This is a genomic window from Kaistia algarum (assembly GCF_026343945.1).
Taxonomy (GTDB): Bacteria; Pseudomonadota; Alphaproteobacteria; order Rhizobiales; family Kaistiaceae; genus Kaistia; species Kaistia algarum.
On the sequence record NZ_JAPKNJ010000003.1, the window covers coordinates 339,938 to 397,608 of the forward strand.

Here is a 57,671-nt window from a genome sequence, read left to right on the forward strand (position 1 = left end):
CCTTGGCCGCGGCAGGATCGCGGTGACGCCGGTACGGATCGGGCCTTCGCCGACAACGAGCGGGCCGCCGCCCTCGATCAGGGTCGTGTAGCCAACGGCCACGCCCGGCACGTCGGTGATGGCGTTGTTTGGCCCCGGACGTCCTTCGAAGGGGATCGCGTAGTGCCGGGCACGCGGCTTGCCGGCTGGCGTGGTGTGGTGGCTGGAGAGGGGCATGGTCGAACTCACGCGGAAAGGACGGCGCCAAAGGCTATGGAATGCAATGGAACGATACGCCCGCCAGGCGGCGTCCCTATCGGGCGAGTGTTACGGACGACCGCCTAGCACAGGCGCCGCATAAAACGGCAGATGCTCCGTGCGCGGCTGCCACGCCCCGGTCTCGATGAGGCCACCGATGTGATCGGCAATCTCGCTAAGGGTCGCGAACCAGACGTCGCCCTTCGCTTGCATATGCCGTACCAGATCGCGAATCGCCAAAGCCTGGGCCGGACGCCCGCTGACGGCGGGATGCCAGACCGACACCCAGAGGCCGCCGAACTCCCACAACGCGTCGAACTCGGCTTTGTAGACCTCCAGCGCCTGACGCGGCGATGAGATCTTCATCAGATAGTCGAAGGCGCGGCTTGAAACATACTGGTTGTAGTCGTCGACCGAAGCCGGCACGGACAGTTCCAGCAGGCGTCCCTTGCCATTGTCGAGCACGATCGGGACATCGTCGGCGAACAGCGAGGAATCATAGGCAAGGCCAGCTTCGATCAGCAGGTCGAAGGTCTTCGGCGACAGGCCGTAATAGGGAGCGCGATAACCACGCGGGCGGCAGCCCGTAGTGCGTTCGATGATCTCGATGCCGCGTTGCAGCGTTTCGCGCTCTGCCTCGACCGATTGTTGGTTCGGCCATTCGTGGAAATGGCCGTGGTGACCGATCTCGTTGCCATGCCGAAGGATCGCTTCAATCGCCGCCGGATAGGTCTCCATCACCCAGCCCGGAACGAAGCAGGTGAGGGGGACGTTGTGGGCGGCGAACAGTTCGGCGAGCCGGGGCGTGGCGACGAAGGGATCGTAACGCATATGCGCCAGCGCATGCGGCATATCGATCGCGCCAGCTCTGTGCGTCGCATGCACGACGCTGTCGGCGTCGACATCGAAACTGAATGCGACCGCACAACGCGCCCCGTTGGGCCAGGGAGGCGGATTCCGGATCATCGGGGTCTTATCCTCAGGAAAGCCAACGCCGCTCGGGCGAATTCGAGCCTCTACCCTAACACGGTCGCCGCGACGGCAAGTCGGCGTAGGGCGGCCGCGTGCGTTGAAGAAAACTCTAGCTGGTCCGCACGCCGCCATCCATAAAGAGGTCATGCAGGTGGCGGGTGTCGATCTCGCCAGCGGGCACGTCCAGCGCCTCGCGGCCGCGCACGAGGACGCAGACCCGATCGGCGATCTCGAGCGCCTTGTTGACGTTCTGTTCGACCAGCAGGACTGGGATCGACAGCGTTTTGTGGATGTCCTGGATTGCCCTGAAGACGATGTCGACGGTGGCCGGGGCCAGATCGCTGCTCGGCTCGTCGAGCAACAGCACCTTCGGCTTCAGGAGCAGAGTCAAGCCGATCGAGAGCATACGTCGTTCTCCTCCGCTGAGATTGCCGGCGCGTTCGCGTCGCCGCTCCTTGATCCGGGGGAAGAGGGCGAAGACCTCCTCGACGTCATGCGCGAACTGCTTCGGCCGCAGGTAACCGCCCATGCGCAGGTTGTCGGTGACGCTCATGTCCTGGAAAACATTGCGAGTCTGCGGAACATAGCCGAGGCCGGCGGCGGCGCGGAGGTGCGGGGGAGCCGCCGTGATCGGCTTGTCACCCAGCGCCAGAGCTCCGCTTGTAACGCGGGTGAGGCCCATCGCCGTCTTCAGGACGGTGGACTTGCCGCAGCCATTGGCGCCGAGAATGGTGAGGATCTCGCCTGCGCGCAACGTCAGCGAAAGGTCGTTGAGAACTGTGATCGTTCCGTAGCCGGCAGTCACGTTCCTCAGGGAGAGAATTTCCATGCGCCAGTTCCTAGGAATTTGCCGGTTGGCCGAGATAGGAACGGATCACGGTTTCGTTGCCGCGAATCTCGGCTGGGGTGCCTTCGGCGATCACCTGGCCGCCATCCAGCACGAAGACGTGGTCGCAGACATTGGCGATCATTTCCATATTATGCTCGATCAGGATGATGATCCGTCCTTCGTCGCGCAGCGCCTTGAGCAGCGCCACCTGTTGTTCGATCAGCACCGGATTGACGCCCGCCGCCGGTTCGTCGAGCAGGAGCGCTGCCGGATCCGACATCAGTAGCATGCCCATGGTCAGCAGCTTCTGCTGCCCGCCCGAGAGGCTGCCGGCATAGTCGTTGGCCTTGTGGCCAAGGCCGAGTCTTTCGAGCATGGCGGTTGCGCGTTTGCTTGCCTGCTTTTCCTGCGCCTTGACCTTGCCGGGCCTGAGGAGCAGGTCGGCGATGCGCTCGCCACAATGGTCGCGCTCCCCAGCCAGCATGTTCTGGAATACCGTCAGGCGATGGGCGAGTCGGGGCACCTGGAAGGTTCGGCCAATGCCGGCTTGGGCGACCTTGTCGGGCCGGCCGATCGGCAGCGGCAGATTGCCAAGGGTCAACTGGCCGCTATCGGGCACATAGACGCCGCCGATGACATTGAGCAGCGTTGACTTGCCGGATCCGTTGGGGCCGATCAGGCCGGTCACCGTGCCAGGTCTCGCCTCGATGGTGACGCCACGCAGCGCCATGAAACCACCGAAGGAGAGGGTGATGTCAGTCGCGCTCAGCATCGTGCACCTGCTTCGCTTCGGGGATGAGGCCCTGCGGCCGATAGAGGAACATCAGCACCAGCACGAGGCCGAAAGAGGCAAGCCGGAGATTGGCGATCAGGTCGGGCGGAAGGTCGATCCACTGGGCGATGAAGCGGGACGACACGCCGAGCAGCTGGATGATCGCCGCGCCGAAGATGACGCCCATGTTGCGACCGGGGCCTCCGAGGATCACCGCGGTCCAGATGATGAAGGTCTCGGTAACGGTGAAGCTGGAGGGAGCCACGTAGCCGGTGATGTGAGCGTAGGTGACACCCGCCGCCGCGGCCATCATCCAGGCAATCACGGAGACGGAGGCCTGGTAGCGGATGGGACTGCGGCCAAGTGTCGAGGCCAGGATCTCGTCCTCGCGCACCACCCTGAGCATGCGGCCATAGGGGGACGAACTGATGCGCTGGGCCAGCAGGAACGTGACGATCAGCACGGCCACGGCAATGGTCATCGCCAGGATTGGATCGATGATGCGCGGCACGTTGAGGCCGTCGGCGCCGCCGGTTAACGCCGGGGTATTGAGAACCGTGAGACGGAATATCTCGGCCGCCCCGAGCGTGATCAGCGCCCAATAGTCCTGCGCCAGCCTTTGCGCCGGCATGATGACCAGCAGGGCGATGAGGGGGGCCGCGATCAGCCCGGCGAGGGCGCCGATCCACCAGGGATAGCCGAGCGAGGCCGCGATGCCGGCGGCGTAGGCGCCAAGCGCGAAAGGAAGGATCTGGCCGAAATTGACCAGACCGGTCATGCCGAACTGGATGTTCAGGCTTAGGGCAAGTATCGACCAGACCGCGATGATGGTGATCGAATAGACGGCGAAATCAAGCATGGCGGTTACCTCTTGGCCGCTGCCGCAGAACTGCGCGAGCGCAGCAGCAGCACAAGGACGAGCGCGAGGACCGCGACATAGTCTCGGAATTTCGTGGGGATGTGCCAGGGGTCGCCGAAGAGCAGAGTGCCGAAGTCGAACCAGATCAGGAAGTTCTGGGCCAGTGATAGGATCAAGGCGCCGGTCACCGCCCCGAAGACGTTGCTGAGGCCACCGATGGTCACTGCGGCGAAGATCGGCAGCATGATGACGAGATCCATGCTGGGCTGCAGGCGCGTCTGAATCGCAATCAGGGATCCGCCGATGGCAGCCAGACTGCCGGAGAGGAACCACATCAGCCGGATCAGCCGGTCGCCGGGAATGCCGCGCGTGACGGCAAGCTCCTGGTTGCTGGCAAGGGCGCGAAGGCCGGAGCCTATGCGGGTGCGATACAGGAACAGATGCAGGGCGACCATCAGCACCAGGGTCGCGCAGGCTATGATGACGTCCAGCGTCGTGAACACGGCATCGCCGACCACGATGGTGCTGCTGGGGACGTCGAAGACGCGTGCCGAGCCGCCATAGATCGCCGCGACGATCGAGCGGATGAACAGAGCTACGCCCCAGGAAACGATCATCTTGCCTTCTGCCGAGGTGTTGCGCAGCCGACTGAAGACGAGGATGTCGATGAGGATGGCCATGAGGCCGGTCATGACCGCGCTAGCGAGCATCGCCAGCGGTAAGGGCAGGGCGAGGCCAGGAATGGTGGCGAAGCTATAGGTCAGGTAGCCGCCAACGACCGCGAACTGGATATGGGCGAAGTTGGCGAAGCGAAGGATCGAGTAGCACAGCGATACACCGACCGCGATGATGGCGATCTCGCTGGCGTAGACGATCGAGTTGACAAGAACCTGGATCACGGGTGACAGCGCCGTTCCTAAAATAGGACAAGGATCGAGCCGCCGTCACGAGGCCCTGGGGACTTGTGGCGGCGGCTGCAGCGAAGGCCAGGATCAGTTGCGGGTCGCCGTCGTCTCGAACTTGCCATCCTTGTAGGTCAGGACGTCGATCGGCGGATCGATGCGCTGGCCGCGATCGTCCCAGACGATCTTGCCGCTCGCGCCGTTATAGGTCTTCACGACTTCCGGCATGGTCTTGGCGATCGCGGCAGCGTCGGTGCCACCCTTCTTCATCGCTTCGGCCAGAACCATCATGGCATCATAGCCGTAATAGACATGGGCCAGGATGTCCTTGTCGCCGAATTTGGCGGCATACTTGTCCTGCACGGCCTTGCCGACGCCCTGCGAATAGCCGCCATTGTCGACGCCCAGGAGGCGGCCGTTCATCCATTCCTTGTTGTCGATTTCGAGGATTGAGGGATAGGCGGCGAACCAGGTCGCATTGATGCCGAGTTCGCGTACGTTGCGCAGGACGGTGCGAGAGTCATCGCCATAGCCCGCAGTGATGATCGCATCCGGCTTGGCCTTGACGAGGGCTTGCACGTCGGCGCGATAGTCGGGTTGTCCTTCGGTATAGGCAATATTCTCGACGATCTTGCCGCCCTTGGCTTCGAAGGCTGCAGAGGCTGCTTCCGCGACGCCGAGGCCGAAGGCGTTGTTGGGGACGACGACGGCAGCGGTTTTTGCGCCGCTCTCGGCGATGAGGTTGCCGAGTTCCTTTGCCAGAATGTCGTCGAGCGGCAGGATGCTGAACAGCGTGCCGGGATAATTGCCGAGCTTGGGTGAGGACGACGAGGTGTTGATCAGGATCTTGCCCTTGTCCCTGGCAAGTTCCGCCACCGGGATCATCAGGCTGCTGCCGCCGAACATGATGGCGGCGTCGACCTTGTCGACGCTGAAGAGCTTGGTGGCCGCGTTCATAGCTTCCTGGGCGCGGTATTCGGAATCCTCGACGATCAGCTTGATCGGCCGGCCGTTGATGCCGCCGGCGGCGTTGATGTCATCGGCGGCCAGTTCGACGCCACGGCTCATCTGCAAGCTTGTCTTGACGTCCTGGCCCGTCAGGTTGGCGATCACGCCGACCTGGATCGGATCCGCCGCATGAGCGGGACCTTGCAGGCCGAGCACGGCGAGCACGCTGCAAAAGGCCAATGGCAACCCTGTCATCTTCATCGTTCGTCTCTCTGGATCTGGAGGTGATTTTGATTATTCGTTTTGTGAGCCGTCGTTGCAGTGCCCAGCGTGATCCAAACTATTCGGGGGGCAGAAGAGAAACAATCAACCGGCGCGGAGGTTGACCGAAGGAGTTTCGCCGCGACGCTCGCCTTCCGAAGATGATGCGACGCAGCATCCGCGTCGTGCCGGATGGATACCGATCCATGCGCCGTTCCGGGGCATGTGGCGGCCATTTCTCCCTACGCCTCTTGGCGCATACCGGAGAAACACCTGCCGCCGGAAGTCCGGACCGACGATTCTCCGGACTGGCATGGCTAAGCTGGGCCATCGCTTCTCCAACGGGATTTCGAGCATGGCGCCACGCAAGATCATTATCGACACGGATCCGGGGCAGGACGACGCGTTCGCGATCCTTCTGGCGTTGGGCTCCCCGTCCGAGCTGGAGGTGGTCGGCCTAACGGCTATCGCTGGAAACGTCCCGCTGTCGCGCACCGCGCGGAATGCCCAGATGGTCCTCGAGCTTGCTGGGCGGGGGGATATCCCTGTCTATCCAGGTTGCGAGCGTCCCATCGTGCGCCCGTTGTTCACAGCCGAATATGTGCATGGCGACAGCGGCCTCGATGGCTGCGACCTGCCTGAGCCCTCACATCCGCTGGCCGGCCAGCATGCTGTCGACTTCATCATCGACACCGTCATGGCGGCCGAGCCGGGCGAGATCACGCTGTGTCCGCTGGGGCCGATGACCAACATTGCCATGGCGATGGTGAAGTGCCCGGCCATCGTGCCACGCATCCGCGAAGTCGTGCTGATGGGGGGAGGCTTCTTCGAAGGCGGCAATACGACGCCGGCGGCCGAGTTCAACATATTCGTCGATCCGCACGCAGCGCATGTCGTGTTCACGTCCGGCGTGAAGCTGACGATGGTGCCGATCGATTGCACCTACAAGGCGGTGATGACACCGGCTTGGCTCAAACGGCTGCGAGCCGTCGGCACCCACACGGCGATCCAGGCGGCCGGCATGGCCGAATTCTACCAGGAATACGGCAACCAGAAATTCGGCACCGACGAATATCCGCTGCACGATCCCTGTGTGATTGGCTACCTGCTGCGCCCCGATCTGTTCAAGGGCCGTGAATGCCATGTGGAGATCGAGATCACGTCGCCGACAACCATGGGCATGACCGTCGTCGATTGGTGGAATGTCACCAAGAAGCCGACGAATTGCCTCGTTCTGCGCGATCTCGACAATCCGCCGTTCTACGAACTGCTGCTGGAACGATTGTCGCGCCTGCCGTAGCGGGGACGGTTTCCGGCGGAGAGGAAATCTCCGCCGGTGTTCCTGCGCCTCGTCGGATCGGGGCGGCATCCCGCGAGCGATCTCGTGCGGTGGAACGCCTGCTAGACGAGGTCCAGCCGAGAATCCCGGCGCGCGGCGAAGCGCTCCGGCCCGGCCAGCTCGAAAGGCCGACTGCATCGGTATCGGAGAGGCGATGGCCGGCGGCGGCGTGGTCGAGCCCGTCGCGGGTCATGATGCGACCTGCTGGAGCACGGGTTGGGGCATCGCAAAGCGGTCGGCCGAACCTATGAGCGCAGCGAGGAAGGCATGAGTATGGGTCGGAGCCGGGCGCTTCATAAAAGCGGCGAGATCGTCTGGCCGGTCGATGTCGCGGGCAAGGTTTGGCAAGGACGGAAGCATCGGGACGATGTTACATGCGCGCGCCGCACCGTGATGGCGCGCAAAACTGCCTTCGCCAAAACCGAACGGAATGGCGTTCACGGGCGAACAGGCGAGGGCGTTGGTGCCACCATCGGCTTCGGCGGCAACAAGGGTAACCGCCGGGCCTGACCCATGTGCGTCAAGCAGGGCAACGATATCTGCCGGCGTGACCGAGGGCACGTCGGCTGGCAGGACCAGGATGCCACGGGCGCCGGTGTCGATCAGATATCGGGCGGCACGCTCGACGGCGGCATTGTATCCCTGATCGGACTCGTCGGCGATGACGCCGACGCCGATCTCGCTAGCCAGCGCGGCGATCGTCAGATCGGCGGTGACGACGAGCACGCCTGCGAGAGCGTCAACCGCGATGACGGCCCGCAGAACATCCTCCGCCATGGCGCGAGCGAGGCCGGCGCGCTCCGTCGCGTCGAGCACCGGCGCCAGCCGCAGCTTGGCCTGTTGCAGGCGCTTCACCGGAACGACGCACCAGATCGCGTTCGCGGTCATGCGGTGCCCCGCAGCCGCAGCGAGGCTGCGAAGTCCAGCACGGCACGGGCGAGACGGTCGCGGTCCTCCAGCGTATCCATGACTGCCCCGGTCACCGCGACGGGTACTTCGAGCGCGTCGGCCTCGGCCGCGTCCGCATTGTCGATGATCAGGCCATCGAGCAAGCCGCGATAATGCTCCGCCACCGCGTGCACGGTCACGGGCAGGCCGAGCTCGGTCATGATCTTGGCGGTCGGCCCCTTGATGGCGCGGCCGCCGACGATCGGCGATATGGCGATAACGGGTGCAGGGGCCGCTTCCAGCGCCGCGCGAAAACCGGGCACGGACAGGATCGGATCGACGCTGAGATAGGGGTTGGACGGGCAGATGACGATTGCCGCGAGGGTCTCGTCGGCCAGCGCAGCGAGTACCTCCGGCTGGACGCGCGCCTTGCTGGCGCCCTCGAAGGAGATTTCGTTCACGGCGGGGCGGCATTGCTCCCCGACGAAATAGCGCTGGAAGGCCATTGGCCCGTCTCTCGTTCCGACGATGGTGCGGACGGAGTCGTCGCTCATCGGCAGCAGCCTCGCCTCAATGCCGAGGCGTGTGGCCAAGTCGCTGGTCACCTGCGAAAGCGTTTCGCCGGCCTTCAGTCGGAGCGTGCGCTGGACATGAGTGGCCAGATCCTGGTCGCCCAGCAGGAACCAGTTTTCGCCGCCGAGCCGCTGAAGCGCGGCCATGAAGCCCCAGCTCTCATTGGCAAGTCCCCAGCCGCGATGCGTATCGTTGAGGCCGGCCAGCGTGTAGGTGACGGTGTCGATGTCGGGTGAGACATGCAGGCCGAGATGCTCGAAATCGTCGCCTGTGTTGATGGCGACCGTCAGCCGGCCGGGGGCCAGCGTGCGGTAGAGGCCGAGCGCCAGTTTGGCGCCGCCGATGCCGCCGCAGATTGCCAGTACCCTGGCGTCCGATGTCCCTTCCGGAACCATGCTTGTGCCGCCTTACTTGACGTGAGGATCTATCGAAACATGTCTTCGGCCTTGGCGCGAACGAGCGTTGAGGCAGGAACAGGGGGCCTTGACCAGGACAGCCCACGCATCAGCACAGCGGGCTGGCCCTCGGACGCCTGTCCCATCAGCAGCGACGCTGCCGCCGCCACTTCGTCGGCGAGGCCGACCTGCGTGATCCGGAGCTTGCGGCCGAACAGGTCAGGCTCACCGACGCAATCGAGCAAAGCGGGGAGGCCGGCGGCACCTATCGCCACGCCGACCGTGCCGTAGCGCCAGGCGCGGCCGAAGCTGTCGTTCATCACAACGGCCATCTCGACGCCGAAATGCGCCATCAGTCGCTGCCGAAGGGCTTCGCACCAGCCGTCCGGATCCTCCGGCAGCAGCAGCACATTCGTGTCGCCGTCGGTCTGTTCCACGTTGGACTGGTCGACGCCGGCATTCGCCATGACGAAACCGAGCTTGTGCGCGACAACGATCGCGCCGCGCCGATGCGCCACGACCTCGGTCGATTGCGACAGGATCACCTCGACGAGGCGTGGGTCTTTGTCGACGGCGATGGCCAGTTCCTCGGCGCGGGCCGATGGCACGACCTGCCTCAGATCGACGAAACGCCCCTCGGCCTTCGAAACCACCTTCTGCGCGACGATCAGGATCTCGCGCGCCTGCGGAACGATGCCGGCGCGCTCGATCGCTGCGATCAGGAGGGCGCCCAGGTCGTCGCCGGGTGCAACCAGAGGGACGTCCGGCAAGGAGGTGAGGGTGAGGGTCATCGGCGTGTCACGGCTTGACGACCAGATCGCGGGGGAAGCTGGTCAGGATCTCGGGTGCTCCGGATGGGCGAACGCAGAATGTTTCGCTCAATTCGTAGCCCCAGTCATCCATCCACATGCCCAGGATCATGTGGAAGCACATATTGGCCTCCAGCACGGTCTCGTCGCCCTCGCGCAGGCTCGCGGTGCGCTCGCCCCAATCGGGCGGATAGTTGAGCCCGATCGAATAGCCGATCCGCGATGCCTTGTGATAGCCGGCGCGGTTGATGACTTTGCGCCAGGCCGCTTCGACATTGTGGCATGTCGTGCCTGCCCGGGCGGCATCCAGCGCCACGTCCAACCCCTCGGCGACGACCTTGGCGACATCCAGCAGGGCTTGCGGCGGCTTGCCCAGGTAGAGCGTGCGCGCCAGCGCCGCGTGATAGCGGTGATGGCAGCCGCCGAGTTCGAGATAGGCGACTGTGTCCTGCTCGTAGCGGTCGCCGGACCATGTCATATGCGGCGCGGCGCTCTTGCGACCGCTTGGCACCTGGGCGAGGGCGGCAGGGTAGTCGCCCCAGAAATCGGCCGTGCCGTGGAACTGGGCCGCCGTGATCTCTGCCACCGCATCGCATTCGCGCACGCCGGGGGCGACAGCCTCCATGCCGACCGCCATCGCCTTCGAGACGATGGAGGCGGCCCCGCGCATCAGCGCGACCTCGGCCGGCGATTTGACCAGGCGGACCCAGTTCACCAAGCCCTCTGAATCAACGAAGGATGCCTCGGGCAGCGCCTTCATCAATTCCAGATAGGCGCGGGCGGTGAAATAGAACGCGTCGAGATCGACGCCAATGCGGGCGCGGTTGCAACTGCGCTCGCGCAGCACCGCGGCGACGAACTGCGCCGGATGCAGGAGGGCCGAATCCACATGGGTTTCGGGATAGGGAACGATATTCTCCGGCCGGACAAACGTTGTCATGTGCGCGCCCGGCGCATCCATCGCACGGCCGATCCAGAGCGGTTCTTCGTCGTCGAGCGACAGCACCGCGTATTGATGGACATAGAACGACCAGCCGTCATAACCGGTCAGATAGTTCAAATTGGCCGGATCCGCGCAGACCAGTACGTCGATCCCGGCCGCTATCATGCGAGCCTTCACACGGGCAATGCGGGCAACGAACTCGGATCGGCCGAAAACGGGCATGGTGGCCTAGAAGAACTCGGGGAGGGCGGCGCGGAAGCTCCGGATCGCGTCGATATGGGCCTGCGGGTCCGAAAGGCCGCCAATGGCCGCCTTGTTCCAGCGCTGCTCTTCCTCGACCCAGCGCTCCGGCATGGTGTTGAGCGTGACATGGGTTGCGCCGATGGCGCGCCAGGCTTCCAATTCCTCTCGCAGTTCGGCTGGCGTACGATCGATGATCGTCATCGTCGCCTCTATGCCGATCTTGCCGGGATCGCGGCCATGGCTGACGGCGACTTCGCGCATCGCCTCGATGCTGCGGCGGCCGAGATCGTCTGCCTGGAAATTCGGTAGCCAGCCGTCGCCCAGCCGGCCGACACGCTTGATCGCGGCCTCCGAAATGCCGCCGATCCAGATCGGGATCGGGCGCTGTATGGGCAGCGGGTTGATACCGCCATCTTCGATGCGGTGAAACTTGCCCTCATAGGTGATCAAGTCGTCGCACCAGAGCTTGCGCAGAACGTCGATTTGCTCGTCGATCCGCTTGCCGCGATTGCCGAATTCCTCGCCGCAGGCCTCGAATTCCTCCGGCTTGACGCCGACGCCGACGCCGAGGCGCAGGCGGCCGCCGCTCAACAGATCGACCTCCGCCGCCTGCTTGGCGACCAGCGCCGTGCCGCGCATCGGCAGCACGAGCACGCCGGTGACGAATTCGATGCGCTTGGTAACGGCGGCGAGATAGCCGAACAGCACGAAGAGCTCGTGAAACATGTCTGCGGCGTCATGGACATATTTCCAGTCGGGGCGGCTGGCCTTGTTGAGACCGATGATTTGGTCGAAAGCCGTCAGGTGGGTGTAGCCGAGTTCTTCCGCCGTGATGGCGAAGTCGCGAATATGGGCGGGGTTCAGGCCAATCTCGAACTGGGGAAACAGGGCGCCGATCTTCATGTCCAACTCACTCCCGATGGCCTTGGACTCGCCGGTTCGCGATACGCGTCGCCAAGGCGATTCTCTCTATCATCGGGCGAGATTAGCGCAGAGCCGGTCGAATTGCGGCTTCACTAGGAGTACCTCGCCCAAAACTATCCGGCCAGAACGCGGGCCGCGCCGAAACTCTTCCGTTCGCGTCGGCGATAGGGCCGTAACCTGTTTGCTGCGGGTGCACGATACTGGGCACCAGGTGATCAGGAAGAAGTGACATGCTGCGATTCGGCTACAAGGCTTCGGCGGAACAGTTTGCGCCGCGCCAGCTCTTGGATTTCGCGATTCTGGCGGAGGAAGTCGGCTTCGACTCCTGCTTTGTCAGCGATCACTTTCAGCCTTGGCGCCATACGGACGGCCATGCGCCGTTTTCCTTCGCCTGGATGGCGGCCCTCGGCGAACGAACGCAGCGGATGACCATCGGCACCAGCGTCGTGACGCCGACCTTCCGCTATCACCCCTCTGTTGTTGCCCAGGCTGTCGCGACGCTGGGTGCGCTTTATCCCAACCGGATGATCCTGGGTGTCGGCACCGGTGAATCGCTGAACGAGGTGCCTTCGATCGGCATCGAATGGCCGGGTTTCAAGGAGCGCGAGGGGCGGCTTCGCGAAGCTGTCGCTCTCATGCGCCGCCTGTGGACGGAGGAGCGGGTCTCACACCACGGCACCTATTACCAGACCGAGAACGCCACGATCTATGACCGGCCCGAGCAGCCCGTGCCGATCTATCTCGGTGCGTCTGGCCCCAAGGCGGCCTTCATGGCGGGCGAGCTTGGCGACGGCTTCATTTGCACCAGTGGCAAGAAGCCGGAGCTCTATCGTGAGACCCTGCTGCCCAACCTCGAAAAGGGGCGGGCGGCGGCCGGCAAGACGATGGCCGGGCTCGAACTGATGATCGAGGTGAAAGTGTCGTTCGACGAGGACGCCCAGCGGGCGCTGGAGGACACGCGCCATTGGGCAGCACTGGCGCTGTCGCCGGAAGAGAAGATGGGCATCGAGGACCCGGTCGAGATGGAGCGGCTTGCCGACGCTTTGCCATTGGAGCGGGCGGCCAGCCGCTGGATTGTCTGCAACGAGGTAGAGCCGCTGATCGAGGGTCTGCGTCCGTATGTCGAGCTCGGCTTCCGCCATCTCGTTTTCCACGCGCCTGGCCCGGACCAGGCGCGTTTCCTCAAGCTGTTCGCCGAGCGCGCGATGCCGCGCCTGCGCGCCGAATTCGAGTAGCGCGCGCGATCGGGCCGCCACGCAACATCGAGAGCCGCTCCGCGCTCCATGGAAACGCTGAACGGCTCTGACGATCTGTTGGATCGCGTTTTTTCACCCGAACCGCTGTCGGATTCGCTCGGGAATTTCCTAGAGCGTGGCGGCGACCTCGTCGACGGCCTTGACCGTCGCGGCGACGACGATGTCCGCCTCCTCGCGCGTCAGGCAGAGCGGCGGTGCGAAGCCGAGGATATCGCCCTGTGGCATGGCCCGGCCGATGACACCCTGACCGAGCAACGCGGCCGAGATGCGGGGACCAACCTTTTCGGCAGTCTCGAAGAACACGCGGTCATCGCGATCCCTCACGAACTCGACCGCGGCCAGCAGTCCCTCGCCGCGCACATCGCCGACGATCGCGTGACCACCGACCGCGTCGGCGAGGCTGGCACGGAAATAGGCGCCGACATCGCGCGCATTGTTGACGAGATCCAATTCGTCGACGACCTCGAGATTGGCGACGCCGGCCGCCGTGCAGAGCGGATGCGACGAATAGGTCCAGCCATGACCAATCGGCCCGAAGGTATCCGAGCCCTGTTCCAGGATGCGCCAGAGCTTCTCCGAGACGATGACGCCGGAAAGCGGCGCATAGGCGGAGGTCAGGCCTTTGGCGATGGTGATCAGGTCCGGCTTCATGCCGTAATGATCGGAGCCGAACATCGAGCCGAGACGACCGAAGGCGGTCACCACCTCATCGGCGATCAAGATGATGTCGTATTTGTCGAGGATGGCCTGGATCGTCGGCCAGTAGCCGGCCGGTGGCGGAACAATGCCGCCCGTGCCCAGCACCGGTTCGCCGATGAAGGCGGCGATGGTCTCGGGGCCTTCGGCCAGGATCATCTCTTCCAGCTTATCGGCGCAGAACTGCACAAACTGCTCCTCGCTCAGGCTGCGATCCTCGCGGCGGTAGAAATACGGCGCCTCGGTATGCAGCACCGGCGCGCGTGGCAGGTCGAACAGATTGTGGAAAGCGGCTAGGCCCGTCAGGCTGCCGGTCATGATGCCGGAGCCGTGGTAGCCGCGCCACCGCGAGATGATCTTCTTTTTCTCCGGCCGGCCGAGAACATTGTTGATGTACCAGACCAGCTTGATGTTGGTCTCGTTGGCATCCGAGCCGGACAAGCCGAAGAAGACGCGGCTCATGTGCTTCGGGGCGCGGTCGATCACCATCTTGGCGAGCCGGATCGACGGCTCCGAAGCGTGACCGACATAGGCGTGATAATAGGGAAGCTGCGCCGCCTGGCGGGCGATCGCGTCGCTGATCTTGGTGCGGCCATAGCCGACATTGACGCAATAGAGCCCGGCAAAGGCGTCGAGGCTGCGCCTGCCGTCGATGTCGGTGATGTAAACGCCCTCGCCGCCGGCCATGATCCGGTTCGGGGTATCGCCGCGCGCATGCTGCGCCATGTGGGTCGAGGGATGGAAGAAGTGATCCCGGTCCCAGGCGGAGAGTTCATTGTGCGATGAGGGGTGGTCGAGCATGGCGAGTTCCTTGGATTAGGCGAGATCGAGACAGGTGTATTTGAGGTCGGTGAAGGCTTCGAGGCCGTGGCGGGAGCCTTCTCGGCCGAGGCCCGATTGCTTGACGCCGCCGAACGGTATCGCCGCGCCGGTGATCTTGACGCGGTTGATCGCGACCATGCCGAAGTCGAGCGCGCGCGACAGGCGCAGCGCGCGGCCTGAATCCTTGGTCACGACATAGGCGACGAGGCCGTATTCTGTGTCGTTAGCACGGGCGATGACTTCGGCCTCGCTATCGAACGGCGTCACCGCCGCGACAGGCCCGAAGGTCTCCTCGCGCATAATGGTGGCGTCGTCAGGCACGTCGGCCAGCAGTGTCGGCGGATAGAAGAGCGAACCGTCGCCGTCTGCACCGACAAGACGCCTGGCGCCACGGGCCATGGCATCGCGTACCTGCGCCGCGACCTTGGCAACGGCGCGATGATGCATCAGCGGCCCGATGTCGATGCCTGGTTCGAGGCCGGCGCCCATCTTGAGGCTCGCCACGCGTTTCGTGAAGGCTTCGCAGAAAGCTGGATAAAGGGCGCGTTGCACGAAGATCCGGTTGGCCGCGAGGCAATCCTGTCCGGATGTGGCGAACTTGGCGTCGAGGGCGATGCCGGCCGCCCGTTCGACGTCGGCGTCGTCGAAGATGATCAGCGGCGCGTGGCCACCGAGCTCCATGACGACGCGCTTGACGGTCGGTGCGCATTGCGCCGCGATCAGCCGGCCGATCTCCGTCGAGCCGGTGAAGCTGACGACGCGAACCAGGGGATCTCTACAAAACACACCGGCGATCGTTGCGGCATCGCCTGTGACAATGTTCAACACGCCCGCCGGGATGCCGGCGCGCTGGGCGAGAACCGCCAGCGCCAGCGCCGATAGCGGCGCATGGGCCGAGGGGTGGGCGACGACCGTGCAGCCGGCAGCGAGCGCGGCAGCGGCCTTGCGCGTCAGCATGGCGGCAGGGAAATTCCAGGGTGTCATTAGGGCGGCGACGCCGAGCGGCTCGCGATGCACCAGCATTTCAGTGCCGGGCAGATGGCTCGTCACGCTCTCCGCGTTCAAGCGTTTGCCTTCCTCCGCATACCACTCGACGAAGGAAGCGGCATAGTCGATCTCGCCCCGCGCCTCGGCCAGCGGTTTGCCCTGTTCATGCGTCATGATCAGTGCGAGATCTTCGCGCGCAGCGATGATCAGGTCGAACCATCGACGAAGAATGGTCGCGCGCTGGTGCGGCAACAGGGCCTTCCAGGCGGGAAGCGCTCGGGAAGCGGCCATTATCGCGTCCTGCGCGGCCGCAGCGGGCAGGCTCGCTACAAGCGCGATCAAGGAAGACGTGGCCGGATCTCGAACTTCGAAGGTTGCGCCCGACGGCGCCGTGATCCAGCGGCCATCGACAAAGGCACGTTCTCGCAGAAGATCCGGATCTGCGACGTGACCCCGGATGGAGCTGTACGCGGTCCTTGAAGCGTGGCCCACATTGGCTTTCATCAAACGGCCCCATTCCGTTGCTCCGCGCTTTCAGCCAAAGCCCCTGGGCCAAGCAGCGCTGCGATGGAGTTTACTGCCGGAGGAGCCGGGTCATTCTCGGCTTTAGTGCCCGTTGTTGGATGGTCCTTCCAAGGAAGCGCGCAATTTCCGTGCTTTCTTCGGATCGGAGTCTGGGAAGGCGGACCGACCGATGACAGATCTGCAGTTGGCGAAGAGGCACAGACTTTCTTTGGACGCAATGCCTGGGGTCAGGACTCAATGATCAGAGCCAAAAGATGACTGCAGCTGCGATACAGATGGTTGAGAAGAAGGTGTGTGCGCATCGGTCGTAGCAGGTTGCGAGACGGTGCCAATCCTGGAGCTTGGCAAAGAGGCTCTCGGCGTGGCGTTGGCGGTAGAGTGAAGACAGGCGCCCGATCGATCACCCCACAACAGATGACTTCAACACATTGCAGCCGGCTGTGTGGAATTGGGGCCTCGGCTCAAATCGAACTAAATATCTGATTTAATTATATATCGTGAAGACAATCGGGGTCCAGACCCGCGCCGATCGAGACCCCGGCAGACACAGAATCTCTGAAGTATTCTCGATGCGTTGAAGCCATCTTGCGTGGTGTCCCGCTTGGGCGCTTGTTCACATTCAGACAAACCGGGTCATCTCTCTTCTGGACCTGACCGCCGCAGCCACCGCAGAACGGATTGACATGGACGTCTGGGGCCGAGGCGACCCTGACAACGCCGCCCTCGATCTGTTCGACAAGCATGGGATCAAGTGCGGATAGCGGCGCGATATCCGCCTCTATCGCGAATCGCGCGTCTCCGCATGGACCAATTTGATGTCCATGCCGGCAGCCCAAGTGGCAATATCGTTGCGCTGCAGAGAGGCCGCCATCAGTTCGGGGAAGAGGTCAGGAGTGCAGGCGAAGACCGGAATGCCAAGTTGGGCGACCGCCCCGGCCATGGCTGGATCATAGGCAGGACGACCCAGATCGCTCAGCGCCAGCAGCACGATGACATTGACGCCGACGCGCACCATGGCTGCCAGTCGTTGCAGCATCTCCGTCCCGTTGCCACCTTCGTAGAGATCGGTGACCAATACGAAATGCGTTTTCGTCGGACGTTCGATACGTTCGGCGCAATAGGCGACGGCTTGGTTGATGTCCGTTCCGCCACCGAGTTGGACGCCGAATAAGACCTCCACCGGGTCAGCCAGGTCGTCGGTCAGGTCAATGATCACCGTATCGAAGCAAACGAGTTTGGTCTTCACCACCGGCAGCGACGCCAAGACTGCAGCGAAAATCGATGCGTAGACCACTGAACTGGCCATCGAGCCGGACTGGTCGACGCACAGCACGACCTCATCAAGGTCGGCAAGGCGCCTTTGCTGGCGCATGAAGCCCACCAACTTCTCGGGAACGATTGTCTTGTGCTCGGGCTGGTAGTGTCGAAGATTGGCCTGGATGGTGCGCCGCCAGTCGATGTCGCGCTCGCGTGGATGATAGGTGCGCCGGGACCGGTCGAGCGCCCCGCGGATTGCCTCGGCCGTCTTGCGTTCCAACCGCTCCATCAGTTTCGCGACGATGTCGGCGATCACGCTGCGCGCCAGCTCGCGGGTCCGGGACGGCATCACATTGCGCAGCGAGATAAGGTCTGCGACCAGATTCACGTCGGCTTCGACGGCCTTCAGAAATTCCGGCTCCATCAGCATCTGCTTGAGGTCGAGTCGCTCGAAGGCATCCTTCTGGACGATCTGCACGACTTGCTGCGGAAAGAAGGAACGGATGTCCCCCAACCATTGGGCGACCTTCGGCGCCGAACTACCGAGACCGCCGCGCTGCTTTCGCGAGTCGGGACCTCCGTTTTCTCCGTCGCCGTAGAGTGCGCTCAGCGCGGCAGACAGCCGCCGGTCTTCATCCGAAAGCGCGGAGCTATCCGCGTCGTCGGCGCCGATCGCCAACCGCCAGCGGCGTTCGCGCTCGCTTTCGCTTGTGAGGGGCATATTGGTCGCCGGTTCGTTTGCCTCATCCATTGGAAGGTGCTCCGACCAGCCAGGGAATCAGGGCGGTGAGATGCTGCCGCCAACCTTCGCCGCCGTCCGGAGCCGGCACCAGTATGGCCGGCAATCGTCCTGCGCCACCTAGCACTGCCTGGACCAGCCGTCGGCGCTCCATGCCGTCAAGGCTGGAGAAAACACGACGAAGCAACGGCAGATGCGCGATGAAGCTCTCCTCTTCGATGCCACTTAGCCATCGATCGACGGCGCCTCGCAACGCATCATCATAGATCAGCCGCTGGCCTGCGCCGCTGAAGAAGCCCTCGAGAAACGCGGACGCGCTCGGCACAGGTGTCCCGGGCGAAAGTCGCTGCGCCAGAAGGGCGGCCGCATCCTCGGCCTTCAGTGCGCCAGCCTCGTAGAGCAGGTGCGCGCTGCAACCGGCGACAAGCGGCGTTGAGTGTCCACTGTCGAGAACCTCGGCGAGGCCCTTATGCCAAGCCTCAAGGATCGATGGGCCGGCTTCGATCAGCGCAATTCCGCCGGCCGCGGCACGCATGGCGGTGACGAACGAGGCGGCGGCCTCGGCATCGAGGGTTCGGGCGGCGTAAGGCAGGGCGATCGCTGCCTCGACGATCAGGCGATTCAGCAGGCCCAGCAAATGCTCCGCATCGGAGCGTCGAGCTTCGCCATAGCGTCCCGTATCGGCAAGGGGAGGGATCGCGCCGAGCATTTCCTGGCAATCACTGCTGAGCGCCGCCTTTTCCTCCAGTGCGGCCAGGCCCGATGCGGCAGCCTCGTCGAGATCCGCCGTGATCGCGCTTTGTACGAGACGCGCCAACTCATCGAGGCTCTTGGCCTCGCCGAGCCTCTGGATCAGCTTGCCGTTGGCGGCCTTGGCGATCGTTGGCCCATGGATCAGGTTCTCGACCAGACGCACGGAAAATTCCGGCTCCCAGCGCAGCAGCCAGCGCTCGCGGAAGGTGCCGCGGCTTCGCCCGGCATCGGTCAGCTTGCCCCACGGGACATCGAGCACGTCGAGGCGGTGCAGCAGTGTCGACCGGTTGAGGCCGCCCTCTGAGCGCAGGTCGAGCGAGAGTTCGCGATCAAGGGCCTCAGGCTTCAGCCGGGCTTCCCTTTGGCACCGCTGAAGGTCCACGATGAGCGGCGCGAGCGGCACATCCGCCGGTATCTCGCCGACGTCGTTTCCGAGCAGCAACTCGGCCTCGATCATCCGCCACAACAGGGGATCGCCGCCAAGCAGAGCCGAAACCACCGCCTCGCGGAGTTCCTCGAAGCCGGCTTTGGGACGGCCACGGATCGCTGCGAGCGCCAATGCCAGGCGTTCGGCGTCGATCAGCGATGCCGTCGAGATCAAATATCCCTTGGCGCGCAGCACCGCGGCAATCCGGGCAAGCCAGACGCTGGCACCGTCGGTGCGGTCCCGCATTTGCCACAGATGCCGGCTCCAGCCGGGTGCGGCCACGCCGGCCCCGTAGCCATGACCGAATGCGAGGCGCGGACCTGTCCAGGGCGCCCAGGTCGTCATGCTCTTCTTGCGCGACATGCCCTTGAGCAGGGCCTGGTCGTCCTTCCGGGCGATTTTCGCTTTCAACGCCGGCACGTGCCAAGCGCCGCATACCACCGCGATCGGTCCTTCAAACTCCTTCTCGGCTGCCGCAATCGACTGACGCATATGGGCCTCGCGCTTCGCCTCAAACGCCGATAGCGGGGCGCCGTTGTCGCGCAGCGTGATCATGGCGTCTGCGATCGCGGCGAAGATCGGGCCGGGCGCTGGGTTCTGTTCGATGACGTCCGACCACCAGCTCTCGCCGTCCTCATACCCCGCGATCCGCGCCAGCGTTCCGATCGGGTCGCCCATATAGGCGGGCTCCGCAGGAGCGTCGGCGGTCGATTGTCGTTCCTCGGCGGGCTCTTCCCCGGCGGCGGTTTCTTTCGTCGTTTCGCCGGAAACCTGCAGCGGCTCGCCTCCGGGCTCTGCCTTCGGAGGGGCGAACCTCTCTGACGCGGGCAGATCGATGAAGCGCAACGCCGCGCCCTCGCGAACCGCCCAGAGTACCGCCTGGTATTCCGGCGAGAACTCTGCGTATGGCCAGAAGCCGGTCGCTGCCGGCACGTCTTCCTGATAGCAGAGCAGCGCGACAGGCGGCCGCATCGCGCTATTGGCGAGCATCGGCAGCAAGTCGGACGCATCGGCCGGCCCCTCGATCAGCACGGCCACCGGACGTAGCTCATCCAGCGCCGCCAGCAGGCTCTTCGCAGAGCCAGGGCCGTGATGGCGAATGCCGAAAAAAGAGATCCTCTCCGCCTTCGCCATCTCACAGAGCGTCGTTGAGCGCCGTGTAATAGTCGGCAAATTCCGGGCGCTTCTTGAGAACCGTCTCGAGGTACTCCTCAAGCACTGCCTTGTCCTGAACCGGGTCCTTGATGATAGCGCCGACCATGCTGGGGGCGACCCCGGCCGCGGACAATCTTCCATCGTCGAACCAGGCAGCCTGGCTCAGTCCGCCGATCAGAGTGGCAATGGCCTCCGCGGTCGAGAGCGAACTGGTCGGCGTCTTCAACGTGACCTTGCCGTCAGCCGTGCTTCCGGATCTTAGCTCGCGGAAAATGGTCAATACGCGCGCGATTTCCTCGCCGACATTCTTCGGCACGGGCAGGTCGAGCCCGCCGGCCATTTCCCCGACACGCTTCGATACGATACGCACCTCTTCCTCGATGTCGCTTGGCAAGGGGAGCACGACGACGTTGAAACGCCGCTTCAGGGCCGAGGAAAGCTCGTTGACCCCTTTGTCACGATTGTTGGCAGTGGCGATCACGTTGAAACCGCGCTTGGCATAGACGGCCGAATTGAGCTCCGGGATCGGCATCATCTTTTCCGAGAGCACGGTGATCAGCGCATCCTGAACATCGGAACCCATGCGCGTCAGCTCCTCGAGGCGGCAGAGCTTGCCCTCCTGCATGGAGCGATAGACGGGCGTCGGTACGAGCGCGGTTTCGCTCGGCCCCTTGGCAAGAAGCTCCGCATAGTTCCAGCCATAGCGGATCTGGTTCTCGTCCGTGCCGGCCGTACACTGCACCAGCAAGGTCGAATCGCCCGTGATGGCTGCGGCCAGATGCTCCGACACCCAGGATTTGGCCGTCCCGGGCACGCCGAGCAGGAGCAGCGCGCGATCGGTAGCGAGTGTTGCCACGGCGGTTTCCATCAGCCGTCGGCTACCGACATATTTGGGCGAGATCGGTGTGCCGTCGCCAGCCGTGCCGCCGAGGAGATAGGTCAGCACGGCGCGCGGCGACATCTTCCAGCCCTGCGGCCTTTGAGCGTCGTCACCACGCACCAGCGCCTGCAGTTCGGTTGCGTAGCCTTGTTCGGCAGGCAGGCGCAGCAAGGTGGTCATACCGTTCTCCTTAGGTCCTGCTGATCGTCCAGCGCGGCGTTGAGGCGCAGCAGCGCCAATGACGGATTGACGGGATCAAGACCGGCTGCCGTCAGGTCTGCTGCGATCGCAGCCGCAGCCTCCGCCGTTGCCAAAGTGCCGAAGGCGTTGAGGTCGGGGACGACGCGTTTGGTTGTGTCATTGCCGACAATGCCGGCGCGGATTTCCTTGTAGAGGCGTGAGCCGATCAACTCATCCCGTCCGAACGTGCCGGCCGGTATGTCGGCTATGGCGTCCAGAAGCGGAAGGCCGGCGCTGCCACCGGCCAGCACGGCTTCAATGAAACGTCGGCGCCAGCTGTGGTCGAGCCGTGTTTCGAGCTGCAGCAGCGCCCGGAGGTCGCCGGCGTGGAGAAGGCGCCCAGCAAGTTGAGCCACGGCGACATCGCCGGCCGAGGCGTTGACCATCGAAGCGAACGAAGCGTCGACTTCATCCTTGCCGCCAAGCTGCCAGCCGGCAACAAGGCCTTCCTCTCCAGTACCGAGCTTGGCCGCCAGATCGATGAGCCTGCAGCTCTCGAAGAGTCGCGCCCGTCGCTGCAGCTGCGCGTGAGATTTGAGCTCGCGCGGCTTGTAGACGGTAGCGCGTCGCAGAAGTCCTGCCTTGCCCGGTTCGATGAATCCCGCAAGCTCCGCTGCCTCATTGGAGCTCTCGTCGTCGGCCGCGCCATGACCCAGACGAGCCATCAGGCTGGCAGCGAGATGCCGCACCTTGGCCGAACGATCCGCGGCAAGGCTCTGCAAATACGGCAAGTCGGCCGCACTCAAATTCACGCGCAGCAGTTCGATCAGGGTGAGCCGTGCCTCGGCGGCTTCGGCCCCAGCCCTGGCTTCCAGCAGTTGCCTGGCCCGTTCGGGATCAGATCGACGAATGTCCGCCAGCGCGTTCCGCCGCGCCGCCGGATAGAAATCTTCCCAGTTCTCGGTCGTCAGGTCCACCGACGCGGGCCCGCTCGCGCCGCTGGGCTGCGCCAGCCAGTCGACCCAAGGCGCATAGACGGGCGGTGCGGCGACATTCGAGGCTGCCGGCATCCAGTCGAGCGGGTGCGCGACGAAACCGCGGGATGCCACCAGAATCGCGACGCGAGACCGCCCGCGCGGGTCCTGCGTCTGTCTCAATGCCGCGCGAAAGAGCGGCCGCAATCGGTCGGGCAGGATTGGCAGCGCCAGCTCGGGCAAGGCCGGGCGCCGAATGAGGGTCTTCGGCGCGGCGGGCCGGAAATCGATCTCGAGCGCCTGCCCGGCGATGATGAGCAACGCCCTCTCGCGCTCGGCTTTCGGGAGGGAAGCGGCGATCATCTCCCACTCGGGCGATGCGAGATCGGCGGCCGAGCCGCCGGCGATCCAGGCGTCACGCATCTTCGCCAGGCCCAAGCGCTCGCTTTCGTTCATCAGAGGCCGAGCCTTCCGAATTGGCTCTGCGCGGCCAGCAGATCAAGGCGGACTCCATCCCACAATCCGGCCGAGGCCCGGAGCGCAATCCCGAGGACCGGCTCAGGCGGATCGCTGGCCAGCGGCAAGGCGATGTCGTTCGCGGTATTGTCCCCTTGCCACCAGAGGGCTCCTCGATCGTCGCGAGCCAGCGAACCGGCGGGCAGCAGGATCGGCGTTCTGCTCGACCATGGCGCGGCGCGCTGGCGAAGGATATGCGCCGCGAGCGGATCCGACAGGGTTTGGTGCATTGGGTTCGGCCATGGGCCATCCGCGGCGATGGCGCCGCTGCGTTCGGCGATCAAAGCCCGCAAGGGATAGCGGGCCGGATAGAAGACGAGGCTGGCGTCGAACCGCTCACCGGCAGAAAAAGCCTGAGAGCGTCGGCCGGCAGAGGCTGGATAGTAGTCCTGCAGCAGCGCAAAGCGAGGCTCGTCCTCGCCGACGGTCATGAGCCAGGTTCCGTGACTAACAAGGCCGTCCTTGCGGGTCTCGATCCGCTCCCCCAGAACCTCCCAGGACGCGGTTATGCGCGGTGCGTCGGGATCCGCGAATATCTGTTCACGCGTCTCCGAATTGGCCACGAGACGCCCCAGTTCCGGATCGTCCGGGGCCGCGCGCCATGCGCGTGCCAAAAGTGCGATCTTGCCGAGTTCGCGAATAGCGGTTTCGGGGCGCTCTTCGCTGCGCAAAGCGAGCAGCTGCGCCGGAAGCTCGTCGATCTGGCTGGCCAGCGAAGCCGCCTTGGCATCGACGAGACGCGCCGCGATCCGGCGGCAGCGTTCGCCGGCGGCATCGACAAAGCCCGAGAGCCCGAGGCGCAACTGATCGGCGATCCATTGGTCCAGTTCGTCCAGACCGGCAGCGATCGAGAGCCTGGCATTCGCAGCCCGTTGACGCTGTGCCGCCTCGCGGCGTTCCGCAGCCTGCGGATCCTCCGACTTTGCAGGCGTCTCCTGCTCGCCAACCAGTCCGATGTTCTTTGCCGAGGAATCAACCGCCGTCCCGACTGCGCCGCTTTTTCTGCGGCGGCTGAGCCACTCATGGACCCATTCCGGAATTTCATTCGAGGGTGCGAATTCCAGGGGCGCGGTGACGCTGATCCACATCAACGCCAGCGAATGCTTGCAAGGAAACTTCCGCGACGGGCACGTGCATTTGTAGCCTTGGTCGTCCTCATCGACCATGACACGGTACGGATTGGCGCCTGATCCCTGGCATTCGCCCCAAAGGAGACTGCTGCTTCGCTCGAGGCGAATCCAGTGGTTTCGCTTCGCCAGCTTGGACGCTGCACTCAACGACGCTTGATCCGGCGCCAGCGCTTCTATTGCCCCAAGATCAATCGCCACGCGTGTCCTGCCTGAGCCGCGGAATCACTGCGTGCAGGATCGCTGCATTTGGTATCTGGTTGCAAGCCTGGGTGAATTGCCCCCAGATTCCTGGACGCGTTCTTCCCTGGATTTTGAGGCAAGGAGGACCCGATGGGCAAAGTGAACTTGACCGAGGACTTCAAGCGCGATGCGGTCTGACCTGCCTTCGGAAATTCGGACCATGTTGAACGGCAGTTCTCCACTTATGTTCTCTGACCCCATTGTTTGGATCGCCGGATCGGACGCGGAGCGTTTCGTGAAACAGCGAGTTTCGGATACCCACGGAAATAACGTCGCTCTCCAGAGGTGTCCGGTCCGAGGTCGGGAGGAAAGCGCTCTCAGTGGCTTCAGCGCCGACCAGGGAATACAGGCAGAGGCAGGTCTATGGTGGAATGCTTCCTCCACCCATTTCTACAACGGTCGAGTTCTCTGCAGAAGTCGCTGAGAATCCTGTGGCATTTCCGTGGCTTGCCTTTGTTCCGCTCGCGACGCTCCCCGTTTGCAGCGCGATTTCTACCTGCATTCAGGCGCACTTCGGGCCGCGATCCATGGAGGATTTCTGGGGTTTCCGCATCCATCGCGACGCCCAAAACAAAGACCGGGTTAGCGTCGATCTGAGACCGGTTTGATCCGGCGCCGCCTATGGTTTTGCCTGGCTCAGCAGCGAGACGAGCCGTTGACCGCCAACGACGATGTCGCGTTCGATCGCCTTGCGGACGGCCTCGCCGTCGCGTTGCTTGAGGCCGTGCAGCACGGCCAGATGCTGGTGCCCCTCGGGGTCGCGCGGCGGCGAGACCTCGTAGAGCACGCCCATGGCGGGGCCGCATTGGACCCAGAGGTTCTCGACGAACTGGAGCAGCATCGGCATCTGCGCCAGCATGCATAGATGCAAATGGAATTGCCCGTTCATCTCGAGCGCGAGCGCCGAATCCTGGTTCTTCTCGGCCGCCGCCATGCGCTCGTGAATGGCAGCAAGCCGCTCGATGTCGGCCGTGCTCACCGTGTCGACGGCGCGCAGGCCCGCCTGTCCCTCCAGCCAGAGGCGCAGGTCGCGAATCTCCAGATAGCGCTCGAGCGTCATTTCCGGGACGAAGGCGGTGCCGCGGCTGTCGAATCGGACGATACCTTCCGACCCTAAGCGAAGCAGCGCCTCGCGTACCGGCGTGGCGCTGATGCCGAGTTGCTCGGCGAGGCTGCGCAGCACCAGTTTCTGCCCGGATTTGAGCCGGCTCTGGGCCAGCGCATTGCGGATCTGCCGGTAGGCGCTCTCGCTCAGGTTCTGCCTGCTCAGCGCATCGAACGGCGAAGCCGCCATCACGTCGTCGTTCATCTCGATCCCCAGCCGAAACCGTCGCCGACAAGGTGCTTGACAACAGCTCGGAGTGCAAGTTTATTTGTTATAACAAACATCATATAACACGAGGATCGAATGGCCGGAGAGACAAAGGGCACGCGCATCGACGAGACCGTCGTTGCCATGCGGCTGGCCGGGGCCTTCAGGCGTCACGGCGTGGATCATGTCTTCGGCCAGTCCATTCCGAGCGCGTTCCATCTTGCGGCGCCGCATGTCGGCATCCGCCAGATCGTCTACCGGACGGAGAATGCCGGCGGCACCATGGCCGATGGCTATGCGCGGGTGACGCGGAAGGTCGGCGTGGTGACCGCGCAGAACGGCCCGGCCGCGACGCTTCTGGTGCCGCCGCTCGCCGAGGCGTTGAAGGCCTCCGTTCCCATGGTCGCGCTCGTCCAGGATGTGGCGCGCTCGCAGACCGACAAGAACGCCTTCCAGGAATTCGACCATCTCCGTCTGTTCGATTCCTGCGCCAAATGGGTCCGCCGGATCGAGGATGCGAGCCGGATCGACGATTATGTCGACATGGCGTTCGTCGCGGCGACCTCGGGTCGTCCCGGTCCCGCGGTGCTGATCGTGCCCGTGGATCTCCTGATCGAGACGGCCGGCCCGGCGCCGCTAGTGCCGCGCAAGAACCAGTATGGCACGGCACCGCTCGACCGTCCCACGCCCGATGCGGCGGCGATCGCGACCGCGGCGCGGCTTCTCGCCGAGGCCAAGGCGCCGCTCGTCATCGCCGGCGGCGGCGTCCATGGTTCGGATGCCAGCGCCGAGCTCGCCTGGCTGCAGGAGACGTTCCATCTTCCGGTGGCGACCACCGTCATGGGCAAGGGCGTCGTCTCCGAGCGTCATCCGCTCTCGCTCGGCGTCGTCGGCTATTTCATGGGGGAGGGTAGCCGCAGCCGCGATCTCCGTCCGCTGATCGACAACGCCGACGTCGTCCTGCTGATCGGCAACCGGACCAACCAGAACGGTACCGACAGCTGGTCGCTCTATCCGAATGCGGCGACCTTCATCCATCTCGACGTCGACCCGATGGAGATCGGCCGGAACTATGAGGCTCTGCGCCTCGTCGGCGACGCTCGGCAAGGCATCCGCGCGCTCGGCGAGGCGATGACGGGTCTCGATCTGTCGCGCCGCGTCGCCGCCCGCGCCGATACCGAGGCGACGATCGCCGCGGCGCGTGCCGCCTGGGAGTCGTTGACCGACCGCATCCGCACACAGGACGCGGTGCCGATCCGGCCGGAGCGTGTCATGGCGGTGATCGATGCCGCCCTGACGGCGGAGACGATCGTCACGACGGATGCGAGCTATTCCTCGATCTGGGCGGCGAACTATCTGACCGCGGTGGAGGCCGGGGCGCGCTTCATCACCCCGCGCGGGCTTGCCGGTCTCGGCTGGGGGCTGCCGCTCGCCATCGGTGCCAGCCTGGCGCGGCCGGGCGCGCCGGTCATCACCATCGTCGGCGATGGCGGCTTCGGCCATGTCTGGTCCGAGCTCGAAACGCTGAAGCGTCTCGACCTTCCCGTCATCACCATCGTCCTCAACAACCAGATCCTCGGCTACCAGAAGGATTCGGAAGACGCGCTCTATGGCGAGCACACCGACGCAGTCTATTTCGCGCCGGTCGACCACGCCAAGATCGCGGCAGCCTGCGGCATACGCGGTGTTCGCGTCGAGGACGGCGCGGAACTGGCGGGCGTGCTGGCCGAGGCGCTGGCGAGCGGCAAGCCGGCTGTCATCGACGTGCTCACCGATTCCGGCGCGCAGCCGCCGGTGACTGTCTATGCCGGCAAATTCGCCAGCCCGTTCTGAGCCCACGGAGCCGATGCGCATGCTGGCGTTCCAGAAAACCGGTGCGGCGTATGGATTGGAGCGGGTGGAGACCCCCGCGCCCGTCGTGGCTGCCGGCGACGACGTCCTGATCGAGGTCGAGGCCGTCGGCATCTGCGGCTCCGATGTCCACGCCTATGAATGGACCGACGGCTATCAGTTCCTGACCGCGCATCTCCCGCGCACGCTCGGCCATGAAGCGAGCGGCCGTATCGTCGGCGTGGGCCACGATGTCGTCGGGTTCGCTCCCGGCGACCGTGTCGTCATCGCGCCGGTCGTGGTCTGCGGCCATTGCTCCGCCTGCCGGATCGGCGAGCCGCAATTCTGTGCCAACCGCAGCATCGTCGGCTTCCATCGCGATGGCGCCTTCGCCGAGCGGGTCGTGGTGCCTGCCGCCAATTGCTTCCGCCTGCCGGACGGTGTCGATGCCGAGCTCGGTGCGCTGATCGAGCCGCTCTGCGTGGCTGGCAACGCCGTCGATGTCGGCGCCGTGCGCTGGGGGGATCGGGTCATCGTGATGGGTGCCGGCCCGATCGGGGTCGGCATTGCCTGGCTCGCGCGGCGGGCCGGCGCGACCAGCGTGCTGCTGGTCGGCAAGGACGATGGAACAAGGCTTGCGGCGGCCCGACGCCTCGGGATCGAACGAACGCTCGACCTGGGTACGGACAGTGTGGCGGACGCGACGACGCTGCTGGGCGGCGAGGCGGATATCGTGTTCGAGGCGACCGGCGTCCCGGAATCGATCGAGGCCGGCCTCGGCTGGCTGAGGCCGGGCGGCGTCCTCGTCGCGACGGGCATCCATGCTCGTCCGGTGCAGTTCGACCTGACGCGCTTCGTCCGCTCGAAGCAGCAGCTCCGTGCCGCCTATGATTCCTCGCCAGCGACCTTCGCCCGCATGCTGTCAATTCTGGCTGAAGATGGCGAGGCGCTGCGCGCGATGATCACGCATCGCCTGCCTCTTGCCGCGACGCTAGAAGGCTTCGAAATTGCGGCCAGCCGGCAGGCGCTCAAGGTGATGCTGCTGGCCGATCGCGATAGCGCGGTGACGCCATGAGTTCGGCTCTCGCCTTCGGCGTCCGATCAGCCGCGCTGGCGCAGCCGCGTCGCGGCGTTGCGCAGATGCTGTTCTGCCGCCAGGCGCGCCGCGTCCTTGTTGCCCTCGGCGATCGCCTTGTAGATCTCGCGATGCTCCTGCTGGACGAGGTCCGTCAGGCCGGCGCGCGAACTGTTGGCGCGCGCCTCGCGGATCAGGTGGCGGACCCGGTTCTCGAGGAAGGCGGCGAAGGAGATGAAGAACTCGTTGTTCGTCGCGGCCGAGATCTGGGCGTGGAACTGGAGGTCCTCGTCGATACCCGTCTCGTTGCGGCGAATGGCGTCCTCCATCGCGTCGAGAGCGGTCTTGATCCGCGCGAGTTCCTCGGCCGACCGACGCTCCGCGGCGAGGCCGGCGGCGGCGGATTCATGCGCGAGAAGGAATTCGAGAACCCGGTCCAGTTCGTCGCGGTCGCTGAGATCCGCCTCGGCGAGGCGGAACGTCGCTTCCGGCAGCTTGCCGGATACGAAAATGCCACGCCCCTGATAGCTCTCGAGAACGCCGCCCTGCTTCAGCGCGCTGACCGCCTCGCGAATGACGGCGCGGCTGACACCGAAGGTCGCGCAAAGCGCGCCTTCTGTCGGAAGCCGCTCGCCGGGCCTGAACACGCCGCGATCGATCTCCGCGCGCAAAATATCCGCGATCTTGTTGGCATAGCTGCGAGGAGGCGCCAAACGCCGGTTCGTCGTGTCCATACCGCTCATCTATCGCTCCGCCACAATCCGGGGCGCTACCACCATAGCACGTAACTAAGCGCATCGATGGATACGAGCAAGCCAGCAATCTTATTAGTAGCTTGTCAGGCAAGCTGATTAGTGCCATAGAGTCGTCAACATCACGGCGTGCCTGATGCCGCCGATCGTCGTCCTTGCGGCACGACGAGCCTTGGGAGGGGCATATGCAGTCTGGACCTTGTTCGCCATCGGCCGGCATCGGCGCCGTCCTGTCGATCCAAGACTCGTCGATCCTGCACCGTTAGCCGGTCGCCCGGGCCATCCAATGTGCATTCTCCGTGAAGGCGGGAGAGTGAAGGGAGTCGTGAATGTCGGCTAGTCAAACAGAGCGCGGTCGAGGTGGGTTCAAGCTCACCCAGGAGAACATCGTGTTCTTCATCGCGCTGCTGCTCTTCATCGGCTTTTCCGTCCTGCTTCCGGGGTTTTTCGATACGTCGAACCTCCTCTCCCTCGTCCAGAACGTCGCCATTCTGGGCATTCTGGGCATCGGCATGGGCATCGTCGTCATCGGCCGCGGCATCGATCTCGCCATGGTCGCGACCATGGCGCTCTCGACCGCCTGGACCGTGGCGCTGATCAATCGCGGCTTCGGGACGGGCGAGGCGATCGGCCTCGGGCTCGCCTTCGCCGCAGCCGTCGGCATCATCATGGGCGTGCTCGTCGCCTATGTCGAAATCCCGGCGATCTTCGCGACGCTAGCGATGTCGACCGTCATCTACGGCTTCGGCCGCCTGGCGCTGGTCGATCTCGACGTCATCTACCTGCCGGACAACGAGATCTGGCTGCGGTCGATTTCGAACTCGTTCCTCGGCGTGCCGCTGCCGGTGATCTGGTTCTCGGTGCTGGCGATCCTCGCCTATCTGTTCCTGCGTTTCACCAAATGGGGCCGCTACTTCTACGCCATCGGGGACAACCGTGCCGCGGCGCGCATCGCCGGCATTCCCGTCCGGCCGATGACCGTGATCCAGTACCTGATCTCGTCGATCATCGCCTTCGGTGCCGGCCTCATCACCGCCTCGCTGCTCGCGTCGGTCAATATCCGCGTGGCGCAGTCGACCATGGTCTACGACGTGATCCTCGTCGTCGTCCTCGGCGGCATCGGGCTCAGCGGCGGCAAGGGCGGCGTACGCAACATCCTGGTCGGCACCATCCTGATCGGCATCCTGCTGAACGGAATGACGATCCTCGATATGCCCTTCACCATGCAGAACATCGTCAAGGGCACGGTTCTGCTCATCGCGATCATCGTCGACAGCCTGGCTAACCCGCGCGACGAGCAGACGGCTCAGCAGGGCGACATCTGATCATCTGAAATCGGAGGAGGAAATAATGAAGAAATTCATCGGAAGAACATTGGCTGCTCTGTTGGCCATCGGCTCTGTATCCACGGCGATCGCCGATCAGTTCGACGACGGACTGGCGCCGTCCTATTACGATACTTTCAAGGGCAAGAAGGTCGTGTTCCTGCCGCTCGCCATGAGCTTCGACCTGCCGCAGGTCTGGGCGAAGGCGATGGAGACGCAGGGCAAGCGCCTCGGCTACGACTTCTCGGTGCGCGATCCGAACTGGAGCAGCGACGCCGGCGCGCAGGCGCTGACGACGCTGATCACGGAGAAGCCGGACCTTCTCGTCGTCCATAATCCGGATATGCAGGTCTATGCGCGGCTGCTGCAGCGCGCGCAGAAGGAAGGCATCCCGGTCATCCAGATCAATCTGAAGTCGGTGGCGACCACCGACGCCTATGTCGGCGTCAACTGGTACGAGGTCGGCCTGCATCAGGCGAAGATGGCCGTCGACGCCTGCAGCCCCGCTGCCGGCAAGAGCGGCAAGATCGCCATCATGCAGGGCACGCCGACCAATCCGAACAACGCCATCACCATGACGGCGATCGAAGATACGCTGGCGCAGCATCCCGACATCAAGGTGGTTTCCAGCCAGTCGGCTGACTGGGACGCGACCAAGGCGCATGCCGTGGCCTCGACCGTCATCAAGCAGAACCCGGACCTGTGCGCCTATGTCGGCCTCTGGGAGGTCATGGATGCCGGCGTCGCCGCCGCGATCCGCGAAGCCGGCAAGACCGGCGCCATCCAGCTGATCACCAATGGTGGCGGCCAGAAGCCGGCCTGCGACAATATCGAGAACGGCACCTTCAACGGCTATGTCAGCTATGACGCCATCGGCCAGGCGCGCGATCTGACCGACGCCATTGCCCAGGTGCTGCAGGTCAAGGCCAAGCCCGGTTCCCAGCCCTACGGCATCTACACGCCGATCAAGGACATCTCGCGCGAGACCATGCGCGCGAATTCCTGCTGGACCATGGAAGACGTCGCCGCCGCGCCGTTCTGACCCTTAAGGCAGCTCCGCCCGCATCCGGCGGAGCTGCCTCTTTCGTGACCACGAGATCTTGAGGCGTCGCGACATGTCGGTTTCTGAATCCTTTGCCAAATGGCGATACCGGCTCGTCCCGGATCATCTGCTCGGCGAGGTGCTCTCGAAGAACTGGATCGACAACACGATCCCGTTCCTCTTCCTCATCATCGTGGTCGTGCTGTTCCAGTCGCTGATCCCCGGCTTTCTTTCGATCGCCGGGTTCGCCGATCTGGCCCGCCAATTGGGCGAGGTCGCCTTCGTGGCGATCGGGCTCGCCATCGTCATGCTGGCCGGCGGTATCGACCTGTCCGTCGGTTCGGTTTTCGCGCTCGCCAATTTCGCGGCGCTCGCCTTCATCAATTATCTCGGCTGGCCGCTCTATCTCGCCATTCCCGCCGTCGCCGCCATCGGGGCTTTCGTCGGCCTGATCAACGGCCTGCTCGTCGGCTATCTGCGGTTGCGCGCCTTCCTGACGACGCTGGCGACGCTGATCATCGTGCGCGCCGTCGTCGACCTGCTCATCCTCGCCTATGCCCGCAAGGTCGCGATGACGATGAGCGATTCCGACGCCTGGCTGTTCCTGGGCGAGGGCGATTTCTTCGGCATCCCGTTCAATTTCGTGCTGCTCGTGGCTGTCGCCATCATCGCGCATCTGGTGCTGAGCCGCTCGCGCTATGGCTGGCACATCCTGGCCGTGGGCGGCTCGCGCCGCTCGGCCTATAATGCCGGCATCGCGGTCCGCCGCACCATCTGCATCACCTATGTCATCTCCGGCATGTTCGCGGCGATCGGCGGCATGTTCTACGCCGCCCGGCTCGGCAGCGTCGGTCCGGACACCGGCATCGGCCTCGAAGTCACCGTGCTGACGGCGGCCGTGCTCGGCGGCGTCAGCCTCGGCGGCGGTCGTGGCTCGATCTTCAAGGCGCTGCTCGGCACCGCGATCGTGCTCCTCGTCACCAACAGCCTGATCCGCCTCAACATGCCGAGCGGTGCGACGCCGTTGGTGCTCGGGCTTCTCCTGCTGCTCGCGGTCGCGGTCGATATCCGCTGGCTCAAGAACCGCCACAAGCTGCTGTCGCGGGTCTATGTGTCGCCGACCTATTTCGAGCTGCCGCAGCGCCCGGCGACCGAAGCCGGCTCCGCCTCGCCCTATGCCGTCAACGATGCCTTCCATGGCGTCGAGGCGATCGGCCTCGGCGAGCTGGATGGCCCGGAAGACATGATCTTCGACAGCCATGACAATCTCTATACCGGCGGCCGGCAGGGCGACATCGTCCGCTTCCTGGCGCCCGACTACCGCAAGTCCGAGGTCTTCGTTCATCTCGGCGGCTTCCCGCTCGGCCTTGCCTTCGACGCCAAGGACAATCTTCACGCCTGCGTCGCCGGCATGGGCGTCTACATGGTGACGCCCGAGCGCGAGATCGTGCGTCTGTCGGACGAGACCAATCGCAGCTTGCTGTCGATCATCGACGATTCCCGCATCCGCATGGCCGATGATCTCGACATCGCCCCCGATGGCCGGGTCTTCTTCAGCGAGGCGACGGTTCGCTACGGCGTGTCCGACTGGGCCGTCGATGCGCTGGAAGGCCGCGGCAATGGCCGCATCATCGCCTATGACCCCCGCAGCAAGACGACCCGCACGGTTCTCTCCGGCCGGATCTTCCCCAACGGCATCTGCATGGTCGGCGATGGCGAATCGCTGCTCTTCGCGGAGACCTGGGCCTGCCGCATCAGCCGGTTCTGGTTTGCGGGCCCGAAGAAGGGCCAGGTCGAGACTGTCGTCGCCGATCTGCCGGGCTATCCCGACAATCTGAACAAGGCGTCAGACGGAAGCTTCTGGGTCGCGCTCGCCGGCATGCGCTCGCCCGTCTTCGACATGAGCCTCACCGTGCCGTCGTTCCGCCGCCGCATGGCGCAGCGCGTCGCCATGGATGAATGGCTCTACCCGAACCTGAACACCGGCTGCGTGGTCAAGGTGTCACTGGACGGGACCGTGACGGAATCGCTCTGGGATCTCGGCGGCGCCTCGCATCCGCAGATCACCTCGGTGCGCGAGCACAAGGGCTATCTCTATCTCGGCGGCATCAACAACAACCGCATCGGCCGCCACAAGCTGGCGGATGCGGACCCGTCCTGGACCAGCCAGTACGCCTATTGGGGACAGCCCTGATGTCGTTCCTCAAGCGAACCTATGATTCGATCTTCGGCGCAGGCGAGGCGGCGGTAACGGTGCCGCCGCTCGACGGGGCGCTGCTGCCGAACGACGCGCTGGATCAGGCCGATCTGGTCGCGACGGCGGCGGGCGCGGACAATCTCGTCCGCGATGGCGAGCGCTGCTTCTTCAGCAGCGGCGCCGAGCTGTTCCGTCTGGATCTGATCGACGGCACGACGCCGGCAGGACGTTTGGATGCGCCGATCAGCGCGCTCGCCGCCGACGGCAAGGGGGCGCTTGCCGTCGGGCTGAGCGGCAAGGGGCTGGTCATCCGGGGCGGTCCCCATGAGGGCCGCCGGCTCTCCGGCCTGCCCGAAGCCGACGCGGCCTGCATCACGGCGCTTGCCTTCGATGGGCCGGACAAGCTCTTCCTCGCCGTCGGCTCGAGCCGGAACCGGCCGGAAGATTGGGCGCGCGATCTGATGGAGCGCAACCACCTCGGCTCCGTCTGGCAGGTCGATCTCGCGACCGGCACGGCACGCCGCATCGCCGAAAAGCTCGGCTGGCCGGCGGGTCTTCTGGTCCGCAAGGGCGCCGGCCTCGTCGTCTCGGAGGCCTGGCGCCATCGCCTGATCGCCCTCGACGACAAGGGACGGAGTTCCGTCCTGCTCGACAATCTCCCGGCCTATCCCTCGCGCCTCGATGCCGGCGAGGGCGGGCTCTGGCTCTCCCTGTTCGCGCCGCGCCGCCAGCTGATCGAATTCGTGCTGCGCGAGCCTGCCTTCCGGCGGAAGATGCTGAAGGAGATCGATCCCGCCCATTGGATGGCGCCGGCCCTCTCCTCGGGCAAGAGCTTCCTCGAGCCGCTGCAGGGCGGATCGGTGAAGCAGCTCGGCGTCCTGAAGCCATGGGCGCCGTCGCGCTCCTACGGGCTCCTCGTCCGCCTCAATGAGCGCTTCCTGCCGGAGGCGAGCTTTCATAGCCGTGCCGACGGGACACGCCACGGCATCACCAGCAGCCTCGCGATCGGCGACCGCACTCTGGTGACGTCGAAAGGCGGAGGCGCCGTGCTCGCGATCGCGGCGGACGACAATCGCAGGGAAGTTGCATGATGACGGCGCCACTGATCGAATTGCGCGATGTCTCCAAGGACTATCGCGGCGTCTTTGCGGTCCGGAACGTCAATTTCACCCTGAACAAGGGCGAGATCCACGCGCTCCTGGGGGAGAACGGAGCCGGTAAGTCGACGCTGACCAAGATGATCGCCGGCGTCACGCAGCCGAGCCAGGGCCAGATCCTGCTCGACGGCAAGCCGGTCAGCTTCCAGCGTCCGGCCGAGGCGCTGTACAACGGTATCGCCATGGTGTTCCAGGAGACCAGCCTGGTGCCGTCGATGACGGTCGCGCAGAACCTCTATCTCGGCGACGAGAAGCTGTTCAACCGGCTGCGCGGGCTCTACATCGCGGCGCAGCAGTTCCTGTCGTCGCTCAATTTCAACGTCGATCCCTGGGCCAACGTCTCGACCCTCGGCGCGGCGCAGAAGCAGCTGGTCGAGATTGCCCGCGCGGTCCGGCAGAAGTCGCGCGTCATCATCTTCGATGAGCCGACCGCGACGCTGACGCCGGAGGAGAAGCACTATTTCTTCTCCCTCGTCGATCGCCTGCGCAAGGACGGCGTCTCGATCGTCTTCATCAGCCATGCGCTGGAAGAGGCGCTGGCGATCTCGGACCGGATCACCATCCTGCGCGACGGCGAACTGGTCGCGTCCGACGTGACGTCCAAGTTCGATCGCGACGGCATCATCCGCGCCATGGTCGGGCGCTCGCTCTCCAACGAGCTCTATGGCCGCAAGCGCAGCGATGCCGATGCGCGTCCGCCGGGCCCCAAGGTGCTGAGCGTCGAGAACCTCTCCATGGGCTCGATGGTCCGCAACACCTCGTTCTCGATCTATGCGGGCCAGGTGACGGGGCTGTTCGGCCTGATCGGTTCGGGGCGCACCGAGACGGCGAAGATCATCGCCGGCGTCATCAAGCGCAACATCTTCCATGGCGGCGAACTGCGCTTCGGCGAGCGCTCGGTGCGCTATCGCGAACCGCGGCCGGCCATGCGCGACGGCATCGTCTATGTGACGGAGGATCGCAAGGCCGAAGGCTTCTTCGAGACTATGTCGATCGCCGAGAACATCCAGATGGGCCTCCTCGCCTCGGGCCTGCAGTCGAGCAGCGTCGTGACGCAGGGCGAAGCGCGCGCGGTGACGGCCGAATGGTCGAAGCTGCTGCAGATCCGAGCGATCAACCCCAATGCGCGCATCGTCGAGCTCTCGGGCGGCAACCAGCAGAAGGTCGTGATCGCCAAGTCGCTGGTGCAGAAGCCGAAGCTGGTCATCTTTGACGAGCCGACGCGCGGCGTCGATGTCGGTGCGATCGCCGAGATCCACAAGGTCATCCAGGACCTCGCCGATAGCGGTCTCGCCGTGATGGTGATCTCGTCTTATCTGCCGGAGATCATGGTGCTGTCGGACCGCATCCTCGTCTACCGCATGGGCCGCGTGGTCGAGGAATTCACGCCGGGCCGGGCGACCGAAGAGAAGATCATGTATGCGGCCGTCCACTGACGGCCGCAGCGTGTTTCGGAGGCGGCAGCGGCCTCACGCCATGTAGAGGCCGCCATTCACCTGGATGGCCTCGCCGCTGATATAGGACGCACCGGGTCCTGCCAGGAAGACGGCGACCGAAGCGACCTCGTCGACGCGGCCGAGCCGGCGCAGCGGCAGACCCTCGATCGCCTTCTGGACCCGGTCCGGCGCGAGGCTCTGCATCATCCGCGTATCGATCAGACCCGGCGAGATCGCGTTGACCCGAATGCGCGGCCCCAGCTCCTGCGCGAGGCTGCGCGTCAGCGCCAGCACGCCGCCCTTCGCCGAGGCATAGGGCGCATGGTCGGCGCTGCCGCGATGGCCGGCCATCGAGGCGATGTTGATGATGCTGCCGCCGTCGCGGATCAGCGGCAGCACGGCCTGCAGCGTCAGATAGACCCCGTCGAGATTGACCGCGATGCCGCGCGCCCAGTCGCCCGGCTTCAGAGTCGCGAAGGGGAGGTGCTCGTAAAGGCCGGCCGAGGTTATGACGGTGTCGAGCGCGCCGAAGCGCTCGGTCAGCTGGCGCGCGAGGTCCGCCGTCTCTTCGCCATTGGCGACGTCATGGCGAAAGACATGCGCCTCCGTCGGCAGCTCGGCGGCGAAGCTCTCGAGCGCCGCCGGATTGAGATCCGTCAGGGCGAGCGTCGCGCCCTCCGCCGCGAAGGCCCGCGCGACGGCGCGGCCGATCTCGCCATTGGCGCCGGTGATCAGAACATAGCTGGACAAGGTTTCCTCCCTCGAAGGCGCTGGCTCGCCTAAAGGCCGGCCATGCAGAGATATTTGAGTTCGCTGTAGTCCTCGATGCCGTGGCGGGATCCCTCGCGGCCGAAGCCGGATTCCTTGATGCCGCCGAAGGGTGCGACCTCGGTCGAGATCAGACCGGTATTGATACCGATCATGCCGCACTCCATCGCCTCGGCGACGCGCCAGATCCGCCCGATGTCGCGGCTGTAGAAATAACCGGCAAGGCCGAATTCGGTGTCGTTCGCCAACCGGATCGCCTCCGCCTCGTCGGCGAAGCGGAACAGTGCCGCCACCGGGCCGAAGGTCTCTTCACGCGCCAGCGCCATGTCCGGCGTGCATCCGGTGAGTACGGTCGGCTCGAAGAACGTTCCGCCGAGGCTATGTCGTTGGCCGCCCGATAGAATTTCGGCGCCATGCTTGACCGCGTCGGCGATGTGTTCCTCGACCTTGGCGAGCGCCGCACCGTCGATGAGCGGTCCCTGCGTCACGCCGGGCTCCGTGCCGGGGCCGACCTCGAGCCGTGCGACCGCGACGGCCAGCCGGCGGGAGAACTCCTTATAGACGCCGTCCTGAACCAGGATGCGGTTGACGCAGACGCAGGTCTGGCCGGTGTTGCGGTATTTCGAGGTGATCGCCCCTTCGACGGCGGCATCGAGATCCGCATCGTCGAACACGATGAAGGGCGCATTGCCGCCGAGCTCCATCGAGAGCTTCTTCAGCGTGGCCGCGCTCTGCCCCATCAGCAGCTTGCCGATCTCGGTTGAGCCGGTGAAGGAGAGCTTGCGCACGACCGGGTTCGCGGTCAGCTCGCCGCCGATTTCGCGGGCGCTCCCGGTGATGACATTGATCACGCCGGCCGGGATGCCGGCCCGCTCGGCGAGACGGGCCAGCGCCAGCGCCGTCAGCGGCGTCTGCGAGGCCGGCTTGACGATCATCGTGCAGCCTGCGGCCAAAGCGGCAGCGGCCTTGCGGGTGATCATCGCCGCCGGAAAGTTCCATGGCGTGATCGCGGCGCAGACGCCGACTGGCTGGCGGATGACCAGCAGGCGGCTGTCGGCGCGATGGCTCGGGATGATCTCACCATAGACGCGCTTCGCCTCTTCCGCGAACCATTCGACATAAGCCGCCGCATAGGCGACCTCGCCGCGTGCTTCGGCCAGCGGCTTGCCCTGCTCGCGCGTCATGATCATGGCGAGGTCTTCGGTCGCCGCGCCGATCGCATCGAACCAGCGGCGAAGGATGTTCGCCCGCTCCTTGGCCGTGCGGGCCCGCCAGGCCGGCAAAGCGCGTTCGGCGGCGGCGATCGCCTCGCGCGTATCCGCCGCGCCGAGCTGCGGCACATGCGCGATGATCTCGCCCGTTGCCGGATCGGTCACGGCGAGCTTCGGCTTCCCGGTCCAGATGCCGTCGATCAGGCAACGGTCGCGAAGCAAGTCCGGGTCGACGAGATCCATCGTGAAGCTCCCTTAAGCGAGCAGGCGAAGCGGCTGCTCGATCAGATCCTTGAAAGCGGAGAGGTAGCGGGCACCGATCGCGCCATCGACCGAGCGATGGTCGACGGAGAGCGTGCAGTTCATGACCGTGGCGGCGACGATCGTGTCGTCCTCGCGCACGACGGCCCGGCGCTTTCCGGCGCCGACGGCGAGGATGCAGCTCTGCGGCGGATTGATGATCGCCGCGAAGGACACGACGCCATACATGCCGAGATTGGATACGGTGAAGCCGCCGCCCTGATAGTCGTCGGGCTTCAGCTTGTTGGCGCGGGCCCGTCCGGCGAGTTCCTTGATCTCGTTCGAAAGTGTGCCGAGGCTCTTCTCGTCGGCCCGGCGCAGCACCGGCGTGATCAGCCCGCCATCCGTCGCGACGGCAACCGAGACATCGACATCATCGAAACGGAGGATCGCATCCTCCGTCCACATCGCATTCGCCTCGGGCACAATGCGGAGCGCCTTGGCGGCCGCCTTGATCACGAGGTCGTTGACGGAAAGCTTGTACTCGTCCGCCGCGACCGCGTTGAGGTCTGCCCGCAGCGCCAGCAGGCGATCGATCTCGCATTCGGCGCTCAGATAGAAATGCGGGACGGTCTGCTTCGATTCGAGCAGCCGTCTGGCGATGACCCGGCGCATGGCGCTGTGCGGCAGCCGCGTGACCCGCTCGACGGGAGCTTCGGAAGCCGGTGCCTGGCGCGGCTCGGCCGCTGGTGACGACGGCGCCGGCGCGACGGCTGCACGTGCGCGTTCGACATCGAGCCGCACGATCCGGCCGCGCGGACCGCTGCCGGTGAGCGAGGCGAGGTCGACGTTGCTCTCGGCGGCGAGACGGCGCGCCAGCGGCGAGGCGAGGTGCCGCGGCGATACGTCGTCGGCCGCTCGGGTCGCGACCGCAGGCTTCGGGGCGGCTGGTGTTGCTGGCTGAGCCGGTGGCGCGGCGGGCGCGGGCGTCGGCGCTTCGGCGAGCGATTCTCCGGGCTGTAGGAGAATGGCGATGGGCGCATTCACGGGCACGCCATTCGTCCCGGCGGCGACGAGTAGCCGCCCGAGGATCCCGGCCTCGGCGGCTTCCATTTCCATGGTCGCCTTGTCCGTCTCGATCTCGGCGATGATCTCGCCAGCCGCGACGGCATCGCCCTCGGCCTTCAGCCAGCGCGCCAGCGTGCCTTCCTCCATCCCGGCTGAAAGGGACGGCATCAGGATTTCCTTGGGCATCCGACGGCTCCGGAGAGAAGATTAGGGGAGGGGACGGCCCTGGCTGGCCATGACGGTGCGCAGGCCCGTTTCGACATCCGCAGGCCCGGCGAAGGCGGCCGTCTCCAGCACCTTCGAGATGCTGGGCGAGGCCTCGCCGCCATGGACGCGCTGCACGGGCTGGTCGAGCCAGTCAAACAGGCGGCTCTGGATCTCCGCGGCGAGCCAGCCGCCATAGGAGGTGCCGATCGAGCCCTGCTCGACGACCAGGACATTGCCCGTCTTGCGGATCGAAGCCTCGATCGTTTGCCAGTCGAGACCGGCCCGGTCGAGGCTGCGCAGATCGATGATCTCGGCGTCGATGCCGAGTTCTTCGACCTTGTCGAGTACGGGCCGGACCATGCCGAGATAGGTCAGGATCGTGACGGCGCTGCCGGTGCGCAGCACCTTCGCCTTGCCGAGCGGAATGAAATAGTCGAGATCGCCGACCGGCGCCGGCCCACGCGAATTGTAGAGATCGACATGCTCCAGCACGAGCACGGGATCCTTGCAGCGGAGCGCGCTGTTCATCAGCCCGACATAGTCGAACGGCGTCGAGGGCGCGACGATCCGCCAGCCGACCGATGTCGCGAAGATGCCGGCGGGGTCCATCGAATGCTGCGAGCCGTAGCCGGTGCCCATCGCGACCTTGGTCCGGAGCACCAGCGGCATCTCGCTGTCGCCGCCGAACATGTGCCGCGCCTTGGCGATCTGGTTGAAGACCTGGTCGGCGGCCACCCACAGGAAGTCGGGATACATGAACTCGACCACCGGGATGTTGCGCCCGTCCATGGCGAGGCCCCCGGCGAGGCCGGCAAAGGCGTTCTCGCTGATCGGCGTACCGAGGACGCGGTCCGGATAGAGGTCCTTGAGCCCGCGCGTGGCGCCATTGGTGCCGCCCTTGAGACGGTGGACATCCTCGCCCATCACGACGATGCGCGGATCCTGCTCCATGCGGCGCTGCATCACGTCGGCGACGATGTCGACGAACTTCGCCTCGGGCTCGATCGTGCCGGCAAAGGTCTCCAGTTCGGCAGTGCGTACGCCCTCGAACTCGGAAAGATCGCCGCGAATGCCGAAATCGCGGAAAGACGGCGAAGGCCACAGCGTGGGGCGGATGCGCCTCTTGCCGTCGACTTCCTCGATGAGTTCCGCGGCAACGTCGTCCATGAGCGCCTTGCAGCGCTGGCGCAGCGCCGCGATGGCGGCCTCGCCGAGGATCTGCCGTTCCATCAGGACGCGCGCGACGCGGTCGATCGGGTCGCGCTCGCGCCAGGCGGTCTCCTCGGCCTTGCTGCGATAGCCGAAGGCGCTGCCGGGCAGCGGGCCGTTCTGATGGAAGAAGCGATAGACATCCGCCTCGATGATCGTCGGGCCGCCGCCGGAGCGCATGATCTCCAGCGCCTCCTGCGTGGCGAGATAGACCGCGAGCGGGTCCATGCCGTCCACCTTCCAGGCGGGGATGGCGAAGGCGCTGCCGCGCGCGGAAAGGCGGGTCTCGGCGGTCGATTCCTCGACCGTGGTCGAGACGGCGTAGCGATTGTTCTCGACGAAGAAGCACAGCGGTAGCTTCCAGGCTGCCGCGAGGTTCATCGTCTCCAGCACCGAGCCGATATTGATCGCGCCGTCGCCGAAATAGGTGAAGGCGACATCGCCCGTGCCCGCGCGGCGATGCGCGAAGGCGGCACCGGCAGCGAGCGGCGCGCCGCCGCCGACGATGGCGTTGGTGCCGAGATTGCCGGCATTGGCCCAGCGCAGATGCATCGAGCCGCCGCGGCCATGGCAGAAGCCATCGGCAAGGCCCAGGATTTCGGACAAGGTCTTGTGCGAGAGGTCGCGGACGGAGGGCGCCAGATCGGCGGTGGGCGAGAGGCCGTCGGGCTCGATATAGCGCAGCGACTTGGCGAGGAACTGATGATGCGCGCGATGCGAACCATTGATCTGGTCGGTGGCGCGCAGCGGCAGGGCAGAGCCGACGGCGCCGCCTTCCTGGCCGATCGCCGAATGGGCGGGGCCATGCACGAGGCCTTGGCCCGCGAGTTCCAGCACCTTCTCCTCGAAGGAGCGGATGATCTGCATCGAGGTCAGGAGATTGCCGAGGAAGGCGGGGTCGGCGGCGGCCCAGTCGGCATCCGTCGCGATCAGCTCGCGCCATGGCGCCGCCGGGGAGAGGTTCTTGTAGTCAGGCATCGAAGGCGCGCTCCGCGGAGATTCAGACGTAGCCGTACGCCGTCCAGCCGCCATCGATGCCGATCGTCTGACCGGTGATGAAGGCGGCGGCGTCGGAGGCGAGGAAGATGGCGAGGTCGGCGATCTCCTCGGGGGCGGCCATGCGCTTCATCGGCGTGCGGCCGAGAAGGGCGGGCTCGTCCATGCGGCCGGCGGCGATGAGATCATCGACGAAGGGCGTCCGCACATAGCCGGGCGCGATCGTGTTGACGCGAATGCCGTGCTCCGCCCATTCGATCGCCAGCACGCGGCCGAGCATGTCGACGCCCGCCTTGGTGCCGCAATAGCCCGCGCGGCGCGGCGCCGCGACGGTTCCGAACATCGAGCCGAGATTGAGGATCACGCCGCGGCCCCGCGCTGCCATCCTGGCGCCGACGACGCGCGAGACAAGGAAGGTGCCGGTCAGGTTGATCGAAACCACCCGTTCCCAATCGTCCAGCGAGAGTTCGAAGGTCGGCTTGTTGCTGGCGATGCCGGCGCTGTTGATCAGGAGCCGAACCGGCCCGAGGGTCTGTTCCGCAGCCTCCACAGCGCCTTCGACGACGGCTTCGTCGGCTACGGATCCGACGAGCGGCAGGACTTCGGCGCCGCTCTCGCGAATGGAATGGGACGCGGTTTCCACGGCCGTCTGGTCGATATCGAGGAGGGCCAGGGCGTAGCCGGCGGCCGCGAAGCGACGGGCGCAGGCGAGGCCGATGCCCGAGCCGGCGCCAGTGATCAGCGCGACAGGGCTTTTGGATGAGGCCGTCATGCGACGATCGGATGTCTCGATCGGGACGTTTGCGTCACGGCGCGGGCGGCCGTCGCGCTCTGCCCGAAGGACGATCGTTGCCGCGCTCTCGGTGTCATCCAGCTTCCCTCCGTGCTCGATAGCGCCGGGTTGCACCGACGTCTCGATTTGTTGGCAGGAGGCTAAACTTTATCAGCTTGTCTGGCAAGCTGATAAAATCCGGCGCTTGCTCGTCGCGGCGCCTGGGATGGCTTTCCGCAGGGCGGACCATCTGTCATGCGGCGGGCAGAGTTGACGCCTTGTGACCGGCTTGAAGAGTCCGCGCCTTCGTCTCGAGGCGTTCCACCACAGCCATCGATCTCCCCCTCTGGGCCCTTCGGCGAACAGATCGATAGCTGCCCGGAATGGGCTGGTGCTGCGTCCGTGCCTACTGCGGGTGGTTCTGTCCCCAGCCGGCCATATGGGCCCGCTCATGCTTCAGGATGGAGGCTCGCCACATAGCGGCGGTGCAGCCGGGATAGCGGCCTGGAGGCGGGTTGCTGGCGATCAGGACCTTGTAAGCGATGATCGTCTTGCCGAGCAGGATCGACGTCGTGCAGCCGACGGCTTCCTGATAGCCGGAGTCCTTGCATTGGCGCGCAACCTGCTTGGCGGCGACATAATGCGGACCGTCGACCCCGACTTTCGGCGTGATCACCGCCCGGTCATAGCGCGCCGGCGGGACCTGGATCCCGCAAATGTCGCGTTGAACCGGCAGGTTCGGCAAGGATGGCAGTGCGATGGCCGGAGCGGCCAGTAGGCAGGCGATAGCTGCGATCGGAAAACGCATGATCAAGCAGCCTTCCCCGGCGCGATAGGCGCGAGAAGCTCGAATTCACAAGTGACGCGAATGGTTATTTCATACAATGCATTGGTAGGATGAATGGAAGACATGGTGGTTCCTCAATTTTTATTATTTCTTCAATTGCCCGCCCGTATTTCTTTGTCGTCTCGCGACAGTTCTGACCCGTCGTTTCAGTCTTTATGGTTCTGTGAAGAATACGCCCGTGAATTGGTGGCCATTATTCTTCGCAATCGCCCAGGATGAGCCGTTCCCCGTCCATGCGGACGGGGTCGAAACTTTTGTGTTGGCGATCGAGATCCAAACCGGGGTGCCGGGTTGCTTCGGCCCCTCGGTGTTGAGACGTTAAGCCGCATCGTCGGCGTGTATGCAAGAATAGATTAAAATTGTCCTATTCTGTCGTTAACGCCATATCGATTCAAATTGATACGAAATCTGTTATTCGTTATATTTCAATCGCGTATCGCGATGGGATGAATTAAGGTAAACAAGAGATTTACAGGGAGGTTGCTGGACGAAACGTCCTTCGATCTGCGGTTTCGCCAATGTCGCGCCGCGGATTCTGTTCGCACGACGGCAAGACTCCCAGCCGTCGTCCGAACGATGCCGTGCTCAGGCGGGCCGGGCTACCACCAGATAGCCATATCCCAAGCGCAGGGGAGTGATGGCGGAGAGCGCGTCGTCCAGCACGGCGAGGCCGCGCGACGTGGTCACGGCGCGTTCCGGCATCACGCTTTCCAGAGTGAGCCGGTCGATTGCGAAGCCCGCATCCCGGAGATCCGCGCGGATCTCGTCGGGATGGAAGAGATGATAATAGAGCGAAATGTTGCCCGCTCCCGAATCGCGGGCATAGAGGATGTCGCCTGGCTCCAGCGTGCCGGCGGCGACCAGCGGCGCGGCGGCGGCCTGTTCGGCGCGGAAGCGACGCGCCGCATTGGGCAGCCCCATGACAAGCCGGCCCGAAGGCTTGAGGCAGGACCGCATGTCTCGCAGCACCGACCGGCGCTGCGCCCTCCCGGCGATGTGGCCGAGCACGCCGAAGCCAAGCAGGGCCACATCGAAATCGTGTCCACCGATCGCCTGCGCGCGATAAGGAGGCGCGTCGGCGTCGACGACCTCGATACGGTCCGCGAGGCCCTGCCTGGCGGCCGCGGCTTCCAGCATCGACCGGGCCACCGCGCTCACATCGACGGCCAGAACCGCCGCGCTTTTCTTCGCGGCGAGCCAGAGCGCGTAGCGGCCTTCGCCGGCGCCGAAATCGAGCAGGCGCCCGCCGGCCGGCAGATGTTGCTCGACGAGGCGCAGCGTGCGCCGGTTCGGCCGGGGGTAGCGCGAATGATAGAGCCCCGAGCGGAAATAGACGTCGTAGCTCTCGGTCATGTCGGGCAGGGCAGGCGTACCGGATCCGGCGGCCGGAGGAGGCTCGGCTGGCAAGTTTCGACGTCCTCGTTGTGGCTTGCGCCTCATGCGGCGCTTGAGCGCTTCGGCATGCCAAATTGAATCAGGAAGCGGCAATAATGCATTGCATTATATAAGCTTCATGACGCGGGCGGCTTGGCTCCGCCCAGCCTGTCCTAGTGATCGAAATGCATATGCAGCGCTGACGTTCCTTGCGTCGGGCCGGCGCCCGTCTTCAGTCGGTCGGCAAGGCGGGTGACGATGGCGCCGGAGACCGCCAGCATCGCCGCATCGATGGCCGAATCGTCCTCCGCATCCAGCAGCGCCGACAGATCCGCGGCGGCACCGGTGGCGACCGGCAATGGCGGGCCGCTGTGGATGAGGTCGATATTGAAGTTCAGCTCGTCGAAACTGCCTCCGATACCGATCACCTTGCGACCGTCGCCAGCGGCCTCGATCGCCTCGGCTGCCTCGACTGCGGCGAGCGCCGCCCGTCGCACGACGTCGCGCCTTGCCGCCCAGGCGCCGCCCATCGCCTCGACGAAATCGGTGATCTGGATCGGGATAGGCGGACCGGCCGGATCCAGCTCGATTGTCTCCGATTTGCGGATGCCGAGGCGGAAGATCAGGTTCAGCAGGATGGCGAGGACGCCGGTGACGATGAAGCCGCTGCCGATCAGGTGGCGGACCGAGGGATCGGCCCGCTCCGCGATGCCCGGCATCAGCAGAACGCCGACGCCGCCAACGAGGGAGATGCCGACGATGAAGATGCCGCGGGTATCCAGTTCGCGCGAGGCGACGAGATCGACGCCGGCCGCGATGAGGAAGGCGGCGGCATAGAGCTCGATCGCGCCGATCACCGGGGTCGGAATCAGCGTCAGGACCAGCGTCGCCTGCGGCAGGAAGGCCACGAGGAGCAGGATGGCCGCCGTGGCGAGACCGGCATAGCGCGTCGTCGAACCGCTGGCGTGTGACAGGCCGATATTGGCCGAGGAGGTCGCCGTCGGCATGGAGCCGAGAAGCCCGCCGATGAAATCGGCGATGCCGGCGCCGAGAACGCCGCGTCCAGCCTGCCTCATGTCGGCGCGGCGCCAGTCGGCGTCGTCCATCTTGTCGATCAGAATGAACGAGCCGATCGAATCGATCTGGACCAGCAGCGCGATGAAGGCGAGGCCGAGCAGCGCGCCGATCGGCACGTCGAAGACCGGGCTGACCAGGGTCGGAACCGCGAAGGGCGGCGTTGCCAGCAATTCCGCGCCGCCGGTCAGCTTGCCGAGTACCGCCGAGACGGCGACACCGCCAAGGATGCCGGCAAGGAGGGCGAACAGTTTCAGCTTGCGGTTACCCCAGACCGAGAGGCCGACAATCAGGGCCAGCGTGACGCCGGCGATGAGGATGCTGTCCAGATCGACCTCCATGTCCTCGGTGAGGCCCATGGAATGCTCGAAAGCTTCCTTGATCAGCGACATGCCGCCGATCATCACGACGAGGCCGGCGACGATCGGGGGAAACAAGCCGCGCAGCTTCTGCGCGAACGGCGCCACGATCAATGTCGTGATCGCCGAGACGATGGTGATCGGTATCAATCCGCCCGGGCCCGTCGCCTCCAGCACGGGGACCGCGAGCGGCAGGATGAAGGGGGAGGGCATGTGCACCATCAGCGAGCCGGAGCCGAATCGCCCGCCCCAGGCCTGCAGGAAGGTGCCGATCGCCATGGTGATGATGGTGACGGCGAGGAGCGCCCGCGTCGCCGCGACGTCCAGATGGGCGCCCTTGGCCAGAGCCAGCGCATAGGCGGAGAGCGCCAGCGCCATCACGGCGTGCTGGAATCCCAGCGTCAGCATGGTTGCCAGCGGCGGGCGCTCATCGGCGGCGAAGGAGAGTTCCTGTGGGCGGCGGCGGGGGCGGGAGGGCGGCAGGCGGAAGGAAATCAACGCGTTCCGCTCCTGGTCACCAATTTCGAACGGCTGCGATTGCCGCGTTCTTCCGATCGTTGCATTGTCTTCCCCGGCTGGCCTGATGGGCTGGCCGCGAGCATCACCCGCGGAACAAAGCGCTGTAAATCATTTTGTGTGCTATCCGTCCGCTTCTTATCCCATTTTACCGGCGGCATGGTTTCGGGAGTCCACCTTAATGAGCGTTACCTTCGAGAAATTGGGGCCGGTCCTCGTCGTCGATCTGCTCGGCCGATTGGACAGCGCCAATTCCCCGCAGATCGAGGGCGAATTGCTGGAGCGCATCACCGGGGCGGATGGCGCTGTTCTGCTCGATCTGGCCAGGCTCGATTATATTTCCAGCGCCGGCCTCCGTGTGGTGCTCGTCATCGCCAAGCGGATGAAGCAGGCGGGCCGCGCGCTCGTTCTGTGCTCGCTGCAGCCGAACATCCATGACGTCTTCGAGATCAGCGGCTTCCTGAGCATTCTCGACGTGGTGCCCAAGCGGGCGGACGCGCTGGCGAAGCTGAAATAGAGCTGTTCGCGGGTGCGGCCTTGCTGAATCCTCCCTCAAGGGGCGGGTTCGAGCAGCAATCGCCTCGTCACGCCGCGAGGGTCTCCGGCGGGCCGAGATACCGGATCACGAGGCAGGTGATGTCGTCGGATTGCGCGGCGGCGCCGACGAATTGCGCGACGGCGTCGGTAACCGAGGCGAGCACGACTTCGACGCTGTCGGTACCCGAACCGCGCAGCGCCTCCTTCAGCCGGCCTTCCGTGAATTCCTGCCCGCCCTCGTCCATCGCCTCGGAGATGCCGTCCGTATAGAGGAACAGCGTGTCGCCGGGCGTTAGCTGAAGGCTGCGCTCGGCGTAAGCCATGTCGGACATGACGCCGAGGGCCATACCGCCGGTACGGGGAACTTCCACGACATCGCCATCGGCGCGGCGCACGGCAAGCGGCGGGTTGTGGCCGCCATTGGAATAGGCGAGTTCGCCCGTCCTGGAATCGAGGATGCCATAGAAGGCGGTGACGAACAGCTCCATTGGGTTCTGCGAGCACAGGATGTTGTTGGAGCGGGCGAGGCAGAGGCCGGGCGAAGCGCTCTCGCGGGCGCTCGCCTGAAGCACGGTGCGCGAGATCGCCATGAAGAATGCGGCAGGCACGCCCTTGCCGGAGACGTCTGCGATGACGATGCCGAGTCGATGATCGTCGAGCGCGAAGAAATCGTAGAAATCGCCGCCCATCTCGCGTGCTGGCAGCATCGAGGCGGTGCCGCTATAGGCGGGGTCGGCGGGCAACGACTGCGGCAGCATCGCCGCCTGCAGCGAGCGCGCGGCGGCAAGCTCGGCCTCGACGCGGCGGGCCGATTCCTCCAGCAGATGGTTCTTGTGCTCCAGCTCCAGCGTTCGGGCTCGCACCAGTTGCTCCAGATGCTCCTCGCGCCGCTGCACCTCGATCGCCATGTGGCGGAAGATGCGGGCCAGTCGCCCGAGTTCATCGGGATGAGCCGCGAGCGCGTCGAGGCTGGCGGGATCGAAGGTGCGGGTATCGATTTCGCGCGCGGCCCGCGTCATCGCCTCAACCGGGCGCGCGATGCGACGCGCCGATGCGACGGCGAGGGTAACGCCGATCGCGATGACGATCAGGCACGCGCCGATGCCGTAGAGCAGCAAATTCTCCAGCAGCTGGTTGAGCCGCTTGTTCGACATCTCGATGATGGCGGCGCCGATGACGATGCCGGCGAGATCGTGGATGGGTGCTGCTACCCAGAAATGCCCGGCGCGAATGGCCGAGCTGGGCGCGCCGGTCGCGATCGCCGCAGTGGTGAGGTCGTCGTAGATCTCGCCGGATAGCTGCGGGCCGGCCGAGGCGAGCAGCTTCTGCGTATCGTCGACGACGCGGATCGAGATGATGTTGTCGTGGTCGATCAGTTCGCGCATCAGCACGGGAACGCTGTTCGCTTCCTTGACAGCATCCAGCGCCGCGACCGGTTGGCCGACGACCAGCACGCGATGGCCGGCGGCACGCACGCCGACATAGTGGACGCCGTCGACCGCCGGGCCGAAATCGGCGCTGTAGCGCTCGCCCGAGGTCAGCTCCGCCAGCGCCTGGCGCGACAGTGCCGCCGGGACCTCCTCGCCGCGGATGACGGCGCTGTAGCCGCCGATCGAGCTGGCGACGACGCTGAGCTTGTCATCGATCAGCCAGATCGAATCGAGGCCGCCACGGGCGACGATCTCGGCGAGACGATTGCTCAGATCGGAGGGTACCGGGTCCTCGATATGGTTCGCGGTCAGGGCGAGCGACGTCAGTATGTCGCTGACTACCGCATCGGTTTCCTCAAGCGACACCTCGGTCAGGCGGGCGCTCTCGGCAATGATGCGGGCGACGACCGCCGCCTGGCCTTCGGCCTGCGCGACGAGCGCCCGGCGGCCGAGCAGGCCGAAGACGACGCTGGTCACCAGGATCGCCAGGGCCATCGAGATCGCGGTGGTCAGGACGAGACGGCGCGTAAGCGTCACGAGACCGACCCGCCGCTTTTCGTGCCGGAACGACGCATCACGAGCCGGATCTCGTTGCGCCCCTCGTGGCGGTGATAGAAGGCCTCGTCGATCATGTTGGTCACCAGATGGATGCCGAGGCCGCCAATGGCGCGATCCTCGACCGAGGCGTCGACAGCGGGCCGCGGCGCATCGCGGAACGGATCGAAGGCGGGGCCGGCGAAGCTGAGCTCGACGGCGACGTGGCTGGGATCCTGGCGGATCTCGACCCGGATCGGATCGTCGCCTGCCTGGCCATATTTGACGACATTGGTGACGAGTTCCTCGATTGCGAGGGACAGGCGGAAGAGCGCGCCGGGATCGAGGCTGTCGGCGCAGCCTGCCTCCAGCCTCTCCTGGATCGCTGCGACCGATTCGGGCGCCACCGGCACCTCGAAACGTTCGCCGGGGGTCGTGCCAGCATCCACCGCCGCATCTCCAAGGGGCAACGCCGCCAGCACGGATTCGGCCGCCGCCGGCGTGGCCGGCGCTGCCCTGACGCCGACCTCGGAGCCGGCGCGCCGTCCAAGGCGGAGTCTTGCATAGCCGAGCAGGCGCGCCAATGGCCAGCAGAAGACCAGGAACCAGAGCATGACATAGAGATAGACGGCGAGGATCGCGCGCGGGTCGCCGATCGCCGCGATCACCGTGTTGGCGCGCTGAACGATTTCCGGCACGCCGATCACCGAGGCCGTCGACGAGGCCATGACGATGATGAGGAAATAGGTCGTCCAGGCGGGCACGAAATACAGTGCCTCGACCCGTTCGCCGCGCTGCAAATGGCGCAGCGCCTGGAGGGCGTTGTCGGAAACGAAGCCGGTGACGGCGACGGAAAGGGCGAGCGAGGCCTTGAACCAGCCGGGCAGGGTAAGCTCGAACGATCCGAACGCGACGGAGGCCGGCAGCAGATAGGCGAGGTAGTAGATGAGCACGAAGGTCGGCGGCACGCGGGCGGCGGCTGTCAGCGCACCCGCCCATCGGGCGCCCGCGAGGCGGCGGCGGGCGAGCCAATAGCCGGCCGGCGTCCCGATCCCCATGGTGACGAGCGAAATGAGGATGTTCCACAGGAAGCCGACGGCCAGAAACGGCGTCCAGGCCCAGAGCGCGAGCAGGGTGTCGCTGGTGCTCATCGGGAAAGATAACGCCGCTCGAACCACGTGAAGGCGTGCGCGACGGCGAGCACGATGGCGATGTAGCAGGCCAGCAGCACGTTCATCATAACGGCGGCGTTGCCATAGTCGGCCGCGATATTGGTGCTGACATGGACGAGTTCGGGGACGGCGATGGCGCTGGCCATGGCCGTTGCCTTCACGACATTGATGCAGCTTCCCATGACGGCGGGATGCGAGAGGGCAGCGATGCGCTTCAGCCGGTGCGGCATAGTCGGGGCGATGGTCGCCGCCGCCTCGGCAATGGCGGCGGCGTTGGCGGCGCCGGCATAGAGCGAGAGCACTGTGGCTGCCGTCAGGAAAGAGCTTAGCGTCAGGCCGTGCGCGGCAATCAGCGAGCCAAGGCCGAAGAAGACGACATAGAGCTGCAGCAGGGGCGGCGTCATGCGGAGCAGGGTCACGGCGAGGCGGACCAGCGGTGTTGCGATGGGCACCCGCGCCCGTAGTGCCGCTGCGCCGGCCGTGCCGACGGCGAGGCTGCCGAAAAGTACGGAGAGGGCGAGGGCGACCGTGACGCCAAGTCCGCGCAGGATCGCGGCGCCGTCAAAGGGGTCGTAGAACGGCGTCAGGTCGATGCCAAGGCTATCACGCAGCGACAGGGCCAGACCGGCGAGGCCATAGAGCTGGCGCGCCTCGATCAATTTCAATTCGCGGCAGGCTGTCGGCCACGCGCCATCGTCCTGACGGTGGCAGATCGGCTTGCCATCGGCGCCGACTGCCGACCAGAGCGTCTTGGCCTCACGCAGATAGGCCGAGGGCGGCAGCTTCCATTTTGCTTCGAGATCAAGGAGATGGCCGTCTCGAAGCCATTCGGCAATCCTGTCTTCGACCAGCGTCGCGAGGCTCCCATCGCTGGCAACCGCGACCGCCCAGGGTGAGACGAAATCGGCGGGCAGCAGGCGATAGCCTTCCCACGCGCCGGTCGCGACCAGGTGCTGGAGCGCTGCCTCGTCATAAAGGAAGCCCTCGCAGCCGCGATCGCGCAGGGCGAGTTCCGCGTCGCGGACATTGCCGAAGGCGCGGACATCGGCGAGCAGCCGCGCGGTCGCGAGGCGGTTCCAGAGCGCACCCTGCACGGCGCAGAGCGTCCGGCCGCGAATATCGGCCCAATCGCGGATCGGGCTCGCTTCCGGGACGAGGATGCTGGCGCCGCCGCCATAATAGCCGGGCTCGGCCATATGAACGAGGCGGCGACGGTCGAGCGTGTCGCCCAGCGTCGCCACCAGAATGTCGACCTCGCCCGCGGCAAGTTTCTGCAACCGGTTGGCGCTGGTAACCGGGACGAGGCGCAGCTTCGCACCGACGGCCTCCGCGAGGCCGGTGGCGACATCGACGTCGTAGCCGACCGTATTGCCCGCAGCGTCGCGGAAGCCGAAAGGCTCGTAGTCGGTCTTGACGCCCGCGACCAGTTCGCCGCGCTGGCGGATGTCGTCGAGCCGGTCGGCATGGGCCGGAGCCGCAAGGAGGCCAGCGAGAAGCGTGAGGCCCAGCAGCATCCACGCACGAACCTCAAAGGCCGTCGATTTCTCCTTCGGCGCAGATGGGCGCGGATGCGGCAAGGACGGAACCTCATGCGGGATGCGCGACCGATTGGCCGTGGACAGCGGGTGGCGGATCGCACCATTCTATGGAGCGAGTCCTGCCGAAACGACAATGGGCGGCTGGATGGTTGAGCGCTTCCGGGAGGATTTTGCGTCGTGATCGAGCGTCTGCTTCGCCGGCTGGCGGTTTTCGCCGCTTTGCTGCTGCTGCCTGCCGCGGCGCTGGCAGGCGTGCTCGACCGCGTCGCCGAGACCGGCGTACTCAAGGCCGGGACGCGCGCCGACGCGGTTCCGTTCGCCTTCGCCGATCCGGGCGGCAAGCCGATCGGCTTTTCGGTCGATCTTCTGGAAGCGATCCGCGCTGCCACGGCGGCGCGCCTCGGCCGGTCGGTCGAGCTTCAGGTCTCGACAATCACGCCGGCCGACCGGCTGCAGCGCGTGCAATCGGGCGAGCTCGACATCGTCTGCGAGATCACGACGCCGACCTGGGAGCGCGAAAAGATCGTCGATTTCTCCGTGCCCTTCTTCCGCGACGGCACGCGTATCCTCGCCTTCCGGGAAACGCTGCGGACCACGCCCGATCCGAAGGACATGCTGATCGGCGTCGGCGAGGGAACGACGACGGCGGGTATCCTCAACGATGCGCTGCCGGGTGTGCGCACCAAGAGCTATCCAACCATGGATGCGGCTTTCGCGGCGCTCGGCCGCGGCGAGGTGCAGGGCGTCGCCAATATCGGCGTCATCCTGCTCGGCCTCTCCCGCAAGCTCGAGCCGAACCGCAGCGTCGTGCTGCTGCCACGCTCGCGGCCCTATGGCAACGAAGCAATGGCCTGCGTCCTGCCGCAGAACGACAGCGCCTGGCGCGATCTGGTCAATAGAACCATCGTCGACCTGATGGAGGGCCTCGAGGACTATGAAGGCCCCTATATGGACATTCACGAGAAATGGTTCGGTCGTGAGGGCGTCATGGCCTATCCGCTCGACCGCTCGACGAGGGACTACCTGCTGCAGTCGAACATCTGGGCGCGGTAGCAGCGCTCGTCAGGCGATTCCCGCCACCGCCAGCAGCCGCCGCATTCGTTCCGTTGCCATTTCCGGATTGGCGAGGCAGCGCGCCTGGTCGGCGAGGCGAAAGAGTTCGGCGAAGTGCGGGATCGAGCGGGCGCTCTGCTGGCCGCCGGCCATCAGGAAATGCTCCTGGTGGCCATTGAGCCAGGCGAGGAAGACCACGCCGGTCTTGTAGAAGCGCGTCGGCGCCTTGAAGATGTGGCGTGACAGCGGCACGGTCGGGCCAAGCAATTCGCGGAACGAGGCTGCGTCGCCGGCCGCGAGGCGGGTCAAAGCCAGCGAAGCGGCCGGCGCGATGGGGTCGAAAATGCCGAGCAGGGCATGGGAGTAACCGGCCTCGTCCCCGGCGATCAGTTCGGCATAGTTGAAATCATCGCCGGTATACATCTTGACGCCCGCGGGAAGGCGGCGGCGCAGCGCGATCTCCTTTTCGGCAGATAGCAGCGAGATCTTGATGCCGTCGACCTTGCCGACATGGCTCTGGATCAGCGCCAGCACCGTTTCCATTGCGGCGAGATGGTCGCTCGTGCCCCAATAGCCGGCAAGGTCCGGATCGAACATCTCGCCGAGCCAGTGCAGGACGACCGGTTCGCGGACGCCCTCAAGGATGCGGCCATAGACGCGCAGATAATCGTCCGGCGATGTCGCCGCCCTCGCCAGCGCGCGGCTGGCCATCAGGATGATCCGCCCGCCCGCCGCCTCGATCGCCTCGATCTGCGTCTCATAGGCGGCGATCACCTGATCGATGGTGACATCGGGGGAGGGGGCGAGCTGGTCGGTGCCCGCCCCACAGGCGATGACCGCGCCGGGGCGGGTGCGGGCCTCGGCGATCGCCCGCTTCGAGAGTTCCAGCGCATTTTCCCAGGAGAGGCCCATGCCGCGCTGCGCGGTATCCATCGCCTCGGCGACGCCGAAGCCGAGATCCCACAGATGATGGCGGAAGGCGAGCGTCCGTTCCCAGTCGAAGGCGATGTCGAGCGAGGGGTCGTTGTTGGCGAAAGGATCGACCACTACATGCGCCGCCGCATAGGCGACGCGGTTGAACACGGGCTTCCCGGTTGGCGCCGGCAAGGGCTCGCCGCGGAGTTCATAGCGCTCGAGGCCGCCGCTTGTCGTGGGCAGGACGATGGAGGTCATGGGTTTCCTCTCCCTCTCCAAGATCGGACGGTTCGGCCCGTCCGCTAATTTGTAACTATATGGTTACAAATGTCGTGCTCCGACGTCAAGCGCCCCGCCCATGTCAGTTGCGAGGCAATGTTCCTTTGGTTGTGGAAGAAGAGACGGAAATAGTTTGCCTCCTCATCAGTTTACAGGAGCAATGCCTTGATCTAACAATCGAGAGCGTAGTGTTGTTCGTGCGTCCGCCCAGACACCTATTCCAGGCATCCAGTGGCACGGATATTTCTGCATATCGGGACCGAGAAAACCGGGACCACGACTCTGCAAGCCTTCCTGACCGCCAATGAGGCGGCGTTGGCTCGCAACGACTTGACCTATCTTTCTGATGAGAGCCGGCCCTATTTCGAGCGCATCGCCCATGGGCCGCTGGCGGCCTGCCTGATGGCGGAGCGGGCGGAATTCATCAGCGATGGCAAGCATCAGCCAGCCGAATTCGTGCTCGATGTACTGCGCCGGGACATCGATCGTGGCGGGCGGGACGTCATTCTGTCCTGCGAGCAGTTTTCCTCGCGCATCACGAGCGCTGCCGCGCTGCGACGCCTCGCCGATGCCTTGGCCGACCATGACGTTACCGTCGTCTGCTACCTGCGTCGCCAGGATGAACTTGCGATTGCGGCCTATACGACCGCCGTGCGGTGCGGCCGACAGACCCCACTCTCCATCGAGGAGATCCTCGACGGCGGTTGGTACTATGACTTTCGCCGAATGCTGGCGCTCTGGGCCGCAGTGTTCGGCGCCGAGAACCTGATCGTCCGCCCCTATGACGTCGCGAGCCTGCACGGACAGGACATCCGCCGGGATTTCCTGAGGATTGTCGGCATCGACGGCGCGACGGACTTCACGTTCGGCGAGGACCGGAATCGGTCGCTCGATGCGCGGCAGGTCGAGGTTCTGCGCCTTCTGAACCAGACGTTGCCATGCCCCGAGGATAGCGGGCCGCACGCCTTCCAGCATGCCAACCGCCTGCGGGATCTGGTCGATACGCATCTGCCGCGCGGCGAGCCGCTGCACCAATTGCTCGGCGCGGAGGAGCGACGTGTCATCATGGCGCGCTATGACGAGGGAAATCGCGAGATCGAGGCGACCTATATGGCACCGGCTGCCCTGGTGAACTGGTTCGCTCCCATGGAGGCCGACGAGGGGGTGGCGATCCGGCCGGTCGAGCCGATCGAACTGGCGGCGGTAGTGACAGCTATCGCCGCCCACCTTGCCGATCGGACGGCCGAAGTGGAGGATCTCCGGCTGGCGCTGCAACGCCCTCGCCGACGCGATGCCGTCAGACATTTTCTCCGCTCGATACGCAGGACTGCGGCGTTGTCGGTGTTGTTTGCGCTGTTGCTTGATCCGATGATCAGCCTTTGGGGGGTGATGCTGGATTTCGGCGCTGCCGAAGCGTTGGGCTTGGCGCAGTTGTTGAACTGACCGGCAAAGGCCGGGCGTCGTCAGTGCGCGCGAAGGCTAGTACAACCTCGCCAATATGGTTTCTCCAGGCGACGACGCGATGTGGCTCGCCGAGGTCGCGGCCGAATATGGCTGTCAGCGTGTGGCGGTTGGAAAGATAGAAGGCGCCGAGCGCCGCGATGGTCACATAGATATCGAGCGCGTCGAGTCCCCCGCGGAAAACGCCTGTCTCGGCGCCCCGAGCCAGCACGCGACCGAGATCGCCGAGGAAGAGCGCGTGCATGGAGCGCAGCCTCTCCGAGCCGCTGATATGCCGCGCCTTGTGCAGATTCTCGGTAGCGAGCAGGCTCAGGAACTCCGGGTTGGCGAGATAATAGTCGAAGGTGAAATGGGCAAGGCGCAGCAGGCTTGCCTCGGGTGTCATCGCGTCCAGCTTCAGCTCGGCTTCCGCGGCGCGGATCCTCGCATAGGCGGCTTCCAGAACGGCGAGGTAAAGCGCGTTCTTGTCGCCGTAATAGTGATAGAGCATGCGCTTGTTGATGCCCGCCCGGGTGGCGATGGCGTCGATGCGCGCGCCGCCGAGGCCATGTTCGGCGAATTCGCGGGTCGCCGCTTCCAATATGGCGCGGGCCGTGCCTTCCGGGTCGCGCAGATTGGGCGCGCGCGGTCTTTGCGGCCTTGTCGATTCTTCGTCATTCACCAAGCTGATGGTGCTCCCTTGGACGGTGCGACGTAGGATAGCTTCCAGCCCGGCCGGGCGCCACGGGCGGTCCGGCTTTCCCGCGCCGCCTTGCAGCCATGGCGGGCATACCCATCTTCACCGCGCCGCGCCGGCGTTGTAGAAGGCGGCTCGCGTCGCCGGACCGCCGTCGATCGAATGGGGCCGGCTCGTGCCAGATCATGCTCGAGCCGTCGATTAACGCTGACGAACAGAGCGAGCGAACATGATTGCCGTGTGCGTCTGCACGCACAATCCTAGCCCGAGAAACTGGGCTCTGACGATCGGGGCACTGGCGCGGCAAACGGCGCCGGCTGGCTCGTTCCATGTCGTGATTGTCGACAATGCGTCGTCGCCACCGCTCGGCGACGAACGACTCGCGCCCTTGCGCGAGGCCGGGATCGCGGCGCGGATCGTATCCGAGGAAAGGCCGGGCCTTTCCCGGGCGCGGCTGAAGGCGATCGCCGAGACGGATGACGACTGGATCCTGTTCGTCGACGACGACAACGAACTGGCGCCCGACTACGTCGAGAACGCGTTCGCTTTCGCGGCAGCGCATCCGGAGATCGGCTGCTTCGGCGGCCGGCTGATCCTGCCGGCGGAACTGGAGCCGAGGCAGGAATGGGTGAAGCCGTTCCTCTCCGGCCTCGGCATTCGCGACTATGGCGATGAGATCATCGTCAATCTCCACCAGGACGGCTGGGGCGAGTGGGAGCCGGCGGGCGCGGGCGCGGTGGTGCATCGGCGCGTGCTGGAGCGCTATGTCCGGTGGTCGGAGACCGAGCCCGAATTCTTCAACCTTGGCCGCAGCGGCGGCTGGGGCCTCGCTTCCTGCGACGATTCGCTGATGATGCGCGGGGCCATCCGCGTCGGTC

General features: G+C 65.2%; 47 protein-coding genes (2 of these 47 running past the window's edge). 13 read left to right on the plus strand and 34 right to left on the minus strand.

Annotation, left to right across the window (positions count from 1 at the left end; all coding sequences use genetic code 11):
- From OSH05_RS19945 to OSH05_RS19975, 7 genes are all read right to left on the minus strand, one after another.
- Positions 1-216: the 5' portion of a DmpA family aminopeptidase gene (locus tag OSH05_RS19945; RefSeq protein ID WP_104217912.1), read on the minus strand. Its footprint begins 900 nt before the window's first position; 216 of the gene's 1,116 nt are visible here — the first part of the coding sequence; the start codon lies at positions 214-216; its stop codon lies beyond the left edge, outside the window.
- A gap of 90 nt (positions 217-306) precedes the next feature.
- The gene (locus OSH05_RS19950) at positions 307-1,203 is read right to left on the minus strand and encodes a polysaccharide deacetylase family protein (protein ID WP_104217911.1); all 897 of its coding nucleotides are present in this window, start codon (positions 1,201-1,203) and stop codon (positions 307-309) included.
- Between the two features lie 115 nt (positions 1,204-1,318).
- Entirely contained in the window at positions 1,319-2,038 is a 720-nt protein-coding gene (locus OSH05_RS19955) for a branched-chain amino acid ABC transporter ATP-binding protein (RefSeq protein ID WP_104217910.1), read from the minus strand.
- Positions 2,039-2,048: 10 nt separating this feature from the next.
- Positions 2,049-2,810, minus strand: coding sequence for an ABC transporter ATP-binding protein (locus OSH05_RS19960; RefSeq protein ID WP_133163060.1), 762 nt, complete (start codon positions 2,808-2,810; stop codon positions 2,049-2,051).
- Complete coding sequence (locus OSH05_RS19965) at positions 2,794-3,669, minus strand: branched-chain amino acid ABC transporter permease (RefSeq protein ID WP_104217908.1); 876 nt, start codon at positions 3,667-3,669, stop codon at positions 2,794-2,796. The genes OSH05_RS19960 and OSH05_RS19965 overlap by 17 nt, the downstream gene beginning before the upstream one ends.
- Before the next feature lie 5 nt (positions 3,670-3,674).
- The gene (locus OSH05_RS19970; RefSeq protein ID WP_165801493.1) at positions 3,675-4,568 is read right to left on the minus strand and encodes a branched-chain amino acid ABC transporter permease; all 894 of its coding nucleotides are present in this window, start codon (positions 4,566-4,568) and stop codon (positions 3,675-3,677) included.
- Between the two features lie 93 nt (positions 4,569-4,661).
- Entirely contained in the window at positions 4,662-5,780 is a 1,119-nt protein-coding gene (locus OSH05_RS19975) for an ABC transporter substrate-binding protein (RefSeq protein WP_104217906.1), read from the minus strand.
- Positions 5,781-6,135: 355 nt separating this feature from the next.
- Here OSH05_RS19975 and OSH05_RS19980 point away from each other — a divergent pair, with 355 nt between their 5' ends.
- The gene (locus OSH05_RS19980) at positions 6,136-7,080 is read left to right on the plus strand and encodes a nucleoside hydrolase (RefSeq protein ID WP_104218213.1); all 945 of its coding nucleotides are present in this window, start codon (positions 6,136-6,138) and stop codon (positions 7,078-7,080) included.
- Positions 7,081-7,308: 228 nt separating this feature from the next.
- On the opposite strand, the gene cofC is transcribed toward OSH05_RS19980, so the two are convergent.
- Genes cofC through OSH05_RS20005 form a run of 5 tightly spaced genes read right to left on the minus strand, consistent with a single transcriptional unit; the run spans position 7,309 to position 11,873 of the window.
- Positions 7,309-8,007, minus strand: coding sequence for a 2-phospho-L-lactate guanylyltransferase (cofC, locus tag OSH05_RS19985; RefSeq protein WP_104217905.1), 699 nt, complete (start codon positions 8,005-8,007; stop codon positions 7,309-7,311).
- Entirely contained in the window at positions 8,004-8,975 is a 972-nt protein-coding gene (gene cofD / locus OSH05_RS19990; RefSeq protein ID WP_104217904.1) for a 2-phospho-L-lactate transferase, read from the minus strand. Before cofD ends, cofC begins: the two co-directional genes overlap by 4 nt.
- 29 nt (positions 8,976-9,004) lie before the next feature.
- Complete coding sequence (gene cofE, locus OSH05_RS19995; RefSeq protein ID WP_104217903.1) at positions 9,005-9,766, minus strand: coenzyme F420-0:L-glutamate ligase; 762 nt, start codon at positions 9,764-9,766, stop codon at positions 9,005-9,007.
- A gap of 7 nt (positions 9,767-9,773) precedes the next feature.
- On the minus strand, positions 9,774-10,949 hold the full coding sequence (locus OSH05_RS20000) for a M24 family metallopeptidase (protein ID WP_104217902.1): 1,176 nt from the start codon (positions 10,947-10,949) through the stop codon (positions 9,774-9,776).
- Between the two features lie 6 nt (positions 10,950-10,955).
- On the minus strand, positions 10,956-11,873 hold the full coding sequence (locus OSH05_RS20005) for an LLM class F420-dependent oxidoreductase (RefSeq protein WP_104217901.1): 918 nt from the start codon (positions 11,871-11,873) through the stop codon (positions 10,956-10,958).
- A 251-nt stretch (positions 11,874-12,124) separates the two neighbouring features.
- Between OSH05_RS20005 and fgd the strand changes: the two genes are divergently transcribed.
- The gene (fgd, locus tag OSH05_RS20010) at positions 12,125-13,129 is read left to right on the plus strand and encodes a glucose-6-phosphate dehydrogenase (coenzyme-F420) (protein ID WP_104217900.1); all 1,005 of its coding nucleotides are present in this window, start codon (positions 12,125-12,127) and stop codon (positions 13,127-13,129) included.
- Positions 13,130-13,258: 129 nt separating this feature from the next.
- Here fgd and OSH05_RS20015 read toward each other — a convergent pair whose 3' ends face one another.
- From OSH05_RS20015 to OSH05_RS20055, 8 genes are all read right to left on the minus strand, one after another.
- Positions 13,259-14,647, minus strand: coding sequence for an aspartate aminotransferase family protein (locus OSH05_RS20015; RefSeq protein WP_104217899.1), 1,389 nt, complete (start codon positions 14,645-14,647; stop codon positions 13,259-13,261).
- A gap of 15 nt (positions 14,648-14,662) precedes the next feature.
- Complete coding sequence (locus tag OSH05_RS20020) at positions 14,663-16,159, minus strand: NAD-dependent succinate-semialdehyde dehydrogenase (protein ID WP_104217898.1); 1,497 nt, start codon at positions 16,157-16,159, stop codon at positions 14,663-14,665.
- Between the two features lie 799 nt (positions 16,160-16,958).
- Positions 16,959-18,188 carry a VWA domain-containing protein gene (locus OSH05_RS20030; RefSeq protein ID WP_104217897.1) on the minus strand — a complete coding sequence of 410 codons (1,230 nt, stop codon included), beginning with the start codon at positions 18,186-18,188 and terminating at the stop codon, positions 16,959-16,961.
- Positions 18,181-20,490, minus strand: coding sequence for a DUF5682 family protein (locus OSH05_RS20035; RefSeq protein WP_104217896.1), 2,310 nt, complete (start codon positions 20,488-20,490; stop codon positions 18,181-18,183). Before OSH05_RS20035 ends, OSH05_RS20030 begins: the two co-directional genes overlap by 8 nt.
- A gap of 1 nt (position 20,491) precedes the next feature.
- Positions 20,492-21,571, minus strand: a complete 1,080-nt coding sequence (locus tag OSH05_RS20040) for an ATP-binding protein (protein WP_104217895.1) — start codon at positions 21,569-21,571, stop codon at positions 20,492-20,494.
- On the minus strand, positions 21,568-23,001 hold the full coding sequence (locus OSH05_RS20045; protein ID WP_104217894.1) for a DUF5691 domain-containing protein: 1,434 nt from the start codon (positions 22,999-23,001) through the stop codon (positions 21,568-21,570). Before OSH05_RS20045 ends, OSH05_RS20040 begins: the two co-directional genes overlap by 4 nt.
- A complete protein-coding gene (locus OSH05_RS20050; protein ID WP_104217893.1) occupies positions 23,001-24,389 on the minus strand; it encodes an SWIM zinc finger family protein in 1,389 nt (462 codons plus the stop codon). The genes OSH05_RS20045 and OSH05_RS20050 overlap by 1 nt, the downstream gene beginning before the upstream one ends.
- A gap of 661 nt (positions 24,390-25,050) precedes the next feature.
- Positions 25,051-25,740 (minus strand): GntR family transcriptional regulator, encoded by a 690-nt coding sequence (locus tag OSH05_RS20055; protein ID WP_104217892.1) that lies wholly within the window; start codon positions 25,738-25,740, stop codon positions 25,051-25,053.
- A gap of 99 nt (positions 25,741-25,839) precedes the next feature.
- Here OSH05_RS20055 and OSH05_RS20060 point away from each other — a divergent pair, with 99 nt between their 5' ends.
- Positions 25,840-27,576, plus strand: coding sequence for an acetolactate synthase catalytic subunit (locus tag OSH05_RS20060; RefSeq protein WP_104217891.1), 1,737 nt, complete (start codon positions 25,840-25,842; stop codon positions 27,574-27,576).
- A gap of 19 nt (positions 27,577-27,595) precedes the next feature.
- Complete coding sequence (locus tag OSH05_RS20065) at positions 27,596-28,648, plus strand: zinc-dependent alcohol dehydrogenase (protein ID WP_104218212.1); 1,053 nt, start codon at positions 27,596-27,598, stop codon at positions 28,646-28,648.
- A gap of 26 nt (positions 28,649-28,674) precedes the next feature.
- Here OSH05_RS20065 and OSH05_RS20070 read toward each other — a convergent pair whose 3' ends face one another.
- A complete protein-coding gene (locus OSH05_RS20070; RefSeq protein WP_266352862.1) occupies positions 28,675-29,391 on the minus strand; it encodes a FadR/GntR family transcriptional regulator in 717 nt (238 codons plus the stop codon).
- 338 nt (positions 29,392-29,729) lie between these two features.
- On the opposite strand from OSH05_RS20070, the gene OSH05_RS20075 reads away from it, so the two are divergent.
- The 5 genes from OSH05_RS20075 (at position 29,730) to OSH05_RS20095 (ending at position 36,557) form a co-directional block, all read left to right on the plus strand.
- Positions 29,730-30,725 (plus strand): ABC transporter permease, encoded by a 996-nt coding sequence (locus OSH05_RS20075; protein WP_104217889.1) that lies wholly within the window; start codon positions 29,730-29,732, stop codon positions 30,723-30,725.
- Between the two features lie 25 nt (positions 30,726-30,750).
- Complete coding sequence (locus tag OSH05_RS20080; protein WP_104217888.1) at positions 30,751-31,767, plus strand: sugar ABC transporter substrate-binding protein; 1,017 nt, start codon at positions 30,751-30,753, stop codon at positions 31,765-31,767.
- Positions 31,768-31,840: 73 nt separating this feature from the next.
- A complete protein-coding gene (locus OSH05_RS20085; RefSeq protein WP_104217887.1) occupies positions 31,841-33,961 on the plus strand; it encodes an ABC transporter permease in 2,121 nt (706 codons plus the stop codon).
- Positions 33,961-35,055 carry a strictosidine synthase gene (locus OSH05_RS20090; protein ID WP_104217886.1) on the plus strand — a complete coding sequence of 365 codons (1,095 nt, stop codon included), beginning with the start codon at positions 33,961-33,963 and terminating at the stop codon, positions 35,053-35,055. Before OSH05_RS20085 ends, OSH05_RS20090 begins: the two co-directional genes overlap by 1 nt.
- The gene (locus OSH05_RS20095) at positions 35,055-36,557 is read left to right on the plus strand and encodes a sugar ABC transporter ATP-binding protein (RefSeq protein WP_104218211.1); all 1,503 of its coding nucleotides are present in this window, start codon (positions 35,055-35,057) and stop codon (positions 36,555-36,557) included. The genes OSH05_RS20090 and OSH05_RS20095 overlap by 1 nt, the downstream gene beginning before the upstream one ends.
- A gap of 33 nt (positions 36,558-36,590) precedes the next feature.
- Here the strand turns inward: OSH05_RS20095 and OSH05_RS20100 are convergent, their stop codons facing one another.
- The 8 genes from OSH05_RS20100 to OSH05_RS20135 form a co-directional block, all read right to left on the minus strand.
- Positions 36,591-37,307, minus strand: a complete 717-nt coding sequence (locus tag OSH05_RS20100) for an SDR family NAD(P)-dependent oxidoreductase (protein WP_165801492.1) — start codon at positions 37,305-37,307, stop codon at positions 36,591-36,593.
- Positions 37,308-37,336: 29 nt separating this feature from the next.
- The gene (locus OSH05_RS20105; RefSeq protein ID WP_104217885.1) at positions 37,337-38,779 is read right to left on the minus strand and encodes an NAD-dependent succinate-semialdehyde dehydrogenase; all 1,443 of its coding nucleotides are present in this window, start codon (positions 38,777-38,779) and stop codon (positions 37,337-37,339) included.
- A gap of 12 nt (positions 38,780-38,791) precedes the next feature.
- Positions 38,792-40,030, minus strand: coding sequence for a pyruvate dehydrogenase complex dihydrolipoamide acetyltransferase (locus tag OSH05_RS20110; RefSeq protein WP_104217884.1), 1,239 nt, complete (start codon positions 40,028-40,030; stop codon positions 38,792-38,794).
- A gap of 21 nt (positions 40,031-40,051) precedes the next feature.
- Positions 40,052-42,238: an alpha-ketoacid dehydrogenase subunit alpha/beta gene (locus OSH05_RS20115; RefSeq protein ID WP_104217883.1), complete on the minus strand. Its 2,187-nt coding sequence runs from the start codon at positions 42,236-42,238 to the stop codon at positions 40,052-40,054.
- 22 nt (positions 42,239-42,260) lie between these two features.
- Entirely contained in the window at positions 42,261-43,028 is a 768-nt protein-coding gene (locus tag OSH05_RS20120; RefSeq protein WP_104218209.1) for an SDR family NAD(P)-dependent oxidoreductase, read from the minus strand.
- A 406-nt stretch (positions 43,029-43,434) separates the two neighbouring features.
- Positions 43,435-43,836 (minus strand): hypothetical protein, encoded by a 402-nt coding sequence (locus tag OSH05_RS20125; protein WP_133163059.1) that lies wholly within the window; start codon positions 43,834-43,836, stop codon positions 43,435-43,437.
- Between the two features lie 624 nt (positions 43,837-44,460).
- Positions 44,461-45,282: a class I SAM-dependent methyltransferase gene (locus OSH05_RS20130; RefSeq protein WP_165801491.1), complete on the minus strand. Its 822-nt coding sequence runs from the start codon at positions 45,280-45,282 to the stop codon at positions 44,461-44,463.
- Between the two features lie 140 nt (positions 45,283-45,422).
- Entirely contained in the window at positions 45,423-47,180 is a 1,758-nt protein-coding gene (locus tag OSH05_RS20135) for a uracil-xanthine permease family protein (protein ID WP_104217880.1), read from the minus strand.
- A gap of 199 nt (positions 47,181-47,379) precedes the next feature.
- Here OSH05_RS20135 and OSH05_RS20140 point away from each other — a divergent pair, with 199 nt between their 5' ends.
- Positions 47,380-47,715 carry an STAS domain-containing protein gene (locus OSH05_RS20140; protein ID WP_104217879.1) on the plus strand — a complete coding sequence of 112 codons (336 nt, stop codon included), beginning with the start codon at positions 47,380-47,382 and terminating at the stop codon, positions 47,713-47,715.
- A gap of 67 nt (positions 47,716-47,782) precedes the next feature.
- Here the strand turns inward: OSH05_RS20140 and OSH05_RS20145 are convergent, their stop codons facing one another.
- Genes OSH05_RS20145 through OSH05_RS20155 form a run of 3 tightly spaced genes read right to left on the minus strand, consistent with a single transcriptional unit; the run spans position 47,783 to position 52,448 of the window.
- Positions 47,783-49,702 (minus strand): PP2C family protein-serine/threonine phosphatase, encoded by a 1,920-nt coding sequence (locus OSH05_RS20145; RefSeq protein WP_104217878.1) that lies wholly within the window; start codon positions 49,700-49,702, stop codon positions 47,783-47,785.
- Positions 49,699-50,850 (minus strand): ATP-binding protein, encoded by a 1,152-nt coding sequence (locus tag OSH05_RS20150; protein ID WP_104217877.1) that lies wholly within the window; start codon positions 50,848-50,850, stop codon positions 49,699-49,701. The genes OSH05_RS20145 and OSH05_RS20150 overlap by 4 nt, the downstream gene beginning before the upstream one ends.
- Positions 50,847-52,448, minus strand: coding sequence for a transporter substrate-binding domain-containing protein (locus tag OSH05_RS20155; protein WP_133163057.1), 1,602 nt, complete (start codon positions 52,446-52,448; stop codon positions 50,847-50,849). Before OSH05_RS20155 ends, OSH05_RS20150 begins: the two co-directional genes overlap by 4 nt.
- Positions 52,449-52,586: 138 nt before the next feature.
- On the opposite strand from OSH05_RS20155, the gene OSH05_RS20160 reads away from it, so the two are divergent.
- The gene (locus tag OSH05_RS20160) at positions 52,587-53,462 is read left to right on the plus strand and encodes an amino acid ABC transporter substrate-binding protein (protein ID WP_104217875.1); all 876 of its coding nucleotides are present in this window, start codon (positions 52,587-52,589) and stop codon (positions 53,460-53,462) included.
- Between the two features lie 9 nt (positions 53,463-53,471).
- On the opposite strand, the gene OSH05_RS20165 is transcribed toward OSH05_RS20160, so the two are convergent.
- A complete protein-coding gene (locus OSH05_RS20165; RefSeq protein WP_104217874.1) occupies positions 53,472-54,635 on the minus strand; it encodes a dihydrodipicolinate synthase family protein in 1,164 nt (387 codons plus the stop codon).
- 252 nt (positions 54,636-54,887) lie between these two features.
- On the opposite strand from OSH05_RS20165, the gene OSH05_RS20170 reads away from it, so the two are divergent.
- Complete coding sequence (locus tag OSH05_RS20170; RefSeq protein ID WP_104217873.1) at positions 54,888-56,099, plus strand: hypothetical protein; 1,212 nt, start codon at positions 54,888-54,890, stop codon at positions 56,097-56,099.
- On the opposite strand, the gene OSH05_RS20175 is transcribed toward OSH05_RS20170, so the two are convergent.
- On the minus strand, positions 56,029-56,781 hold the full coding sequence (locus OSH05_RS20175; RefSeq protein ID WP_266352865.1) for a TetR/AcrR family transcriptional regulator: 753 nt from the start codon (positions 56,779-56,781) through the stop codon (positions 56,029-56,031). The genes OSH05_RS20170 and OSH05_RS20175 overlap by 71 nt on opposite strands.
- Positions 56,782-57,022: 241 nt before the next feature.
- On the opposite strand from OSH05_RS20175, the gene OSH05_RS20180 reads away from it, so the two are divergent.
- Positions 57,023-57,671, plus strand: the 5' portion of a protein-coding gene (locus OSH05_RS20180; protein ID WP_104217871.1) for a glycosyltransferase. 296 nt of this gene lie beyond the right edge of the window; only the first 649 of its 945 coding nucleotides appear in the window; it begins with the start codon at positions 57,023-57,025; its stop codon lies beyond the right edge, outside the window.

Excerpts from the sequence above, each read along its gene's own strand:
- OSH05_RS19950 (WP_104217911.1), bottom strand. The coding sequence starts at position 1,203 with ATGATCCGGAATCCGCCTCCCTGGCCCAACGGGGCGCGTTGTGCGGTC.
- OSH05_RS19955 (WP_104217910.1), bottom strand. The coding sequence starts at position 2,038 with ATGGAAATTCTCTCCCTGAGGAACGTGACTGCCGGCTACGGAACGATC.
- OSH05_RS19960 (WP_133163060.1), bottom strand. The coding sequence starts at position 2,810 with ATGCTGAGCGCGACTGACATCACCCTCTCCTTCGGTGGTTTCATGGCG.
- OSH05_RS19965 (WP_104217908.1), bottom strand. The coding sequence starts at position 3,669 with ATGCTTGATTTCGCCGTCTATTCGATCACCATCATCGCGGTCTGGTCG.
- OSH05_RS19975 (WP_104217906.1), bottom strand. The coding sequence starts at position 5,780 with ATGAAGATGACAGGGTTGCCATTGGCCTTTTGCAGCGTGCTCGCCGTG.
- OSH05_RS19980 (WP_104218213.1), top strand. The coding sequence starts at position 6,136 with ATGGCGCCACGCAAGATCATTATCGACACGGATCCGGGGCAGGACGAC.
- cofC (WP_104217905.1), bottom strand. The coding sequence starts at position 8,007 with ATGACCGCGAACGCGATCTGGTGCGTCGTTCCGGTGAAGCGCCTGCAA.
- cofD (WP_104217904.1), bottom strand. The coding sequence starts at position 8,975 with ATGGTTCCGGAAGGGACATCGGACGCCAGGGTACTGGCAATCTGCGGC.
- cofE (WP_104217903.1), bottom strand. The coding sequence starts at position 9,766 with ATGACCCTCACCCTCACCTCCTTGCCGGACGTCCCTCTGGTTGCACCC.
- OSH05_RS20000 (WP_104217902.1), bottom strand. The coding sequence starts at position 10,949 with ATGCCCGTTTTCGGCCGATCCGAGTTCGTTGCCCGCATTGCCCGTGTG.
- OSH05_RS20005 (WP_104217901.1), bottom strand. The coding sequence starts at position 11,873 with ATGAAGATCGGCGCCCTGTTTCCCCAGTTCGAGATTGGCCTGAACCCC.
- fgd (WP_104217900.1), top strand. The coding sequence starts at position 12,125 with ATGCTGCGATTCGGCTACAAGGCTTCGGCGGAACAGTTTGCGCCGCGC.
- OSH05_RS20015 (WP_104217899.1), bottom strand. The coding sequence starts at position 14,647 with ATGCTCGACCACCCCTCATCGCACAATGAACTCTCCGCCTGGGACCGG.
- OSH05_RS20020 (WP_104217898.1), bottom strand. The coding sequence starts at position 16,159 with ATGAAAGCCAATGTGGGCCACGCTTCAAGGACCGCGTACAGCTCCATC.
- OSH05_RS20030 (WP_104217897.1), bottom strand. The coding sequence starts at position 18,188 with ATGGATGAGGCAAACGAACCGGCGACCAATATGCCCCTCACAAGCGAA.
- OSH05_RS20035 (WP_104217896.1), bottom strand. The coding sequence starts at position 20,490 with ATGGCGAAGGCGGAGAGGATCTCTTTTTTCGGCATTCGCCATCACGGC.
- OSH05_RS20040 (WP_104217895.1), bottom strand. The coding sequence starts at position 21,571 with ATGACCACCTTGCTGCGCCTGCCTGCCGAACAAGGCTACGCAACCGAA.
- OSH05_RS20045 (WP_104217894.1), bottom strand. The coding sequence starts at position 23,001 with ATGAACGAAAGCGAGCGCTTGGGCCTGGCGAAGATGCGTGACGCCTGG.
- OSH05_RS20055 (WP_104217892.1), bottom strand. The coding sequence starts at position 25,740 with ATGAACGACGACGTGATGGCGGCTTCGCCGTTCGATGCGCTGAGCAGG.
- OSH05_RS20060 (WP_104217891.1), top strand. The coding sequence starts at position 25,840 with ATGGCCGGAGAGACAAAGGGCACGCGCATCGACGAGACCGTCGTTGCC.
- OSH05_RS20065 (WP_104218212.1), top strand. The coding sequence starts at position 27,596 with ATGCTGGCGTTCCAGAAAACCGGTGCGGCGTATGGATTGGAGCGGGTG.
- OSH05_RS20070 (WP_266352862.1), bottom strand. The coding sequence starts at position 29,391 with ATGAGCGGTATGGACACGACGAACCGGCGTTTGGCGCCTCCTCGCAGC.
- OSH05_RS20075 (WP_104217889.1), top strand. The coding sequence starts at position 29,730 with ATGTCGGCTAGTCAAACAGAGCGCGGTCGAGGTGGGTTCAAGCTCACC.
- OSH05_RS20080 (WP_104217888.1), top strand. The coding sequence starts at position 30,751 with ATGAAGAAATTCATCGGAAGAACATTGGCTGCTCTGTTGGCCATCGGC.
- OSH05_RS20085 (WP_104217887.1), top strand. The coding sequence starts at position 31,841 with ATGTCGGTTTCTGAATCCTTTGCCAAATGGCGATACCGGCTCGTCCCG.
- OSH05_RS20090 (WP_104217886.1), top strand. The coding sequence starts at position 33,961 with ATGTCGTTCCTCAAGCGAACCTATGATTCGATCTTCGGCGCAGGCGAG.
- OSH05_RS20095 (WP_104218211.1), top strand. The coding sequence starts at position 35,055 with ATGACGGCGCCACTGATCGAATTGCGCGATGTCTCCAAGGACTATCGC.
- OSH05_RS20105 (WP_104217885.1), bottom strand. The coding sequence starts at position 38,779 with ATGGATCTCGTCGACCCGGACTTGCTTCGCGACCGTTGCCTGATCGAC.
- OSH05_RS20110 (WP_104217884.1), bottom strand. The coding sequence starts at position 40,030 with ATGCCCAAGGAAATCCTGATGCCGTCCCTTTCAGCCGGGATGGAGGAA.
- OSH05_RS20115 (WP_104217883.1), bottom strand. The coding sequence starts at position 42,238 with ATGCCTGACTACAAGAACCTCTCCCCGGCGGCGCCATGGCGCGAGCTG.
- OSH05_RS20120 (WP_104218209.1), bottom strand. The coding sequence starts at position 43,028 with ATGACGGCCTCATCCAAAAGCCCTGTCGCGCTGATCACTGGCGCCGGC.
- OSH05_RS20125 (WP_133163059.1), bottom strand. The coding sequence starts at position 43,836 with ATGCGTTTTCCGATCGCAGCTATCGCCTGCCTACTGGCCGCTCCGGCC.
- OSH05_RS20140 (WP_104217879.1), top strand. The coding sequence starts at position 47,380 with ATGAGCGTTACCTTCGAGAAATTGGGGCCGGTCCTCGTCGTCGATCTG.
- OSH05_RS20150 (WP_104217877.1), bottom strand. The coding sequence starts at position 50,850 with ATGAGCACCAGCGACACCCTGCTCGCGCTCTGGGCCTGGACGCCGTTT.
- OSH05_RS20165 (WP_104217874.1), bottom strand. The coding sequence starts at position 54,635 with ATGACCTCCATCGTCCTGCCCACGACAAGCGGCGGCCTCGAGCGCTAT.